General features: G+C 51.1%; 47 protein-coding genes and 2 tRNA genes (2 of these 49 only partly in view). 26 read left to right on the forward strand and 23 right to left on the reverse strand.

Annotated elements, in window-relative coordinates:
- The 3 genes in view from IT893_RS15050 to IT893_RS15060 are tightly spaced (each overlapping or abutting the next) and all read left to right on the forward strand, a layout consistent with a single transcriptional unit that may run on beyond the window.
- Positions 1-340, forward strand: the end of a protein-coding gene (locus IT893_RS15050) for a GNAT family N-acetyltransferase (protein WP_197145713.1). Its footprint begins 743 nt before the window's first position; 340 of the gene's 1,083 nt are visible here — the last part of the coding sequence; its start codon lies off the left edge, out of view; it ends in the stop codon at positions 338-340.
- Positions 340-1,698 (forward strand): MATE family efflux transporter, encoded by a 1,359-nt coding sequence (locus IT893_RS15055; protein WP_064779653.1) that lies wholly within the window; start codon positions 340-342, stop codon positions 1,696-1,698. The genes IT893_RS15050 and IT893_RS15055 overlap by 1 nt, the downstream gene beginning before the upstream one ends.
- The gene (locus IT893_RS15060; protein WP_197145715.1) at positions 1,695-2,891 is read left to right on the forward strand and encodes an aminotransferase class I/II-fold pyridoxal phosphate-dependent enzyme; all 1,197 of its coding nucleotides are present in this window, start codon (positions 1,695-1,697) and stop codon (positions 2,889-2,891) included. Before IT893_RS15055 ends, IT893_RS15060 begins: the two co-directional genes overlap by 4 nt.
- Before the next feature lie 82 nt (positions 2,892-2,973).
- Here IT893_RS15060 and IT893_RS15065 read toward each other — a convergent pair whose 3' ends face one another.
- On the reverse strand, positions 2,974-3,861 hold the full coding sequence (locus tag IT893_RS15065; RefSeq protein ID WP_197145717.1) for a DUF418 domain-containing protein: 888 nt from the start codon (positions 3,859-3,861) through the stop codon (positions 2,974-2,976).
- A gap of 853 nt (positions 3,862-4,714) precedes the next feature.
- On the opposite strand from IT893_RS15065, the gene IT893_RS15070 reads away from it, so the two are divergent.
- From IT893_RS15070 to IT893_RS15105, 8 genes are all read left to right on the forward strand, one after another.
- Positions 4,715-5,095: a hypothetical protein gene (locus tag IT893_RS15070; protein ID WP_064779662.1), complete on the forward strand. Its 381-nt coding sequence runs from the start codon at positions 4,715-4,717 to the stop codon at positions 5,093-5,095.
- A 4-nt stretch (positions 5,096-5,099) separates the two neighbouring features.
- Positions 5,100-7,367 (forward strand): NosR/NirI family protein, encoded by a 2,268-nt coding sequence (locus IT893_RS15075; RefSeq protein ID WP_197145719.1) that lies wholly within the window; start codon positions 5,100-5,102, stop codon positions 7,365-7,367.
- Positions 7,364-9,313, forward strand: coding sequence for a TAT-dependent nitrous-oxide reductase (gene nosZ / locus IT893_RS15080; protein ID WP_232310659.1), 1,950 nt, complete (start codon positions 7,364-7,366; stop codon positions 9,311-9,313). Before IT893_RS15075 ends, nosZ begins: the two co-directional genes overlap by 4 nt.
- Positions 9,314-9,319: 6 nt before the next feature.
- Positions 9,320-10,657: a nitrous oxide reductase family maturation protein NosD gene (locus IT893_RS15085; RefSeq protein WP_064787261.1), complete on the forward strand. Its 1,338-nt coding sequence runs from the start codon at positions 9,320-9,322 to the stop codon at positions 10,655-10,657.
- Complete coding sequence (locus IT893_RS15090; protein WP_197145721.1) at positions 10,629-11,519, forward strand: ABC transporter ATP-binding protein; 891 nt, start codon at positions 10,629-10,631, stop codon at positions 11,517-11,519. Before IT893_RS15085 ends, IT893_RS15090 begins: the two co-directional genes overlap by 29 nt.
- On the forward strand, positions 11,516-12,337 hold the full coding sequence (locus tag IT893_RS15095) for an ABC transporter permease (protein ID WP_064779665.1): 822 nt from the start codon (positions 11,516-11,518) through the stop codon (positions 12,335-12,337). Before IT893_RS15090 ends, IT893_RS15095 begins: the two co-directional genes overlap by 4 nt.
- Entirely contained in the window at positions 12,334-12,927 is a 594-nt protein-coding gene (locus IT893_RS15100) for a nitrous oxide reductase accessory protein NosL (RefSeq protein ID WP_064779666.1), read from the forward strand. The genes IT893_RS15095 and IT893_RS15100 overlap by 4 nt, the downstream gene beginning before the upstream one ends.
- 125 nt (positions 12,928-13,052) lie before the next feature.
- Complete coding sequence (locus IT893_RS15105) at positions 13,053-13,862, forward strand: FAD:protein FMN transferase (RefSeq protein WP_256430909.1); 810 nt, start codon at positions 13,053-13,055, stop codon at positions 13,860-13,862.
- Between the two features lie 54 nt (positions 13,863-13,916).
- On the opposite strand, the gene IT893_RS15110 is transcribed toward IT893_RS15105, so the two are convergent.
- The 3 genes from IT893_RS15110 to IT893_RS15120 all read right to left on the reverse strand — a co-directional run bounded on the left by IT893_RS15110 (position 13,917) and on the right by IT893_RS15120 (position 16,273).
- Positions 13,917-14,612 carry a Crp/Fnr family transcriptional regulator gene (locus tag IT893_RS15110; RefSeq protein WP_064779667.1) on the reverse strand — a complete coding sequence of 232 codons (696 nt, stop codon included), beginning with the start codon at positions 14,610-14,612 and terminating at the stop codon, positions 13,917-13,919.
- Positions 14,590-15,327, reverse strand: coding sequence for a Crp/Fnr family transcriptional regulator (locus IT893_RS15115; RefSeq protein WP_167351180.1), 738 nt, complete (start codon positions 15,325-15,327; stop codon positions 14,590-14,592). Before IT893_RS15115 ends, IT893_RS15110 begins: the two co-directional genes overlap by 23 nt.
- Before the next feature lie 205 nt (positions 15,328-15,532).
- The gene (locus tag IT893_RS15120; RefSeq protein ID WP_197145723.1) at positions 15,533-16,273 is read right to left on the reverse strand and encodes a DUF542 domain-containing protein; all 741 of its coding nucleotides are present in this window, start codon (positions 16,271-16,273) and stop codon (positions 15,533-15,535) included.
- Positions 16,274-16,512: 239 nt separating this feature from the next.
- Between IT893_RS15120 and IT893_RS15125 the strand changes: the two genes are divergently transcribed.
- Genes IT893_RS15125 through IT893_RS15135 form a run of 3 tightly spaced genes read left to right on the forward strand, consistent with a single transcriptional unit; the run spans position 16,513 to position 19,139 of the window.
- Positions 16,513-17,223: an SCP2 domain-containing protein gene (locus tag IT893_RS15125; protein WP_245227676.1), complete on the forward strand. Its 711-nt coding sequence runs from the start codon at positions 16,513-16,515 to the stop codon at positions 17,221-17,223.
- 24 nt (positions 17,224-17,247) lie between these two features.
- Complete coding sequence (locus tag IT893_RS15130; protein WP_197145725.1) at positions 17,248-18,225, forward strand: peptidase U32 family protein; 978 nt, start codon at positions 17,248-17,250, stop codon at positions 18,223-18,225.
- Entirely contained in the window at positions 18,222-19,139 is a 918-nt protein-coding gene (locus tag IT893_RS15135; RefSeq protein ID WP_197145727.1) for a U32 family peptidase, read from the forward strand. The genes IT893_RS15130 and IT893_RS15135 overlap by 4 nt, the downstream gene beginning before the upstream one ends.
- 191 nt (positions 19,140-19,330) lie before the next feature.
- Here the strand turns inward: IT893_RS15135 and IT893_RS15140 are convergent, their stop codons facing one another.
- Together IT893_RS15140 and IT893_RS15145 are read right to left on the reverse strand one after the other, a co-directional pair.
- Entirely contained in the window at positions 19,331-19,636 is a 306-nt protein-coding gene (locus tag IT893_RS15140) for a carboxymuconolactone decarboxylase family protein (RefSeq protein ID WP_064779672.1), read from the reverse strand.
- Positions 19,637-19,647: 11 nt separating this feature from the next.
- Positions 19,648-20,406 (reverse strand): helix-turn-helix domain-containing protein, encoded by a 759-nt coding sequence (locus IT893_RS15145; protein WP_231959604.1) that lies wholly within the window; start codon positions 20,404-20,406, stop codon positions 19,648-19,650.
- Between the two features lie 196 nt (positions 20,407-20,602).
- Between IT893_RS15145 and IT893_RS20275 the strand changes: the two genes are divergently transcribed.
- The 8 genes from IT893_RS20275 (at position 20,603) to IT893_RS15185 (ending at position 32,123) form a co-directional block, all read left to right on the forward strand.
- Positions 20,603-23,272 carry an MFS transporter gene (locus IT893_RS20275; RefSeq protein ID WP_120224406.1) on the forward strand — a complete coding sequence of 890 codons (2,670 nt, stop codon included), beginning with the start codon at positions 20,603-20,605 and terminating at the stop codon, positions 23,270-23,272.
- 69 nt (positions 23,273-23,341) lie between these two features.
- Positions 23,342-27,082 carry a nitrate reductase subunit alpha gene (locus IT893_RS15155; protein ID WP_197145729.1) on the forward strand — a complete coding sequence of 1,247 codons (3,741 nt, stop codon included), beginning with the start codon at positions 23,342-23,344 and terminating at the stop codon, positions 27,080-27,082.
- Entirely contained in the window at positions 27,079-28,602 is a 1,524-nt protein-coding gene (gene narH / locus IT893_RS15160) for a nitrate reductase subunit beta (protein ID WP_064779674.1), read from the forward strand. The genes IT893_RS15155 and narH overlap by 4 nt, the downstream gene beginning before the upstream one ends.
- Entirely contained in the window at positions 28,602-29,306 is a 705-nt protein-coding gene (narJ, locus tag IT893_RS15165; protein WP_197145731.1) for a nitrate reductase molybdenum cofactor assembly chaperone, read from the forward strand. The genes narH and narJ overlap by 1 nt, the downstream gene beginning before the upstream one ends.
- Positions 29,307-29,317: 11 nt before the next feature.
- Positions 29,318-30,013 (forward strand): respiratory nitrate reductase subunit gamma, encoded by a 696-nt coding sequence (gene narI, locus IT893_RS15170; protein WP_064779676.1) that lies wholly within the window; start codon positions 29,318-29,320, stop codon positions 30,011-30,013.
- Positions 30,014-30,070: 57 nt separating this feature from the next.
- A complete protein-coding gene (locus tag IT893_RS15175) occupies positions 30,071-30,889 on the forward strand; it encodes a peptidylprolyl isomerase (protein ID WP_197145733.1) in 819 nt (272 codons plus the stop codon).
- Positions 30,890-30,935: 46 nt separating this feature from the next.
- Positions 30,936-31,559 carry a carbonic anhydrase gene (locus IT893_RS15180; RefSeq protein ID WP_197145735.1) on the forward strand — a complete coding sequence of 208 codons (624 nt, stop codon included), beginning with the start codon at positions 30,936-30,938 and terminating at the stop codon, positions 31,557-31,559.
- Between the two features lie 45 nt (positions 31,560-31,604).
- A complete protein-coding gene (locus IT893_RS15185) occupies positions 31,605-32,123 on the forward strand; it encodes a DUF2478 domain-containing protein (protein ID WP_197145737.1) in 519 nt (172 codons plus the stop codon).
- 313 nt (positions 32,124-32,436) lie between these two features.
- Here the strand turns inward: IT893_RS15185 and IT893_RS15190 are convergent, their stop codons facing one another.
- The 8 genes from IT893_RS15190 to IT893_RS15225 all read right to left on the reverse strand — a co-directional run bounded on the left by IT893_RS15190 (position 32,437) and on the right by IT893_RS15225 (position 41,956).
- Positions 32,437-34,803: a heavy metal translocating P-type ATPase gene (locus IT893_RS15190; protein WP_197145739.1), complete on the reverse strand. Its 2,367-nt coding sequence runs from the start codon at positions 34,801-34,803 to the stop codon at positions 32,437-32,439.
- Positions 34,804-34,845: 42 nt separating this feature from the next.
- The gene (locus tag IT893_RS15195; protein WP_068518364.1) at positions 34,846-36,183 is read right to left on the reverse strand and encodes an APC family permease; all 1,338 of its coding nucleotides are present in this window, start codon (positions 36,181-36,183) and stop codon (positions 34,846-34,848) included.
- A gap of 7 nt (positions 36,184-36,190) precedes the next feature.
- Positions 36,191-36,640 carry a cytochrome c gene (locus IT893_RS15200; RefSeq protein WP_068518363.1) on the reverse strand — a complete coding sequence of 150 codons (450 nt, stop codon included), beginning with the start codon at positions 36,638-36,640 and terminating at the stop codon, positions 36,191-36,193.
- A gap of 110 nt (positions 36,641-36,750) precedes the next feature.
- The gene (locus IT893_RS15205) at positions 36,751-37,086 is read right to left on the reverse strand and encodes a YHS domain-containing protein (RefSeq protein ID WP_197145741.1); all 336 of its coding nucleotides are present in this window, start codon (positions 37,084-37,086) and stop codon (positions 36,751-36,753) included.
- Positions 37,087-37,637: 551 nt separating this feature from the next.
- A complete protein-coding gene (locus IT893_RS15210) occupies positions 37,638-38,837 on the reverse strand; it encodes an ABC transporter ATP-binding protein (protein WP_064781636.1) in 1,200 nt (399 codons plus the stop codon).
- A gap of 69 nt (positions 38,838-38,906) precedes the next feature.
- Positions 38,907-39,614 (reverse strand): copper resistance protein B, encoded by a 708-nt coding sequence (locus IT893_RS15215; RefSeq protein ID WP_252723974.1) that lies wholly within the window; start codon positions 39,612-39,614, stop codon positions 38,907-38,909.
- Positions 39,615-39,631: 17 nt separating this feature from the next.
- Positions 39,632-41,314, reverse strand: a complete 1,683-nt coding sequence (locus tag IT893_RS15220; protein ID WP_064781635.1) for a copper resistance system multicopper oxidase — start codon at positions 41,312-41,314, stop codon at positions 39,632-39,634.
- Positions 41,315-41,392: 78 nt separating this feature from the next.
- Positions 41,393-41,956: a plastocyanin/azurin family copper-binding protein gene (locus tag IT893_RS15225; protein WP_120226108.1), complete on the reverse strand. Its 564-nt coding sequence runs from the start codon at positions 41,954-41,956 to the stop codon at positions 41,393-41,395.
- Between the two features lie 805 nt (positions 41,957-42,761).
- On the opposite strand from IT893_RS15225, the gene IT893_RS15230 reads away from it, so the two are divergent.
- Genes IT893_RS15230 through IT893_RS15245 form a run of 4 tightly spaced genes read left to right on the forward strand, consistent with a single transcriptional unit; the run spans position 42,762 to position 47,587 of the window.
- Positions 42,762-43,673, forward strand: a complete 912-nt coding sequence (locus IT893_RS15230; protein WP_197145745.1) for a hypothetical protein — start codon at positions 42,762-42,764, stop codon at positions 43,671-43,673.
- A complete protein-coding gene (locus tag IT893_RS15235; protein WP_197145747.1) occupies positions 43,670-45,538 on the forward strand; it encodes a hypothetical protein in 1,869 nt (622 codons plus the stop codon). Before IT893_RS15230 ends, IT893_RS15235 begins: the two co-directional genes overlap by 4 nt.
- Complete coding sequence (locus IT893_RS15240; RefSeq protein WP_197145749.1) at positions 45,528-46,457, forward strand: hypothetical protein; 930 nt, start codon at positions 45,528-45,530, stop codon at positions 46,455-46,457. Before IT893_RS15235 ends, IT893_RS15240 begins: the two co-directional genes overlap by 11 nt.
- Entirely contained in the window at positions 46,457-47,587 is a 1,131-nt protein-coding gene (locus IT893_RS15245; protein WP_197145751.1) for an N-6 DNA methylase, read from the forward strand. The genes IT893_RS15240 and IT893_RS15245 overlap by 1 nt, the downstream gene beginning before the upstream one ends.
- Positions 47,588-47,654: 67 nt before the next feature.
- On the opposite strand, the gene IT893_RS15250 is transcribed toward IT893_RS15245, so the two are convergent.
- From IT893_RS15250 to rpoD, 9 genes are all read right to left on the reverse strand, one after another.
- A tRNA-Ile gene (locus IT893_RS15250) sits at positions 47,655-47,732 on the reverse strand.
- A 156-nt stretch (positions 47,733-47,888) separates the two neighbouring features.
- The gene (locus tag IT893_RS15255; RefSeq protein WP_197145753.1) at positions 47,889-48,359 is read right to left on the reverse strand and encodes a hypothetical protein; all 471 of its coding nucleotides are present in this window, start codon (positions 48,357-48,359) and stop codon (positions 47,889-47,891) included.
- A gap of 595 nt (positions 48,360-48,954) precedes the next feature.
- Positions 48,955-50,478, reverse strand: a complete 1,524-nt coding sequence (locus IT893_RS15260) for a Fic family protein (RefSeq protein ID WP_197145755.1) — start codon at positions 50,476-50,478, stop codon at positions 48,955-48,957.
- Between the two features lie 226 nt (positions 50,479-50,704).
- Complete coding sequence (locus IT893_RS15265) at positions 50,705-52,267, reverse strand: TniQ family protein (RefSeq protein ID WP_197145757.1); 1,563 nt, start codon at positions 52,265-52,267, stop codon at positions 50,705-50,707.
- Complete coding sequence (locus IT893_RS15270; RefSeq protein WP_197145759.1) at positions 52,254-53,234, reverse strand: TniB family NTP-binding protein; 981 nt, start codon at positions 53,232-53,234, stop codon at positions 52,254-52,256. The genes IT893_RS15265 and IT893_RS15270 overlap by 14 nt, the downstream gene beginning before the upstream one ends.
- Positions 53,221-55,314: a Mu transposase C-terminal domain-containing protein gene (locus IT893_RS15275; protein ID WP_197145761.1), complete on the reverse strand. Its 2,094-nt coding sequence runs from the start codon at positions 55,312-55,314 to the stop codon at positions 53,221-53,223. Before IT893_RS15275 ends, IT893_RS15270 begins: the two co-directional genes overlap by 14 nt.
- Complete coding sequence (locus tag IT893_RS15280) at positions 55,311-55,949, reverse strand: TnsA endonuclease N-terminal domain-containing protein (RefSeq protein ID WP_197145763.1); 639 nt, start codon at positions 55,947-55,949, stop codon at positions 55,311-55,313. Before IT893_RS15280 ends, IT893_RS15275 begins: the two co-directional genes overlap by 4 nt.
- A gap of 871 nt (positions 55,950-56,820) precedes the next feature.
- Positions 56,821-56,897 (reverse strand) — tRNA-Ile (locus tag IT893_RS15285).
- A gap of 106 nt (positions 56,898-57,003) precedes the next feature.
- Positions 57,004-57,671, reverse strand: the 3' end of a protein-coding gene (gene rpoD, locus IT893_RS15290) for an RNA polymerase sigma factor RpoD (RefSeq protein ID WP_197145765.1). Its footprint extends 1,414 nt past the window's final position; the window shows 668 of its 2,082 coding nt (coding positions 1,415-2,082); its start codon lies beyond the right edge, outside the window; it ends in the stop codon at positions 57,004-57,006.

Raw genomic sequence — 57,671 nt, forward strand, 5'->3', positions numbered from 1 at the left:
AGATCGTCTTGGCGAGCATTATGATGCAGGTGACTTTGACCGCGGCTGGCACGTTGCCATTGGCGAAGATGCATTTCGCGGAAAGGAATATTTGACCGCATGGCTTCCGTCTCTGATGCATTACATGTTCCTTGATGACCCAAGAACGCAACGCATTGTCGGTGAACCTGATGCAGGCCACAATCAGCAAATCCGCAATCTTCTGCGTTCAGGCTTTGCCGGCATTAAACAGGTTCGTTTCCCCCACAAGACGTCACTTCTTGTTATGTTGCTGCGCGAACGCTTTTTTGATGATCGACTGTTTGTTCCGGACTTTGTCCACGATGAGGATGCTTCCTGATGCGAAAGCGTGCTCTTCCGGACCTGAATGATCCGGCGATCATGCGATTGATCCTGCGACTGGCCCTGCCATCTGTGGCAGGGCTTTCGATCAATGCCATCAATCAGGTCGTCGATGCCTTTTTTGTTTCCCAATATGCGCTTAGTGCCATGGCGGGGGTAACTTTATCCATTCCCTGCTTCATGCTGGTCGGTGCAATCGGGCACGGATTGGGCCTAACAGCCTCAACCGAAATCGGTCGTGCACTTGGCAGGGACAATGTCCAAGATGCCGCAAGAAGCGCATCCCTTGCCTTGGCTTTGGCCATTGGCTTTGGCGTTAGCGTTGCCATCCTGATCACATTATTCCACGGACCAATTCTGCATCTGCTCGGTGCGCGCAACGAGGTTTTCACCGAAGCTTCCATATACATGCGAATTCTTGGGGCCTGCTCTGTGCTGGTACTGTTGCAGATCGTTTGCGATTTCATTGCAATCGGTGAAGGTAACAGCCGATTTTCGATGTACACCTTGCTCGGGTCGTTTGGTCTGAACATGGTACTTGACCCGATACTTATCTTTGGATTCGAATTGGGGGTTGCAGGGGCGGCGTGGGCAACGATCATCTCACAGATCGCGGCCCTTTGTGCGTATGTCTATTACTTCAAAAAGCGCCTTGGACGAATACATCCCGATGTCGGGGCTCTTCACGCACTTTCTTGGCGCAAAGCTCTAGTACCGTTTGGCAAGCTCGGCATTCCAGCCAGTACAACCACTATTCTGGCATCAATATGCTTTGCCGCTCTGATGCAGGCAGCCACCAGACATGGCAACGAAGAAGAACTGGCTGGATTGGCCATCTCGTTGCGTATCGTGCTTCTTGCCATTCTTCCGATCATCGGCTTTTGTCTGGGTGCACAACCCATCCTGAGCTACGCAGCAGGTGCAGGTAATCAGGCACGGTTTGAGGCCGTGTTTACGGGCATCCTTCTCTATTGCGCGGCCTTCTCGATTACCTGCGCAGTTATTGCCTTCCTGTTCGGGGATTGGTTGATTGCCGCCTTTGTGAGCAAAGCGGAATTGATCACCTTTGGGGCGCATTTGCTCGATATCCTTGCCATACAAGTCGCGTTCGTTGGCATCTATCAACCGATGGTATCGCGCTTTCAGGCTGCTCATAATGCGCGGCGCGCTGCCATCGTCAGCATGGCGCCACAGGGCTACATTCAATTACCACTGGCGCTATTTTTACCCATGGCATTTGGCTTGGACGGAATTGTCATAGCACCTGCGCTTGCGGCAGGACTGACTGCACTCATTGCCGTTGCTTTGACGTTTTCTGATCGCAAAACACTCTTGATCAAGGAGCTTTCATCATGAACGAGCTACCTTCAAAGCCACTCTCGCTGCAGGACCACGGATCCCGGCATCACGGTGCATTTGATCCCAACTACGAGCGCCACTTCCGGGCGGTTTCCCAACCAATTTATCAAACGTCGCTATTTGCATTCCGTGACTTTGACGACATGGCAAATGCCTATGCCGGAAATCCTGGCGGTCCCATCTATGCTCGTGGTGACAATCCCACCGTAATGGCATTCGAACGGGAAATTGCAAGATTGGAGAACACCGAAGCATCCCGTGCCTTTGCAAGCGGGATGGGGGCAATCAGTGCAACCGTCATGGCACTTGTCGAACCGGGCGACCGGATCGTTACCGTTCACAATGTTTATTCCGATGCATATCGGCTTTTTGAAACCATGCTCAGACCAATGGGCGTGGCCATCGACTATGTCGATGGCACCAAGACAGATGCTGTAATTGACGCCATTTCAGGTGCAAAACTTTTGTTCCTTGAGAGTCCGACATCTCTGACATTTGAACTCCAGGACCTGGAAAAACTGGGCCAAACAGCGAAAGAGCAAAATGTTATCACCGTTATCGACAACTCTTGGGCAACACCGGTTTTTCAGCGCCCGGCCGATCACGGTATCGATCTTGTCATCCATGCAGCGTCGAAATTCCTGTCTGGTCACAGCGACACTGTTGCCGGCGTCGTCACCGGGCGAAAGGACCTGATCAACAAAATCAATGGTTCAACCTTCCCTTATCTCGGTGGGAAACTTGGTCCGTTTGAAGCATGGCTTTTGCTACGCGGCCTCGACACACTTGAGCTGCGCATGCAACGACACGCCCAAACCGGTGAGTATTTGGCCACAAGCCTGTTCAAGCACCCAAAAGTCTCCCAGGTGCTCTATACCGGGTTCAGCAACCATGCTGGGAAACGCACATTACATGGCCATTCGAGCCTGTTTTCCATCATTCTCGATGAGACGGTCGACATTCGAAATTTCAGCAACGCCCTTCGAACATTCAGGTTAGGCGTAAGTTGGGGTGGTCCCGAAAGCCTGATCGTTCCCGCTGCTGCGGTACTCCACCAGAAATATGAAATCAGTGCGTTTCGTCATTTCCAGTTGGACCGGCAACTTGTGCGCATCTACTGCGGGCTGGAAAACCCGTCTGACCTTCTGGCAGATTTGGAACAGGCAATCGATGCTGGGACAACCAGTTAAGCCACGGCTTAGGCCAATCCTCTGAACAGAAAAGGTAAAGGGCGCCAAAATGGCGCCCTTTTGCATTTCCGACTTTTGTAGCTTAACTGCTAACCGACACAACTCCTTGCCGGGAGTTCGGCCTTGTGAGAACCGCCAAAATCAATTCAAGCGGTCCGCGTGATGCGAAGCGGAACCAAAGCTTGGCAAAAACGATCCACCCCAGATACATCACAACTGAAATCCACAAACAATCAGCCAAACGAACCTGATTGTGCATACCGGCACCGTAACCAAAGAACACCAATCCCATAGCCAATGACATTCCCAAATAGATCGTCAACGACATGCGGCCAGCAGGCGCAATGAATGCAACCAAATTGCTACAAACCGTTGCGCGAAAGGCGACAAGACCATATGCGACAAGAACAATGGACAATGGTACCGCAAACAGCGGGCGCAAAACCAATGTCATCATAAAGAAGCGCTCTGGCTCAAATGCTGCGGGCAACGATGCAAGCGCCCCGTAAAGAAGGCTTCCTGCAATTCCCGGAAATGCGGCAAACGCCGCAATGGTGCGTAATTTGGCAACAAGAGCATCAAAGCCATATTCCTCACAAAACCGCGCGGCGGCAAGCCCCGAAACCATGGCAGCAGCAACAAGCAGATAGTTACTCCAAAGACAATAAAGCTGGAAACCGGCCCAACTCTCAAGACGCACCGCCATTACATCTGCAAAACTGCCGGTCGCCAGAACCACCGAAACCGGTATCTCTGGCACGACATAAGGCGATGGGTTCACTGTCAGGCTCACCCCAAAAAGCGCATTCCCAACTACAGCCATCGCCCAAAGAGCAACACCACAAACCATAAGTCCGCGAACAGAAATTTTCCGACCGATCAACAAAAGCAGCCCGATCACGGCATAGGGCAACAAAATGTCTGCTTCGAAAAGGAATACCAGATTCACAACGCCGAACAGTGCCAGCACACAAAGCCGCCGAACATAAAAACCGGCCCCATATCGTTTGAATTGCTGTAACGCGGCAAACCCGAACAGGGCCGAGAAAATCAGAATGAATTTGCTTTCAAACAATCCCTGGATCACGCTCGCGGCAAGCACATTCAGCCAAAGCGGCTCCCCGTCCTGCCATGCCCCGCCAGCAAAACCAAAAGTAATCGCAAAGAAGGGCAAATTGACCACAAGTATCCCGAACAAGGCGAACGCGCGAAGGGCGTCAATTGATGACTCACGTTGCAGAAACATCTTACGTCTTTCCTCTTGATTGGAACTCTTAGTAGAAAGACGTTTGGCAACTGATTTAATTCAGGGGACAAGTGCGACTTCTGCGCTGCTTATGCATGCTCGACCGCAAGTCCGATAACCCCGAATTATGACAATTCAGGCAACTGCTAGATCAGACTGCTTTTTGCGGGACGATTGAGAGCGATGGAGCAGTGAGTACGTTCTGTAATTGTCAGGTGCCACAAAAGCTGACATTCGACTTCCCGCGAAATCAAAGTCTTAGCATTTTCGTTTGCCAAATAAGTTGTCATCGATTGTCACAAAAGCTGACAAAAAGCTGCTAAATTGACAGAAAAGCTGACATTTTTCTCAAAGTACTTTTGCCAACGGAAAACTGACGCGCTTCGTTTACCGGACACGTTTACAGTTTGAGGGTTGAACATGATTTCTTCCTTGCACAGTTCTTCGGATATCGTCCCCCAATAAACTTAGTCAACGTCAACGTTAACTGTCTCAGTGCAATCAATTGAAGCTCAAGCTCCTAGTCACTTGACCACTGTCAATAATCAGGAATCTGCGATGGAATATGAGAAGCATTATGGAAAAAATGCTTCGCACATTTCTGTTGTTTCTGATCGCACTTTCCCTGACCGGAACCGGTGTTGCTCAGGCTATTGCTCAGGTGACGAAGCAAACTGCAGCTGCTGACCTTGTTCAAATCACGATCTGCAGCACAGACCAGACTCCCGTGACAATATTGATCGACCGGAACGGCAACAAAGCACCCGCACCTGTCGAATGCGATTACCCAAATTGCATGAACTGCCTGAGCGGATCTGCATTCCAGCTTTCAGACCCAATTGGCGTGCCCGAACATGACCGCAAAGTCGTTCTGACGATCTTCCCCATGTCATTTGACCACGCCGGCGCGACACCCACTGCACCGGCAACCGCACGCGCGCCTCCGTACAAGGTTTGAATTCATGAACATCCCATTTGCCCCACGTCATCTTCAGACCAAATACCAGGCACCCGGCGCATTGATGCTCCTGCAATGTCTTCTGGTCATTGCTGTTGTTTGTCTTCTTTCTTCAGTGCTGTGGGTTTCCCAGGCAAACGCGCAAAACAAACCTGTTCTGGCGCAGTTCATTGAAAAAGTTCCCGCAGCATCCCTGGTCGAGGGTGCTGATGATTATGGTCCGGTTCAAAAAGACGTGCCGGTCGCACCGGTTCTCAAGAACGGTGAGCAGATCGGCTGGGCTTTTATTACCTCTGATTTTGTTGGCACCACCGGCTATTCCGGCAAACCGATCCATGTGATGGTCGCTGTTGACTCACAGGCCCGGATCATCGGTGTCAAACTGGTCAAGCATTCCGAACCGATTGTCCTGATTGGCATTCCAGAAGAGCGGATCACGTCACTCACCGAGGGATATGTCGGCTTTGACCTGGTTGCCGCAACAAAAGATGCAGACCACGAGCTGAATATTATTTCCGGTGCAACGGTGACCATTATGGTCATCGATGACTCGATCCTGCGCTCGGGCATCAAGGTTGCGCGCATGCTCGAATTGGGTGGATTGAGTGCCCCGGAGCAATCCAATGCAGCACAATTCAAAATCAGATCGGATGCGACCGCCCCGGAAGACTGGTTCACACTGGTTGGTGACGGGACTATTCGTCGCATGTCACTTGATGTCGGTCAGGTAAACGATGCATTTGCCACGATGGATGATCCAAGGGCGCTTGAGCGGCCAATCGAAGCCCCGGCCGAAGAAACCTTCATCGACATGTATGTCTCGCTTGTCAGCATCCCGGCCATTGGCAAGGCCACACTTGGCGAGCGCGGCTACAACAATCTGAAAACCTGGCTCAAGGATGGCGAAGAAGCCATTCTTGTTACCGCCCGGGGACAATACTCCTTCAAGGGTTCGGGATATGTCCGCGGCGGCTTGTTTGACCGTATCCAGCTTATTCAGGGCGATATGTCGGTACGTTTCCGCGACCGCAACCATCGCCGTGTTGGTGACATCATGGCCGATGGCGCACCGCAATTCAAAGAGATGGATCTGTTCAAGATCCCGGCAAGCAGCAACTTTGACCCGACACAACCCTGGCGTCTGGAACTTCTTGTCCATCGTGATGTCGGCGCAATTGAACGTCTCTACACCACCTTTGACATCGGCTGGCAGCCGCCAGTCAACTACCTCACCAAGATAGTTTCGCCGACGCCAGAGGCTGACAACTCAACCGGGGCCAGTTTCGCAACGGACGAACAGACTGCCAAAACCGCCCTTTGGCAGCGGATCTGGCGTGACAAGACGGTCGAAATCGTCGTGCTCAGCATCATGCTGATTGTTCTGACCGCCGCATTCTTCTTCCAGGGCTTCCTGACACGTTCTGCAAAATTTACCTTCTGGTTCCGCATCTGCTTCCTGACTGTCACGCTGGTGTTCCTTGGCTGGTATGCCAACGCACAGCTTTCCGTCGTCAATCTTATGGCGCTGACCAACTCGCTTGTGACGGGATTTACCTGGGAAGCGTTCCTGCTTGATCCACTGACCTTTATTCTGTGGTTCTCGGTTGCTGCGGCGCTGATCTTCTGGGGGCGCGGTGCCTATTGCGGCTGGTTGTGCCCGTTTGGCGCGCTTCAGGAACTGACCAACCGGATTGCCAAATTCTTCCATGTCCCGCAATGGACGCTTCCGTGGGGGCTGCATGAACGGCTCTGGGCGGTGAAATACATCATCTTCCTTGGCCTGTTTGGCACCATGCTGGCCTCCATTGATCAGGCGGAGAAGCTGGCCGAGGTCGAACCTTTCAAGACCGCCATCATCCTCAAATTTGATCGGGCATGGCCGTTTGTTCTTTACGCGCTTGTCCTTCTTGGCGCCGGGCTTTTCGTCGAACGGTTCTATTGCCGGTATCTGTGCCCATTGGGCGCAGCCCTCGCGATCCCGGCGCGTATGCGCATGTTTGACTGGCTCAAACGCTACAAGGAATGCGGCAGCCCCTGCCAGAGCTGCGCGCATGAATGCATGGTTCAAGCCATCCACCCCACTGGAGAAATCAACCCCAACGAGTGTCACAACTGCCTTCACTGTCAGGTGCTGTATCAAAGCGAAAAAATCTGTCCGGTCGTGATCAAGAAACTCAAGCGGCAGGAAAGCCTCTTGGCAAGCACGGAAGGCGCACAAAAAGCGCTGAACCGGACCCGGACGACCAAGCAAAATCTCAAGGAGAAGTCATGATGTCTGACAAAACATCCAAACCCGGAATCAGCCGACGTGATCTATTTGGCGTAGCCGCTGGCGGTGCTGCCTTTGCCGGTGCGGCAGGTGCTGCACGCTTGGCAGCAGTCGGTGGCGCAACCGGTGCTGCAACAGCCCTTTCGATTGGCAGCGCCCAGGCTTCAACCGGCGCTGAAGCAAGCCTCGCCCCCGGTCAGCTTGATGAGTATTACGGTTTCTGGTCGTCGGGCCAGACGGGCGAAATGCGCATTCTGGGTATCCCGTCCATGCGTGAACTTATGCGCGTTCCTGTTTTCAACCGTTGCTCGGCAACGGGTTGGGGGCAGACCAATGAAAGCCTGAATGTTCTTACCGAGAACATGTTGCCCAAAACCAAGGAATTTCTCGCTGCCAACGGCAAGAAGATCCATGATAACGGCGACTTGCACCACGTCCATATGTCCTTCACCGAAGGCAAGTATGACGGCCGTTTCCTGTTCATGAATGACAAGGCGAATACGCGCGTGGCGCGTGTGCGTTGCGATGTCATGAAGGCTGACAAGGTCCTGGAAATCCCGAACGCAAAGGCCATTCACGGCCTGCGTCCGCAAAAATGGCCGCGTACCAACTATGTCTTTGCCAATGGCGAGGACGAGACGCCGATGGTCAATGACGGCAAGGTGCTTGATGATCCGTCGCAATACGTAAACTTCTACACTGCAATCGACGCAGACGAGATGCAGGTCGCATGGCAGGTCATGGTATCGGGCAACCTTGATAACACCGACGCCGACTATGACGGCAAATATGCCTTTTCAACCAGCTACAACTCGGAAATGGGGATGAACCTTGCGGAGATGACCGCGTCCGAGCTTGATCACGTTGTTGTCTTTAACATCAAGGAAATCGAAAAAGGCATCGCAGCAGGCGATTACATCGAACTCAATGGTGTAAAAGTTATCGATGGCCGCAAAGGCAAGAACAAGAACTACACCCGATACATCCCGATCCCCAACAGTCCGCATGGCTGTAACATGGCACCGGACAAGAAGCACCTTTGCATCGCCGGCAAGCTTTCCCCGACTGTATCGGTGATTGATGTCACCAAGCTGGATGCCGTGTTCTATAACGGCGCAGAACCGCGTTCCGCCGTTGTTGCCGAACCGGAACTGGGTCTTGGTCCGCTACATACCGCATTTGACGGCAAGGGTAACGCACTGACCACCCTGTTCCTCGACAGTCAGGTGGTCAAATGGAACATTGAAAAAGCCGTGCGTGCCTATGCTGGTGAAAATGTCGATCCGATCATCAAAAAGGTCGATGTCCATTACCAGCCGGGCCACAACTCCACCTCGATGGGGGAAACTCTGGAAGCTGACGGGAAATGGTTCATTTCAATGAACAAGTTCTCCAAGGACCGCTTCCTGAATGTCGGCCCGCTTAAGCCAGAAAACGAACAGCTGTTCTCGATGCAGGGCGATGATCTGGTTCTTATGCATGATGGTCCGACATTCGCCGAACCCCATGATTCGATCATTGTTCACCGTTCGGTGGTCACCCCGGCCAGTGTCTGGAATCGTCAGGATCCGATGTGGGCCAAAACCCGCGAACAAGCCGAGGCAGATGGCGTCGACATTGACGACTGGACCGAAACCGTTGTCCGCGATGGCAACAAGGTCCGTGTCTATATGAGTTCTTCAGCGCCAACCTTCAGCCTTGAGTCCTTCAAGGTCAAGGAAGGCGATGAAGTAACCGTCATCATCACCAACATGGACGACATCGATGACCTGACACACGGTTTCACCATGGGGGACCATGGCGTTGCATTCGAGGTCGGCCCACAAGCAACTGCATCGGCAACCTTTGTCGCCTCCAAACCGGGTGTCTACTGGTACTATTGCCAGTGGTTCTGTCATGCCCTGCACATGGAAATGCGTGGCCGTATGTTCGTTGAACCGCGGAGTTAACCTGTGATGTTGCGCCCCGTCATGATGATCTTGGCCATGGCTGTCTTGCCGCTGCAGGTTCTTGCGGCAACGCAATCTGTGCCGTCAACTGACGGGGCGCTGATCTCTGCCATCGCCGGGGCTGCCCCCGGCGATGTGCTGCTGCTTGATCCGGGGCTCCATCAGGGTCCCATAGAACTCGATAGGCCCGTCACCATTGATGGTCAGGGCAAAGCAAAAATTTATGGAAACAAGACCGGAAGCGTCATTTCTGTAACCGGAACGGATATCACCATCCGTGGGCTTGAGATCGTGGGTTCGGGTTCAGCACATGAAACAATTGATTCCGGCATCCAGCTCCATCGGACAGCCGCACGTATTCTGGTCGAGGATAACCGCATCCTCGGAAACCTCTATGGGGTTGATATTCACGGCGCCAAACAAGCCACGGTGCGCGAAAATGTCATTATCGGACGCCGCGATCACAGACTGAATTCGCGTGGCAACGGCATATATGTCTGGAACGCGCCGGGAACACTGGTCGAAAACAACGAGATCCAATTCGGACGCGACGGCATTTTCGTGAACACCTCCAATCGCGGCGTCTTCCGTGGCAATCTGATGCGCGATCTGCGATTTGCGGTGCATTACATGTATGCCCATGATTCAGAAATCTCGGGCAATGTGTCGATTGGCAATCACCTTGGTTTTGCCCTGATGTATTCGAACCGCATCACGGTGCGCGATAATCTGTCTCTTGCTGATCGTGACCAGGGCTTGATGCTGAACTATACCAACAAGTCTGATCTGGTCGGAAATCTGGTACGCGGCGCAGGAGGGAAATGCCTGTTTATCTATAACGCGCATCACAATCTGATCGGGGACAACCGGTTCGAGGGCTGCCAGACCGGCATACATTTCACCGCTGGTTCCGAAAGCAATGCCCTGACAGGCAATGCCTTCATCGCCAACAAAACCCAGGTCAAGTATGTCGGGACCCGTGACGTCGAATGGAGTTTCGATGGCCGGGGAAATTTCTGGTCCGATCATCCGGTATTCGATCTTGATGGCAACGGCATTGCTGACAGCCGGTTCCGGCCAAACGATCTTGTCGATCATATTTTATGGTCCCAACCCGCAGCCGGTATGCTTTTGGGATCACCCGCCGTTCAATTGATCCGCTGGAGCCAGGCACACTTCCCCGCAACGTTGCCGGGCGGGGTCGTCGACAGCTTCCCGCTCATGAAACCGATCGAAATTCCGGTTCCCGAAGAAATCGTCTCTCTTGAAATGGCTGCTCGCGCCAATCCTGTCTGGCTGCGTGAAAGGACTGAAAATGTGTCTGACCCTCTCGCAAGTCACTAAACGCTATGATGATCATACCGTTCTTGATGCGGTTGGCTTTTATGTTGCCGCAGGTGAACGCGTTGCCTTGCTCGGCCATAATGGTGCCGGAAAATCGACACTGATGAAGATCATTCTCGGCCTTGTCACTGCGGAAGGGGGAACGGTTTCTGTCCATGGTCTTGCACCCGGAAGTTACCGGGCCCGCATGCAAACAGCCTATCTCGCGGAAAACGCGTCCTTTCATCCGTCGCTGACCGGACAAGAACAGCTTCGATATTATCTTCGACTTAGCGGCGAAGATCCCCGAAAGGCCGCATCGCTTCTTGAACGCGTCGGATTGGGGGCAGCAGCAAACCGCCGCATTGGCACCTATTCCAAGGGAATGCGCCAACGTGTCGGCATGGCTCAGGCGCTTATTGGTGAACCGAAACTCCTGATCCTTGATGAACCGACAAGCGGTCTCGACCCGGTATCACGACGCGAGTTCTATGTCATTCTTGATGAACTGGCAGCACAAGGCACCGCAATTCTTTTGTCTTCTCATGCCCTTACCGAGGTTGAGGCCAGAACTGACCGGATTGTCATTCTGTCGTCAGGCGTAATGGTCGCAAACGATACCCTGGCAAACCTGCGTCAACAGGCATCGCTACCCATCCGCCTTCAGGTATCTGCCCAACGCGGCAAGGCAGACGAGGTCGCCCAAAAGCTTTCCGGGGAACGCAGCAACGGCGTGATTGTCGATCTGGTGTGCAATTCCGAGCAAAAGCTCGCACGTCTTGGCGATATCTCGGCACTGGGGCCATTGGTCGATGATGTCGATGTCATTCCGCCAAGCCTGGAAGATATCTATAGCCATTTCAGCAAACGGGGGAACGCATGAACAAGGTTCTGGCAACAGCCCATAGCGAATTCATCATTGCGCTTCGTAACCGCTGGGTGGCGATTTCTGTCGCGATGATGGTGTTGTTTTCACTTGTATTATCTGCTGCGGGCAGTGCCCCGACCGGCGCAGTTGGTGTGGATAAACTGTCCGTCACCGTCGCAAGCCTGACATCCCTTGCGGTGTATCTTGTGCCGTTGGTTGCACTGTTGATGTCCTTTGACGCAATCGCAGGCGAAATCGAACGCGGCACCTTGTCCCTTGTTCTGACCTATCCCGTCGCCCGCGGGGAACTGGTCCTTGGGAAATTCATCGCCCATCTGGCGATCCTGAGTATCGCCGTCTTGGCCGGCTACGGAATTGCCGCCGTTGCTGCGATTGCAACAGACCCCAATGCGCTTGTTGGCATCCCTGCACTGTTTCGCCTATTCTGGTCGTCGCTTCTTCTTGGCGCGACGTTCCTTGGGATCGGTTATGGCATATCGGCATTCGCACGCAGACCCGGCGCAGCAGCAGGATTGGTGATCGGGCTCTGGCTGGTTCTGATCGTTTTATATGATCTTGGCCTCTTGGCGGCCATTGTCGCCGATGATGGCGGAACCTTCACAACGCATTATTTTCCGTGGTTGCTAATCGGCAATCCGGCAGATGCCTTTCGGATATATAACCTTGCCGTTTCGGATGCGACCGCTGCTGCAGCCGGCCTGACGGGGGCTGCCAATAGCATCCCCGCTGTTCATGCCCTGATATCCATTCTGATCTGGCCGGTGATTGCCACGATCCTCGCCTGGCAGATTTTCAGGAGGGTGACGCCATGATTTCCCGACTTGCGCTATCTTCAGTCACAATCGGCCTGCTTATTCTTGCCGGATGTCAGCAGCAGACGAAAGATACCATGCCGCCACCGGTCGCCATGACTGAAGAAGCTGTCGGACATTTCTGCCAGATGAACATTCTTGAGCATGCAGGCCCGAAGGCACAAATTCATCTTGAAGGTTTGCCCTACCCCCTGTTTTTCAGTCAGGTTCGCGATGGCATTGCCTATGAACGCATGCCCGAACAAAACTATAAAATCCGTGCGATTTACGTCACCGACATGTCCAGGGCCCATGACTGGGAAAATGTCGGACGAGAAAACTGGATACCGGCAACCAGTGCGCATTATGTCGTCGCTTCTGCCAAGACCGGGGGTATGGGGGCACCGGAACTTGTTCCCTTCTCTGATCAGGACGATGCCAAGAATTTCGTCAGTCGCCATGGCGGCCAGATAATGCGCCTTGAAGACATTGATGACGTGCTGGTTCTAAACAGTGTGCCCGTAACACCATCCGCCGAGACACACGAAACGGCGATCATGCCAGATGACGACGATTATCGCGCGCGTCTTGAAAAACTTCGCAAAGAATGAGGTCCGCCATGTCCGACTTTTCACGACGCCGGTTTCTGACCATATTTGCCGCCGCTGGCGCACTCTCGGCTGCACCGTTTGCATTAAAGGCACAGCATCCGGTCCGCACTTGGAAGGGCGTTGCAATGGGGTCTGCTGCATCGATCAGCCTGTCGCACCCCAACGCTGACGACATCCTTTTGCGTGCAACCCGCGAACTTGAACGACTGGAAAATATCTTCAGTCTCTATCGGGAAAATTCCACGCTCGCACAATTGAACCGCGATGGTGTGGTTAACACTCCGCCTTTCGAACTTTTGGAATGCCTGGGACTGTGCGGGACCATAAACCAGGCAAGTGGTGGCCTTTTTGATCCAACGGTTCAGCCGCTTTGGCAACTCTATGCGCAAAGCTATTCAGAAGGCCGGGCGCCCGAGAATGTTTTTATTCGTAAAACACTTTCAAGAACAGGCTGGGACAAGGTTGTTATCAATCAGAGCCAGGTCAGCTTCAGAAGACCGAACATGGCAATGACCCTGAATGGAATTGCCCAGGGCTACGTCGCAGACCGTATCGCCAAGTTGCTTCGCGATGACGGATTGAACAACGTCCTGATCAATACCGGCGAGTTCGCGGCTCTGGGCGGCCACCCTGAAGGTGAAGACTGGCCTGTTTCAATCAATACCGGATCAGAAATTCGAAAAGAAAGGGTAATGTTGCGCGACAACGCCTTGGCAACATCACTGCCGAACGGCACCTTCTTTGATCAGGCGGGCCTTGTTGGTCACATTCTTGATCCGCGCACCGGCCGTCCCGCACAAGCACGCCCAACAGCGGTTAGTGTAACTGCAACAAAGGCAGCTGTGGCCGATGGGCTCAGCACGGCAATTTGCCTTATGAATAAAGGCGAGGCAGACAAATTGCTCGCACAGTTCCCGAGCGCAAAACTGGTCTAGCTTTGCCTCCCATACTGGATGACATTTCTGGCAAACGTTTGGAACGCCGCTGAGCTAGTGGGCCAGTTCCAGAAGTGCCTCACGATCAAGTATCTGCAGTTTCGGCCCCGCCGATATGGCGCCAGATGCTTCAAGTTTGCGCAAGGACCGGGAAAACGTTTCTGGTGTAATACCGATCCGGCTGGCAATCTGGCGCTTATCGGGAAAGTTTTTGCCACTTGTGCCGTCGATGGCCGCGCCATTTCGGTCTTCAAAATCGATCAGAAACGCAGCAATCCGTTGGATCGGACGCGTATGGCGCAGTTTATAGATTTCCTCAAGGAAGAACCGTTCCCACCGCAACAGGCTTGCCAGCACATCTCCGACAACGTCAGGCGCGCTTTTGAGGATGCCAAGATAGGCAGTGCGCGGAATGGCCACGATTTCACAATTCTCGACGACCTGACATTCAACCGGATAGGACCGGCCCGCAAAGGAAACTGCCTCCGCAAAGGAACCGGCCTCGGTCAGGAAATGCATCACTGTTTCATCCCCCTGCGAGGAGGTTTTCACAAGCCGCAAATGACCGGACAAAAGAATGTAGAAATATTCGGCCACATCACCGGCCCGAAAAAGATGTTCCCCCCGCGCATGGCTTTCGACCTTGCATGTTCCCAGCAGTGTCTTTAGCCGTTCTTCCCCAAGTGCTGCCAACAGCGGCACCTGAAAGATTACATCATGATCTGCGCTAGACAGCGACCTTGAAACCATCAGACTGTTCCTCCCTGGCTTCACTGCTTGATAAACCACACCACTCGGCCAGCATCTCGGTATCTGCAATACGGATGATGTACCCGTTGGAGTGTTGGGAAACGCCATGTTCCGACAACTTTTTAAGCGCCCGGGAAAATGTCTCGCTTGTCATGCCAATCTTGCGTGCCAACGCAGACTTTTCCACGGTAAGCGGCGTTTCATGCGCATCCCCGACAGGAACGGCATCTGCAAGCAAATATATCCCCAAACGTTGGGCCGCTGACCGGCATTTCAGTTCCTCGGTCTGGCGTAACATTTGACATAGTCTTTCTGTTACAACCGACATCATGGTTAATGCCCGATCAAAGTGCGCCGAGAGAAAATCGGCAAAGGCGGCGCCGTCAATCCGGATGGCGGTCGTCGCGTCCAGCGTTTTGATTGAAACGGCGTAACAGGCTTCCGGTGCCAGCGCACACTCACCTACAAGCTGTCCGTCACCCAGCAAATCAATAACACCGTCCTTGCCCTCCCCGTCCGTGTAGGACAACTCAACATGCCCATTCACAATCAGAAAAAGGGCCGATGCTGAGTCTCCGGCATGGATGATTACCGTATCTGGATCATACCGAACCCACGTACACAATGACGCCAGTTCCAGAATGTCGTCTTTCGGCCAGTTTTTGAAATAGCGCCCAGACTGGAGAACACCCGAGATTCGATCAATATCTCTCATTGTGAAGTTTCCATGGAAAAACGCGGTTGTAGTTAAGCATTGGAACAAATCTAACATTCAACCGGCCGGGGTGGATTGTTCCATGTCAAACAAGTCCGTCAGGCCCATAAAACAAAGTGCACCGTCCAGCAAAAAAGCCCTGCCAGTCAGCAGGGCTTTGTCACAGAAAACACGCGACGACATCGCTGTCACATTTTGCAGCAGACTATTCGAAACGCGGGAACAGGATCGAATTTTCCAGATACATATGTGCAACAAGATCTTCGATCAGCTTACCGATCGCGCTGTACAACCTGCGCCACGAACCGCATACCCCGTCAGGCAAGGTGCAATTGTTTGTCAATTTCTGCAGTTTGTGGATGGCTTGGCCGTGATCGTCATGCTCTTCGCGCATACAATGGATAGGCATGGCAAGTGCCGACGTAATCGAGTTATTCCTGCTCATTTCACGCATCGCCGGGAAAAGAATATTTTCCTCTTTGGTCATGTGCATATCAAGTTGCTCTGCCATTTCCATCAATGCATCTGCCAGCCCTACCGGCGCGTCCGGATGGTCACCATGCACAATTTCAATTTCGCGAGACAGCGCAATCAGCTCGATCAACTCTTCGCGGTGAACATCGTGATAGCGCGTAAGGATGAAATCGATAAACCCATCAACATCGCCCACATCGGGCATGGTCAAAGGTCCCTTGGGAAGCTTGCAGAGTTCCCCGGCAATCGCGTGGGGATCAAGTTCCTTGCGCTTTGCAGCTTCTTGAAGTGTCTGGTCAGGATGACAACAAAACCCGATGCGATGACGGCGAAAAACCAGCGTTGCGCCGGGGAAACATGAAATCAAGCCCCCCAGACTCTGATCAAGCAGTTCGGCGGGCTTAACGTCCTGTGTTGCCGTGTTCAACGCATCTTGCATAAAGGTGTCCTCCCTAAGATCGGCATCCAGCAAACGAAAGGGAGTTTAAACCAGCGACAATTTGGCAGATTGACGATGGTCAAATGGATTTATGCCAAAAAATGTTGCGGTCGTTTCTGTTCGATTATCACGTCAAAGTAACATCCTGTCGGCTTGTTCCAACTAAGCGTAATTCCAATCTCACGGTGATTTGACAAACATCAAACGCCAACCCGCCCGGGCCAGTGATACTTCGCCATGCAAAACGCCGGAGTATGCCGTGGGAGTATGCCGTGACAGAAAGCTATCCATCCTTTACGCCATTTTTGCTGGCAAACCCGTTCATACGCAATGCGCCAGCCCTTTTGGTAGAGCGTATATGCCGTCACGCGATGGCGACGATGCATCATCGCTACAGACCGGTATTTGAACGGGTGGCAGAGCAAGAAGCATTCGCGTTGCTGATTTCTCCGACTGATCTGGATTTGCAATTCTATTTAAAAATAGATGCCGATCATCCTGAACTCCGCCCCGCAAGACATATAGAAGAAGAAACTGTCGCAGCACAGATATCAGGACCGTTACCCGCGCTGCTGGAGCTTCTTCAGGGGACATCGGATGGTGACGCACTGTTCTTTTCGCGCACATTGCGGATCGAGGGACGCACTGAACTTGTTGTCGCACTTCGCAATGCCCTGGATGGAGAGTCCATTGATCTGCGATCCGCCGTGGCGGAAAGCTTTGGCATGATGGGCCCAGCAGCCAGGGCAGCACTTGGCCTTGCCGAAAAAATTTATCGACAACTTCAGCACGACATGAACCGGACGGCAAATGCATTGACGTCCCCCACCGCCAAACGTTTGCTCGGCGTGGAAAAACGCGCATCCGCGCAAGCGGTCACACTGGCTGAGATCGAGAAAACAATACAAAGGCGGAACCGCCATACGCGCCCCAAACCATCCGGTGCGGCCAAGGATGATTTCGCGCTGCCCGCCAATCCCTGATCCACAACTATTCACAGGTTCAATATGGAACTCGTTTGTCCTGCAGGAACACCTGCCAGCCTGCATGCCGCCGTTGCGGCGGGTGCTGATGTTGTATATTGCGGTTTTCGGGACGCAACGAATGCCCGAAACTTTCCGGGATTGAACTTTTCACGTGCCGAGTTGCGCGATGCCGTCAAACATGCGCACAAGCACGGAGTTCATGTCTATCTTGCCTGCAATACCTATCCGCAAGCCGGGGCTGAAGAAATCTGGCATAAGGCAGTTGATGATGCCGTGGCAATTGGTGTCGATGCCATCATCCTTGCTGATATCGGTTTGCTGCGATATGCGCGCGATCATCATCCTGACGCACGTTTGCATTTATCCGTACAGGCGTCGGCCTCGAACGAAGAAGCCATTCGATTTTATCATCAGGAATTCGGTGTGCGCCGTGTTGTACTGCCCCGTGTTCTGTCGCTTGATGAGATCCGCACGCTTAATCAACGCATACAGGTCGAAACAGAAGTATTCGCATTTGGCGGGATGTGCGTGATGGCCGAAGGCCGTTGTTCACTGTCTTCATACGCGACGGGCGAAAGTCCGAATATGAACGGCGTCTGTTCGCCGGCAGCACATGTTCACTATGAAGAACGCGGCGACACGACAGTTTCCCGACTGGGGAATTTCACCATCAACATCTATGACAGCGATGAAAAGGTCGGCTATCCGACGCTGTGCAAGGGCCGGTTTCGTGCCATGGACAAATCCGGCTATCTGTTTGAAGAACCCACCAGCCTTGATGTCACCGCCATGCTGCCGGAACTGGCAGATGCAGGCGTTTCCGCGCTCAAGATCGAAGGGCGGCAACGCGGGAAGGCCTATATATCGCAGGTGGTTGGCGCATTTCGAACATCACTGGACAAGATCGCCGAGGGACAACGCGACGCGCGATCAAAACTCAGCACGCTGAGTGAAGGTCAAAGCGATACCACAGGTGCATACCGGAGAAGCTGGCAATGAAAAGATCGCGACTTGTTATGGGCCCGGTTCTTTTTCACTGGGACGAGGACCGCAAAAAGGATTTCTACAGCCGCATTGCAGATGAAACCGACGTCGATACCGTCCATGTCGGCGAAGTTGTCTGCGCGAAACGGATGCCCTTCTTTGACAAGCACCTCCCAAGCGTTATCGAACGACTTCAGCGCAGCGGCAAGGAAGTTGTTCTCTCTACACTCGCACTGGTGATGAATGAGCGCGAAGTTAATCAAATACGCGACATCGCGCAGATGCCCGACATTATGATTGAGGCCAACGATATTTCCGTTGTGCGTTTGCTCGCAGGTCAGCCGCACATGATTGGTCCCTACATCAACACCTATAATGAAGGGACGCTGTCCTACTTTGCCGAAAAAGGCGCTAAACGGATCGCCCTGCCATGGGAATTACCGATGTCCTCGATCGCAGCATTATGTGGCGCGCAGACCGCGGCCGAGATTGAGGTACAGGTATTTGGTCGTATGCCTTTGGCCATTTCGGCCCGCTGCTATTCAGCACGGGCGCAAGGCCTGCACAAGGATGGCTGCCGGTACGTTTGCGGGGACCACCTTGATGGCATGGATGTCGAAACACTCGACGATACGCCGTTTCTGGCGGTCAACGGGTTGCAAACCCTGTCCAGCCACTATGTTGAAATGGCGGACAATATCGCACAGATGCAAACCGCCGGTGTGACAGCGTTCCGCCTGTCGCCACATAGTCTGGACATGACAAGGGTTTCGGATCTCTATCGTCAAGTTCTCGCGCGTAAAACCGATCCGGAAGAACTCAGGCACCGCCTGAAGGAAATGCGTTTCCCGATGAACTTTGCCAACGGCTTCTTGCACGAAGCCCCTGGGGCCGAGTTTCGTCAGACGCGTGCGCGGCAGGCAGAATAAGAACCACGCCAGAACCCACCATGAAAGAAAGGGCTGCAATCTGACCGATCGCAGCCCTTCAATACATTCACAATTCGGGGAGTTAGCATGACATTACATTGTGAACACCAAGCAGCTTAACACTGCGATGTTAGGCACCCTTGACAATGATCAACTGGAAGTGCCCGAATGGAACCATGTCGGGAAGGGCACTAGATGTCCTCAATCCAGGTTTTCGCGGCAACCGCACGCGGCAAACCAAGAGGGCCGATAGACAACATCGCAATATGTAACAGATCTTCCTGTGCGATACCTTCGGCCTTGGCACGCCGGGTGTGTGAATGTACCGCTCCTTCAGAACCAATACCGATTGCAAGCGCAAGCTTTACAAGGCGGCGTTCCCGATCCGTCAAAGGTCCTGCCTCTGCAGCTGCCTTACCAAGTTCTGCATAAGCCTTCCAGATATCGGGATACTGGTCCGCCAGTGTTCCGGCAGCACCGGGCATAGATTTAACCATAGGCTCTCTCCTTACGTTTGATCATCGTCAATCAGAGATGTCGGCTTGGCAAATTTCTGAAGAAGGGCGGGGTTAGTTATCTCTATTTTTTCTCCGTTAACCGCGACCCCATATGCCTGAAGTGCCTTGAACGCGCGGCTGAGATTTTCGGGTGTCATCCCTAAAACCGACGCAAGTTGCCGTTTTTCCAGATCAAGATCGAAACTCGCCGGGGCACCATAGGCCCGATGTCGGGACAGCAAATAGTTCGCCAGACGTTCGAGGGCTGTGCGCAACTTCAGGTTCTTGGTGGTCTTGACCACTGAACGATAACAGGCGGCCAATTCGACGACAACCGCACGTGCAAAGCCTGCATCAAGGTCAAAGATCGCCCGAACATCCTGACTGGGGATCATGACAATCCGGCTTTTCTCCATTGTTCTGGCCGACATCAAATAGCGAGCATCGCGAATGGTAGCGGCAAGAATGAAAGTTGAAACCGGCTTGACGATCATGACACTCGTTTCCCGGTTATTCCAACTCGAAAACAGATCCACCGCGCCTGAGACCAAAACATGAAGGAAATCAGCACCTTCACCTTCACCTATCAGGTCAACATGCGGTGGAAATGTTTGCAAATAAGCGCCGCGCATGAGCTTGGCATAGTTCTCGTCGCTCATATCAGCGAAGAGATCCAGACTGCGTACCTCCGGGAAGGTCGAATCGGACATTTGTTCCTCTCTTGTCACCTTGCACAGAGACACGTCTGTCGCTTGATTGATATTTATCAAGCTTTCATTTGCTCTTGTTCTTGATATTCTTGATGTTCGGCAATTCGCCAGAACACATACTTGGCGTGCCTGTTTATTTCACCAAAGGGTTCCACGTTTTCTGATTTAGATCAACCCTGAGCGGCCCCTTCCCAACAGATGATCGGTATCGCAGCAAACACTGCAATATGATGACAGATGTTTGAGGGGATCGAACATGCATACCTTAGAAGGGGTATCCCGAACCGATCAATACCGCGCGTTGGGGCTTAGTACTTTTGCCTTTACGATATGTTTCGCGGTCTGGACAATCTTTTCGATTATCGGGGTTAAAATCAAACAGGACCTCGGGCTGAGTGATACTCAGTTTGGCCTGCTGGTTGCGACACCGGTTTTGACCGGTTCCGTTAGCCGCATTTTCCTTGGTGTCTGGACAGAACAGTTCGGCGGGCGGGTTATCTTTCCACTACAGATGCTGATTACGGCAATTTGTGTGTGGCTTCTGACCTCGGTTCAAAGCTATGAAGTTTTTCTGATCGCCGCACTTGGCCTTGGCCTTGCCGGTGGTTCCTTCATCGTAGGTGTCGCCTATACGTCGCGCTGGTTTAAGAAGGAACATCAGGGCACCGCGTTGGGCATCTTTGGTTCCGGCAATGTCGGCGCGGCGGTTACAAACTTTGCCGCCCCGTTTCTGGTTGTTGCTTTGGGATGGGAAGAAACGGCGCGTATCTATGCCATTGTGCTGGCCATTACGGCTGTAGTGTTCTTCCTCCTGGCGAAAACCGATCCGCTACAAAAAGCACGTCTGGAATCTGGCGAAAAGCCGGTATCGACACGTTCGCAGCTTGAACCCCTGAAAGACATTCGGGTCTGGCGTTTTGCCACCTATTACTTCTTTGTCTTTGGTGGCTTTGTTGCACTCGCAAGCTTTCTGCCGCGCTACTATGTCGGGGCCTATGGTTTGGAACTGACGACTGCAGGTGTATTTGCAGGGCTTTATTCATTGCCCGGTTCCGTTTTTCGCGCGCTTGGCGGCTGGATGTCCGACAAATGGGGGGCACGTGCTGTCATGTACATGACATTCATCGTGTCCCTGATTGTTTTGTTCATCATGAGCTATCCCGAAACGACATACCTTGTTTCGGGCATCAACGGACCTATCCAGTTCAACTTCGGTGTTTCTGCGGGTCTGTTTGTCGCGATGACCGTGGTACTTGGGTTCGTCATGAGCCTTGGCAAGGCTGCGGTCTACAAACATATCCCGGTCTATTATCCATACCATGTCGGATCAGTGGGTGGTCTGGTTGGTATGATCGGCGGTCTGGGCGGCTTTTTCCTGCCAATCTCCTTTGGCGTTTTGCTTGATCTGACCGGTGTCTGGACAGCACCCTTTATGCTTTTGTTTGCGCTGGTGGCTGTATCAACAGTCTGGATGCATGTTGCGATCCGCCGGATGGAACGTGCCCGTCACCCGGGACTTGCAGACGAAAAATCTCTTTCCGATTTGCCCGACAAGCCACTGGGAAAACAGGTCGTAACGGATTGGAGACCCGAAGACAGCGGCTTCTGGTCAAACACAGGCAGTGCCATTGCACGCCGTAACCTCTGGATTTCCATTCCGTGCCTGTTGCTTGCCTTTGCGGTTTGGATGGTCTGGTCGGTCGTGGTTTCCAAGCTGCCGGTTATCGGCTTCACCTACACGACCGGCGAGTTGTTCTGGCTGGCGGCGCTTCCGGGGCTGTCGGGGGCAACCTTGCGGATTTTCTATAGCTTCATGGTGCCTATTTTTGGGGGCCGTGTCTGGACAACCGTAAGTACGGCATCTTTGCTGTTGCCAGCACTTGGTATCGGCTTTGCCGTTCAGGATCCCAACACATCCTATAGCTGGTTTCTTGTTCTGGCCCTGCTGTGCGGGTTCGGAGGCGGCAACTTTGCATCATCCATGGCAAACATTGCCTATTTTTACCCGAAAAGCTCCAAAGGTAATGCGCTTGCACTGAATGCCGGGCTCGGAAATCTCGGGGTTTCGGTCATGCAATTCGTCGTGCCATTGGTCATTACTGCCGGTGTATTCGGTGCGCTTGGGGGGGAAGGCCAGAATATCGCTGATGGCAGCACGATCTTTTTGCAGAATGCCGGGTTCATCTGGGTACCCTTCATCGTGGTTTCGACGATTGCTGCCTGGTTTGGCATGAACAGTATTGCCGATGCCAAAGCCAGTTTCAAAAAGCAGTCGATCATCTTCACCCGCAAACACAACTGGATCATGTGCATTCTTTATACGGGCACATTTGGCAGTTTTATCGGTTACTCCGCCGGGTTCCCGTTGTTGATGAACATTCAATTCCCGGAAGTTAATGCCCTTCAATATGCCTTTCTTGGCCCACTGGTGGGTGCATTGAGCCGTGCCGGAACCGGTTGGATATCCGACCGGCTCGGTGGTGGCCGCGTCACCTTCTGGACGTTCATCGGCATGATTGTCGCTGTTGCTGGTGTCCTTCAATTCCTGCCGCTTGGGGACAATACCGGCCATTTCTGGGGTTTCTTTGCCTGCTTCATGGCTTTGTTCTTCCTGACCGGTGTTGGAAATGCGTCAACTTTCCAAATGATCCCGTCGATCATGCGTCAGGAAATTCCACGCCTGATGCCCGATGCCGACCAGGCCACCCTGCTGAAACAGTCAGAACTCGAAAGTTCAGCCATCATCGCCTTTACCAGTGCGATTGCCGCCTACGGCGCATTCTTCATTCCAAAAGCCTATGGCACATCCATTGCGCTGACCGGTGGCCCGGCAGGTGCACTTTGGGGCTTTGCAGTCTTCTACGCAGTTTGTGTCGCAATCACCTGGTTCTACTACAGCCGCAAGAACGCACCGGTTCCTTGCTGATCACTTGAAATTCTCCCTGCCCGAACCTGCCGGTTCGGGCAGGGCCCCGCAGCCTTGAGGAGAAACGCCATGAGTCACCTCTTAGACAGACTGAACTTTTTTCAGAACAAAGAACTGGAAAAGTTTTCAAACAATCACGGTCACGTCACCCGCGAAAACCGCGACTGGGAAGACACCTATCGCAACCGCTGGCGCCATGACAAAATTGTTCGTTCGACACATGGTGTGAACTGCACCGGGTCGTGCAGTTGGAAAATCTATGTCAAATCCGGGATTGTCACCTGGGAAACCCAGCAGACCGATTACCCGCGCACCCGTGCCGGATTGCCAAACCATGAACCACGTGGTTGCGCCCGTGGGGCAAGCTATAGCTGGTATCTGTATTCTGCCAACCGCGTTAAAAACCCGCTGATCCGTGGCAAGCTGCTTAAGCTGTGGCGTCGGATGCGTTCGACAATGAACCCGATTGAAGCCTGGACAGCCATTCAAAATGACCCCGTCTTGCGCGCAAGCTATGTGGCAAGCCGTGGCAAGGGCGGGTTTGTCCGTGCAACCTGGGATGAGGCAACAGAACTGGTTGCCGCCGCAAACGCCTTTACGGCAAAAACTTATGGTCCTGACCGGGTGTTTGGTTTCTCGCCCATTCCGGCAATGTCGATGATCAGTTATGCGGCGGGCTCACGCTATCTCAGCCTTCTGGGCGGCGTGTGCATGTCATTCTATGACTGGTATTGCGATTTGCCGCCGGCGTCTCCGATGACCTGGGGGGAACAGACCGACGTTCCGGAATCCGCAGACTGGTACAATGCCGGATATCTGATCCTGTGGGGATCGAATGTGCCGCAAACCAGAACACCGGATGCGCATTTCTATACCGAGGCCCGGTATCGCGGAACCAAGTCAGCCGTCATTTGCCCGGATTATTCCGAAGCCGCAAAATTCGGTGACGTATGGCTGAATGCCAAGCAGGGTACGGATGCCGCACTGGCATTGGCGTTTGGCCATGTGATCCTGCGAGAATTCCATCTTGATCGTCAAACCGAATATTTCGAAGAATATTGCCGCAAATATTCGGACTTCCCGATGCTGGTGAAACTCGACGAAAAGAACGGTTCGCTTATTCCGGGGCGGTTCCTGCGCGCTTCTGATCTCAACGGCAAACTTGGCGAGGACAACAACCCCGACTGGAAAACCGTCGCGATTGACGAAAAGACCGGCAACCTGGTTGCGCCGAACGGGTCGATTGGCTACCGCTGGGGCGAAGCTGGTGAATGGAACCTGGAAGAACGTGCTGCGGGGGCTGACACCAACCTCAAGACGTCGCTGATCCTTGAAGAGGATCATGATGACATTGTCGGGGTTGATTTCCCCTATTTCGGTGGTGATGCCTCGGAGCATTTCGCAACTGATGCTCAGCATCCAAACATTCTGACCCGGAATATTCCGGTCAAACGCGTTCAGACTGCAGATGGGGAAATTATGGTTACGACCGTATTTGACCTGTTCTGTGCCAACTATGGCCTTGATCGCGGGCTGGGTGGCGACTGGGTCACCAGTGACTATGCCGACGGCATGCCCGGCACCCCGGCATGGGCCGAAAAGATTACCGGCGTTTCCGCCGACAAGATCATTCATGTTGCCCGTGAATTCGCCCAGAATGCCGAAAAGACCAAAGGCAAATCGATGGTCATCATCGGGGCTGCGATGAACCACTGGTACCACATGGATATGAACTATCGTGGTGTCATCAACATGCTGGTGATGTGCGGCTGTGTCGGCCAATCGGGTGGCGGTTGGGCCCACTATGTCGGACAGGAAAAACTCCGCCCGCAAACCGGCTGGCAACCACTGGCCTTTGCCCTTGATTGGGGACGCCCGCCCCGGCACATGAATTCGACCAGTGCCTGGTATGCCCATACCGATCAGTGGCGCTACGAGACGCTGACGGCCAAAGAAATCCTGTCTCCGACGGCGCCGGATGGGGACTGGGACGTTTCAATGATCGACTACAACATCCGTGCTGAGCGGATGGGGTGGCTGCCATCGGCACCGCAGCTGAAGACCAACCCGCTCGACGTTGCAAAGGCGGCGAAAGCCGCTGGCAAGGAAATTCCGGTCTATGTTGCCGAACAATTGAAGTCCGGAGATCTGGAAATGTCGTGCGAAGACCCGGATGATCCCAAAAACTGGCCGCGCAATCTGTTTGTGTGGCGGTCCAACCTGCTGGGGTCTTCGGGCAAGGGCCACGAATATTTCCTCAAACATCTGCTTGGCACTGACCACGGTGTCATGGGCAAGGATCTTGGCGAAGAAGGCCGTCAACTGCCCAAGGAAGCCAAATGGCATGATGAAGGCCCGCGCGGAAAGCTTGATCTTCTGGTCTGCATTGATTTCCGGATGAGCACGACCGCGGTCTATTCCGATGTCGTTCTGCCAACCGCAAGCTGGTATGAAAAGAACGATCTGAATACGTCAGACATGCACCCGTTCATCCACCCGCTTCAGGCGGCCGTCAACCCGGCCTATGAAAGCAAGTCTGATTGGGAAATCTTCAAGGCGATTGCCAAGAAATTCCAGGAAATCGTTCCCGGATATCTTGGCAAGGAAACCGACATTGTCGCCCTGCCGATCCTTCATGACACCCCGGGTGAACTCGCCCAGGATCAGGTCAGAGACTGGAAGAAGGGTGAATGCGAACTTATTCCCGGCAAGACTGCACCGAACTATATCGCCGTCGAGCGCGATTACACCGCAATCCATGATCGCTTTACCGCACTTGGCCCGTTGCTAGACAAACTGGGCAATGGCGGCAAGGGGATCAACTGGAAGACCGAGGTCGAGGTTCAGCATCTTCGTGATTTGAACGGTGTGTGGCAGGAAGGATCTGCCAAGGGCTGTGCGAAGATCGATACCGATATCGATGCCACCGAAGTGGTTCTGATGTTGGCACCGGAAACCAATGGTGAGGTTGCGGTCAAGGCCTGGGATGCACTTGGCAAGATCACAGGACGGGAACACACCCATCTCGCCCTTCCCAAGGAAGATGAAAAAATCCGCTTCCGCGACATTGCCGCCCAACCGCGCAAGATCATTTCTTCGCCGACCTGGTCGGGCCTTGAGTCCGAGCATGTCTGTTACAACGCGGGCTATACCAACGTTCACGAGCTGATCCCGTGGCGGACCCTTACCGGACGTCAGCAACTTTATCAGGATCACCTGTGGATGCGGGCCTTTGGCGAAGGCTTTGTCTCCTATCGTCCACCGGTTGACCTCAAAACCATTACCACGGAAATCAACGACGAAGCCCGCGACGGTATGCCCCATGTGGTGCTGAACTTCATCACACCGCACCAGAAATGGGGCATCCATTCGACCTATAGCGACAACCTGTTGATGCTGACGCTTAACCGTGGTGGTCCGGTGATCTGGATCAGCGAAAACGACGCAAAACGCGCCGGAATCGTCGATAATGACTGGGTGGAACTGTACAACACCAACGGTGCCCTGACCGCCCGCGCAGTCGTTTCCCAGCGCATCAAGGATGGTACGACCTTCATGTACCATGCGCAGGAAAAAATCGTGAATACGCCCGGCTCCGAAAAGACCGGCAAACGCGGCGGCATTCATAACTCTGTCACCCGCACGACACTTAAACCCACACACATGATTGGGGGCTATGCCCAGCAATCATACGGTTTCAACTACTACGGAACCGTGGGCGCCAACCGTGATGAGTTCGTCATTGTCCGCAAAATGCAGAAGGTCGACTGGCTCGACGAAGAAGCAAACGACAAGGAGGTCGGGAAATGAGAGTCCGCGCACAAATCGGCATGGTGCTGAACCTCGACAAATGCATTGGGTGCCATACCTGTTCGGTAACTTGCAAAAACGTCTGGACCAGCCGTGATGGTGTTGAATACGCTTGGTTCAACAACGTCGAAACCAAACCTGGCACCGGCTATCCGACCGACTGGGAAAACCAGAACCGCTGGAATGGAGGTTGGGAACGCACCAAGTCGGGCAAGCTGCAGCCCAAACAGGGATCGAAATGGCGGATCCTGGCAAACATCTTTGCCAACCCGGATCTGCCGGAAATCGACGACTATTACGAACCGTTCGATTTCGATTACGATCACCTGAAATCTGCCCCGGAAGTGAAAGCCTTTCCAACGGCCCGTCCGCGTTCGCGCATTTCTGGCGAACGGATGGAAAAAATCGAAAAAGGCCCGAACTGGGAAGAAATCCTGGGTGGGGAGTTTTCGAAACGCTCGGAAGACTACAACTTCGAAGGCATCCAGAAAGATATTTACGGCGAATACGAAAATACATTCATGATGTATTTGCCACGTCTGTGCGAACACTGCCTGAACCCGGCATGTGCCGCAAGTTGCCCGTCTGGGGCGATTTATAAGCGTGAAGAAGACGGCATTGTCCTGATCGATCAGGAAAAATGCCGGGGATGGCGCATGTGCGTATCGGGCTGCCCGTACAAGAAGGTTTATTACAACTGGTCAACGGGCAAATCGGAAAAATGTACGCTGTGCTATCCGCGCATTGAATCAGGGAATCCGACGGTCTGTTCGGAAACCTGTGTCGGGCGTATCCGCTATATCGGTGTCATGCTTTATGATGCCGACAAGATCGAAGCCGCGGCCAATGCCGAAGAAACCACCGATCTTTATGATGCCCAGCTTGGTGTGTTCCTTGATCCGAAAGATCCGGAAGTTATCGCGGCGGCCCGTGCCGACGGTATCCCTGAAGACTGGATCAAGGCAGCCCAGGACAGCCCGATCTGGAAAATGGCGATGGAGTGGAAAGTTGCCTTCCCGCTGCATCCGGAATACCGCACCCTTCCGATGGTCTGGTATATCCCGCCGCTTTCCCCGATCCAGAATGCTGCCGAAGCCGGTGCAATCGGCATGGATGGGGCAATGCCCGATGTCCGCAACCTTCGCATTCCTTTGAAATACCTTGCCAATATGCTGACAGCTGGCGACGAGGAGCCAGTGGCACATGCTCTCGAACGGATGTTGGCCATGCGGGCCTATATGCGGTCGAAAACCGTCGATGGTGTCATTGATGAGTCGGTCGCCAAACGCGTCGGTCTTGATGGTGCAACCATCGAGGACATGTACAAAATCATGGCGCTTGCCGATTACGAAGACCGGTTCGTCATCCCGACCACCCATCGCGAACAGGTCGAGGAAGCCTATGACCTGCGTGGCGGCGAAGGGTTCACCAACTGCAACGGTTGTTCTTCGGGCATCAGTCAGGGGTCCCTGTTTGGTGGCAGCAAGAAGCCTCTGAAAATGCCAGAGGAGGTACGCTGATGGACCGCACACTCAAATCGTTCTCGGTTCTGCTGAGCTATCCGACAACAGAACTGCAAGAAGCCATGCCTGAAATCGGTGGTGTCCTGGCATCGGACACCCGCCTGACAGCGGCGGCGCGTCGCGATCTGCGACCGTTGGTCGAGGCCATGTCAAACGATGACATCTACGATCTTCAGGAACGTTTCGTCATGCTGTTTGATCGTTCGCGCAGCCTGTCACTTAACCTGTTCGAGCATGTTCACGGCGAAAGCCGCGACCGTGGTGGTGCCATGGTCAGCCTGCTTGAAACATATCGGGCTGGCGGCTTTGAACCGGCAACAACGGAGCTTCCAGACCATCTTCCTGTGCTGCTGGAATTCCTGTCAACCCGGCCGCGTGCAGAGGTGCAGGACACATTGGCTGACGCAGCCCATATCTTCGAGGCCATTCGCGCCCGTCTGAAAAATCGCGAAAGCCCCTATCAGGCGGTCTTCGAAGCCTTGCAGCAACTGGCAAATGTCACGGCAGATGCCAATGCGGTTGCCGAACTCCTCGAACAGCCCGAAGACGACCCCGATGACCTTGAGGCACTCGACGAGGTCTGGGAAGAAAGCGAAGTCACGTTTGGCCCGGACCCGGATGCCGGCTGCCCGCAGGTGCGTGACATTCTGTCGCGTATTGATCAACCCGCTGGACCGGTACCGCCGGAAGCAGCAGAGTAAAGGAGGCTCACATGCATAACTTCCTTTTCGGGATCTATCCCTATATCGCGCTATCGGTCCTGATCATCGGCTCTATCGCCCGATATGAACGTGATCCCTTCACCTGGAAAACATCATCAAGTCAGCTTCTGCGTCGCAGGCAATTGATGCTGGGCTCCGTTCTGTTCCATGTCGGTGTTCTGGTCATTTTCTTTGGCCATCTGGTCGGACTTTTGACGCCAATCTGGATTTTTGATGCCCTTGGGATCACTCATGGTGCCAAACAGACCCTGGCCGTTGTTGCGGGTGGTATCGCCGGTGTCATGGCCCTGATTGGCGGCCTGATGCTGTTTCATCGCCGGATCACCGATCCGCGTATCCGCAAAACGTCGAGCTTTGCCGATATAGGCATTCTGGCCCTGTTGCTGGCACAGCTTGTGCTTGGGATCGGCACCATCTTTGTGTCGCTTGAACATCTCGACGGGTATGAAATGACCAAGTTCATGGCTTGGGCACAAGGAATTTTCACCTTCCAGTCTGATGCGGCCAGCCACATTACCAATGTGGCCTGGATCTTCAAACTGCATCTGGTTCTGGGCCTGACGATTTTCCTGGTGTTCCCGTTCACGCGCCTTGTGCACATGCTGTCAGTTCCAGTGCGGTATTTCTTGCGTCCGGGGTATCAGATTGTCCGGTCACGCCGCACCAGACCTTTGTCACACCGATAATGGACAGTCGGCGCATTCGTGCGCCGACGACCTCCTGCAAACAAAGGACAAAGCGCTATGAATACGCAAATGTTTCCCGATCTCGTCATCAATGGCGAAACCATTCCGCAAACAGCGGTTGCTGCGGAATTGCAAAACCACACGGCGTCAAAGGACAATTTTGCCGACGCTTTGCGTAACGCGGCAAATGCACTGGTCATCCGTACCCTGTTGCTTCAGGAAGCGCGCAAAAACGGCATTGAAGCTGTCCCGCTGGAAGTCTCTCCAAACCGGTTTGAAACCGGGGAAGAGGCCATGATCCGCGCATTGCTTGAAGCAGAGATCGATATCATTCCCCCAAGCGAAGAAGCCATTCGTGCCGAATGGCAAAAGGATCCTGAACGGTTTCGCTCGATGCCGTTGTGGGAAGTGTCCCACATTCTGTGCAAATGCGATCCGAATGATGCCGTGGAGAGAGAACTGGCCCTCAGACGGGCAAACGATATCCTCAGCGACCTTCGCAAAGACGGCAAGACGTTCGAAAAGATTGCACGCACGCAAAGCGACTGTGGATCGCGTTCAGCAGGCGGATCACTTGGTCAGTTGCGCCCCGGCGACACGGTTCCGGAATTTGAAGCCGCTCTTCGCCAGCTTTCTGAGGGCGAAATTGCGCCCGAGCCTGTACTGAGCAGATATGGCTATCACGTCCTCCGGCTAGATGCACTGGCAGAGGGGCATCCACTGCCGTTCGAGACCGTGAAACCAAAAATCTCAGAAGCGATGGAAAAAGCCCAGTGGGCCCGCAAGGCAAAGGCGTTTGTCGACGGCCTTATCGCGTCCTCCTCCATCACCGGAGCCGACCTTGGACGCGGGACCAACAATACGAAACCCAATTAAGCGCGCGGTTTTAGCGCATATAACCCACAAAAGGTGTGAGGTTTCCATGCTTGAAAACCTTTTGGAACGAAACAGGCTCTGGTCGCGATCGAGGCAAGACGAAGAACCTGGATATTTTTCCAGACTGGCAAGCCACCAAGCGCCAGAGTTTTTCTGGATCGGATGTTCGGACAGCCGGGTACCGGCCAACGTTGTTGCCGGGCTTGACCCCGGTGAAGTTTTTGTCCACCGCAACGTTGCAAACGTGGTGCATTCATCAGACCTGAACCTTCTGTCTGCGCTGGAGTTTGCCGTCGAAACCCTGAAAATCCGCGAGATTATTGTTTGCGGTCACTACGGTTGTGGCGGTGTGAGAGCAGCGACGGAGGACCTTCCCCATGGCTTGGCCGATCACTGGCTTGAACCGATCCGTCGTCAGGCCCGCTATCATGCCCGTGCACTTGACCAGCACAGTGACATCGAGGTTCGGCGTGACAGGCTCGCGGAGCTCAATGTGATCGAGGGTGTCAGCCGGGTGGCCGAAACCCCGATCATGCGGCGTGCCTGGCGCGCTGGCGCAGAAATCAAAATTCATGGCCTGATTTATAGCCTGAAAGACGGCCTTCTGCGTGACCTTGAATGCACGATCCGCCGCTCGGATTTTCCCAATTCCGAGGAACGGGCTTCCTGACTCAGGTGAGCTATTCCCCGACGAAACGAAACAAGGAATACCAAGATGAAAATCGCATACACGATGGCAGCGGGTAGAGGTGACACAGACCTGCTTTTGTCGCGCGTTGCCCGGCGCCTCTCGGACACGGGCTTGCGCGTTTGCGGAACAGTCCAGATCAATTCGGAACGGGAAATGGACGATCCGTGCGATATGGATGTCAAGGTACTGCCGGATGGTCCGGTTATTCGCATTTCTCAGGCACTGGGCAAACATTCTCGCGGCTGCCGCCTTGATACAAGTGCTCTGGAAGATGCCGTTGGCTTCGTCACCCAGGAGCTTCAAAAAGGTGCCGATGTTCTCGTTATCAACAAATTCGGCAAGCACGAGGCCGAAGGGCGCGGTTTTCGGGATGTCATTGCCAATGCTTTGGTAAAAGACATCACGGTATTGGTCGGCCTGAACCAACTAAACCTCGAAGCATTCAAGGAATTTGCCGGAGGCATGGAAATCGCCTTGCCTCCAAAAGAAAACGATCTTTTTGATTGGCTTGAGGAGAATTGTGCGTTGGTCCAGCCTGTCTAGCACGGGCATTAACCCGAACTATGACAATCAAATAGCTGCACCGACGCATATATGCGTCGGGCTCAGGCCGCATAAATTTTTCGGGAAAAGCTGTCAGGTGCCACAAAAGTTGACATTTGGCTTCTAGGGAAATCAATGACTTAGTATTTTCGATTGCCAGATAAGTTGTCATCGATTGTCACATAAGATGACAAAAACCGGCAGAATTGACAGAAAAGCTGACAATTCTCTTAAATGCTGTAGTCAGTGCTGTTTCATAGCCAAACATCACAGGAATCAGCGGACAGTCGTGTAAACCTGCGACAGCTTCTCCCTATATGCCAGCGCGCCGAAGTCGTAATGCATTGGCAATAACAGATACCGAAGACAAGCTCATGGCTGCAGCGGCAAACATGGGCGAGATAAGAATGCCAAAGAACGGATAAAGTAGCCCTGCGGCAACCGGCACACCTGCTGCATTGTAAATCATCGCAAAGAAGAGGTTTTGTCGGATATTGCGCATGGTTGTTTCCGAGAGCTCGCGGGCGCGAACAATCCCGCTCAGGTCACCTTTGACAAGAGTGAAGCCTGCACTCTCGATTGCAACATCCGCCCCCGTACCCATCGCAATTCCGACGTCGGCCTGCGCAAGTGCGGGGGCATCGTTAACACCGTCACCCGCCATCGCGACTTGATGACCTTTATCTTTTAGCTCTTTGATCAAATTGGCCTTATCTTCCGGTGAGACATCGGCCCGGATATCGGTAATCGAGAGTTTACTGCCAACAGCTTTTGCTGTTCGTTGGTTGTCGCCCGTCGCCATGACAATTTTGAAGCCCTGTTTTTTCAATGCAGCCAGGGCATCCGATGTTGTTTGCTTTATCGGATCGGCAACGGAAATGAGCCCAGCAATCTTTCCATCAATAACGACATGCATTACCGTTTCCCCCATATCTCGCCGATCATTTGCTATTTTATCAACAGCAGAATGATCGATATTGAGAGTCTGAAGGAGTTTGCTATTACCTAGGGCAACCGACTTGCCACCCACCTTTCCGGTGACGCCCTGACCGGTTACAGCTTCAAATTCCTGTGCCTTATCAAGGGACAAACCGCGCTCCTGAGCGGCACTAACAATGGCGTCAGCCAATGGATGTTCGGATCCCTTTTCCAGCGCCGCAGCGACAGAAAGAACTTCCTCCTCCTGAAAATCCGGTTGGGCGATTACACCTGCAAGTTTTGGTTTACCCTCTGTCAAAGTCCCGGTTTTATCGACAATGAGCACATCGATCTTCGCAAATCGCTCCAAGGCCTCTGCATTTTTAATGAGCACACCAATTTGTGCACCACGGCCGGTCGCTGTCATGATTGACATCGGCGTTGCCAAACCAAGGGCGCAGGGACACGCAATGATCAGAACAGCAACCGCTGCGACAAGCCCGTATGACAATGACGGATCGGGCCCCCAGATGGCCCAAGCGACGAAGGCGATCAAAGCAACCAGGATAACAGCAGGCACAAACTTGCCTGCAACCGTGTCTGCAACCTTTTGGATTGGCGCTTTGCTTCGCTGAGCATGGGAGACCATATCAACGATTTGGCTCAAGACAGTATCTTTGCCAACCCGTTTGGCCTGGATGATCAGGCTGCCATTTCCGTTGATTGTTGCTCCGGTGACATCATCATCTGGATTTTTTTCAATTGGAACGGGTTCACCCGAAATCATGGATTCATCAACTGACGACCGTCCTTCAACGACAACGCCATCGACAGGTATCTTGTCACCTGGGCGAACCCTCAAACGCATTCCGACGGTTACATCCTCAAGAGGAACTTCTCGTTCAGAACCATCATCTTCAATAATGCGGGCTGTTTTCGCAGCAAGACCCAATAACGCTTTGATTGCCGAGCCGGTTCGTTCCCGAGCCCCCAATTCCATTAGTTGGCCAAGAAGCACAAGGACAACGATGACAGCTGCAGCTTCGAAATACACACCGACATGTCCCTGTGCGTCTCTGAATCCATCAGGAAAAATGCCCGGAGAAATCACTGCGACGACGCTAAATATATAAGCTGCGCTAACGCCCATCCCGATCAAGGTGAACATGTTGAGAGAACGGTTCACCACAGAATGCCATCCACGAACCATGAATGGGAAGCCGGACCACAGGACAACAGGCGTTCCGAGAACCAACTCCACCCAAAGAGTAACGCGTTCTCCAATCATTTCCCGGATGAAGCCCAAACCAACAAACGGCCCCATCGTTAGGACAATCAGCGGCACCGTAAGAGCTGCGCCTAACCAGAATCTCTTTTTGAAATCCTGAATCTCGGGGTTTGGTGCGTCATTTTCTGTTGGCATATCCATCGGTTCCAGTGCCATTCCGCAGATCGGACAGGAACCAGGTTCGGATCGTATGATCTCTGGATGCATCGGGCAGGTGTAGCGACCCGAAGTCGATGACGAAGCGCTGTTTGCAGCAGATGTCTCTTCCTCTGAGGACAATACGCTCTCAGGAGAGCTATCGAACTTGCCCTTACATTTCTGCGAACAGAAATAATATGTCTCACTGCCGTACCGAGAGCGTGGTGTATCGGCATCCACCGTGACCGACATACCGCAAACAGGATCCGTCGACTGTCCTGATTGATCAGACATTTTGTGATTATCCTGGTGCTTCTTATGATGATGATCAGACATGGTCTGCTTCCTGCTGTTATGCTGCAATGTCACTGCGGATAATCAATGTTCTGAGTGATCGTGACTGTGCGCCTTGGCCGATTGGTTTATCCAGTTTGACAGGAACCAACGTTCAAAAATGAACACAGCAACGATCATCAAAGTTGCAATGAGAACAATGGATGGGTCGCTTTGCAATTTCATGCCGGCGAAAACGAGCAGCACGATGATGTCAAAGACAATTGCTGTAATCATTACAAAGCCGCGTGCTCCTATTTCTTGTCGTAGGTACTTAAAGCATCCCCAGTGGATGAGCACATCCATGACCAGATAGAAAAACACGCCAAGTGAAGCGATCCGGCTTAAATCAAAAAAGATTGTCAACAGCGCTGCCACGACAACCGTGTAAACAAGTGTGTGGTCTTTGATTGAACCCGACATTCCAAAATGACTATGCGGGATCATCTCCATATCGGTCAGCATCGCGAGCATTCTTGACACCGCAAACACGCTTGCTAGCAAACCGGACGCCGTCGCAACGACTGCGAGCAGCACAGTCAGATAAAATCCGATGGGCCCCAATGCTGGCTGTGCAGCTTGGGCGAGGGCATAGTCTTTGGCTTTTATCAGTTCGTCCAAGTCAAGGCTTGAACCAACAGCAAGCGCCACGAGAATATATACGACAACGCAAATCAGGATTGAGAACGTAATCGCACGACCCACATTCTTATGAGGGCTCACGATTTCAGCACCACTGTTTGTGATCGTTGTGAACCCTTTGAAGGCCAGAATTGAAAGAGCAATTGATGCGACAAAACCGGCCAATGGAAAGCTCGCGCCGTCGGGTGATGACGGCTCGAACGAGTATCCACCAGCCCACAGCGCTGCAATTGCAAACAATGCAATGCCGCCGATCTTCAACGCGGCCATGACCATTGAAAACAGGCCAACCGATTTGTTGCCAGCTCTGTTAACAGCATATGCAAAAATTATCAGGCAAACACCCAATACCGGTATAAGAACTTCAAGCTCTGTCAGGTCAAACGCGCGCAAAACATAGGTTCCAAATGTTCTTGCGACCAAACTCTCGTTGATGACCATCGAAAAGGCCATCAGCAATGCTGCGCCGCCTGCTATGGCTCCCGGCCCGTATGCTTTTTGGAGGATCATTCCGATCCCGCCTGCAGACGGGAAAGCATTGGACATCTTGATGTAGGTATAAGCACTAAAAGCAGTGACAAGTGCGCCAAACAGGAACGACAACGGGAACCACTTTCCTGCAAGTTCGGCAATTTGTCCGGTCAAAGCAAAAATTCCTGCTCCGATCATAACACCGGTGCCCATGGATATGGCGCCAAGGAGCGAGATACTGTTTTTCTTGTATTCTGCCTGATGATCCATTCCTGCCTCACATTTGGTGTTTTTGGTACGCGATGCCGTTTGCTTCTTGCAGCTCGCGTATATAACGAATGATCCGTGCTACCTGTTCCGAACTGACCTGAGGCTGGGCTGGCATATCGCCAAAGGGCCAGTGATGTTGTTTTGCCCCGTTTTGAACAGCTAGATAGAATGCGCGATCTGAATGATGTCCCGGATTGTAGATTCTGTGCATCAGCGGCGGGCCTTGCTCTGTGCCTGTTGCATTGCCTCCGTGACAAGCAACACAGTTCATATCGAAAAGCTGGTTTCCTACCATGGCTTCCTTGCTGAAACTGGGGAGCGCAATTCCGCTATCGGTCAGTTCAAGATCTTTGATGTCATCTTTCCCGGGCAGAAACGAATTCAGGGTCATGGCGATGATCCCTACTGCGAAAAAACCGATAACCAAATACTTTGGCCAATTGATTTGTTTTTTCATTTTCTTCGGGCCTTTGTTTTATGCGTATGTATCAAATATTCGAAGACACGTGAGACCAAGGGAACTAGTCAACCCTGGTCCTGTTGCTGCCGCCTATTGATTTCGCTGAACTAGCTTGGCGATACGTGAGTTTGTCGGCTAATTGCGCTGCCATCGACATAGGTATCTGGCGACACTTCAAATTTCGAACGACAGGTGTCTGAACAGAAGTAGAATACTTCACCGCCATAAATGGCTGTTTTGGCGATGCGCGGATCGACAGTTTTATGACAAACCGGGTCAACGGCGGACTGAGGGTGCTCCCATCGGATTGCCTCAGCCTGACCGTCCGCTTGTTTCTTATTGTGGCTGTGCTTTTTGTGCCCAAACATGTGAGCACCGCAACCAAAGCGCATCATCAATATGATGAAGGCTCCCCAAAGCAACCAACTGAGAATATTTTCCATTTCTCTTCGCCATCCCATAAATACCTTTAGGTATGACTGTTCCGTCTGAAAGCAGCATGGTGCAGAACACCAAGGCTCGATCTGTACGCATGCCATCGGCAGGTGCAGAACCCAGAACAGTTATTCGCTATTTGTTCGGGAGGATCAGGATATGGGAGGCTGGAAAATCCATGACCGAGATACCGGCTGAAGGGACACTTCTTCTATCCCGTTCTGTACATGGGAAAACTCGGAAACCGGTAGGATAATCTCGGTAAGGACCGCTGATGTGGAGTGACAAGAAACCTGAGGGCAGCACGAAGCCAGGTCATGCTGGTGTTCAACGTCAAAACCATTGAGTTCTGCAGAATGCGCAGGAAAAGATCCAGTCGACGCGACTGCAATATGGGGAGCAAGCATTATAGCGCTAATCCCGACGAGCAGGATCAGTACGGCGCGTATTAGTGCTTGCTGTGCATTCATTGATCAAACTTCCTTTGGGCAGTAACGTAACACTTATGCCCTTAAATATCGAGTTACGTTGACCTACCTCAATTAAGGGGACGTTTTTTTTAACCGACTTCAGACAGAACCGTTACATCTGCAAGCCGGTTGTCCGTACTGTTGATTTCCTTTGAGATGTAAGGTTTGATTTCGGAGTATCTGACGTGAGCATCGGCTTGCGCCTGATAGTAGCGAAAGAGCTCTTTTAGCGGAGCGCCCATGTCTTTGTATGCAGTTAATACTGCGATTAGAGCCCCGAGCGTGAGATCGCCTTTTATCACCAGATACCCTCCAATTGTGTAAAAGAAGAAGGGCGTCATCTGTGATATGAAATTGTTTAAAGACTTCATGGCGAACTTGTTCTTGTGGATAGAGAGACGAAGGTCGTGAAGTCGCTTGTATGACCCGTAAATATCCCGGGCACCTGGCTGGTTATCGTTTGAGATGTTCCCTATCTTCTCGCCGAGAACTCTGACTTCCTTCAGCCGCGTTCGAGACAAAGCATTAATTTTCTTCTGGAATCTGGGGATGACAAAAATCTGAAGCGGCAACAGTGCGGTTGCGGCGATGCCCAAAACCAAATCTTGCACGAGCATGAAAGTCAGAATCGTCAGGAATGTACCGCCTTGTAACAAAGGCAGCACAATCGACTCTGCAGCATATCCAGCTACGGGCTCTACCTCCTGCACAATAACCGGAATCAATTCCCCTCCTTTGGGGGATGGCTTTCGAAAGCTGAATTTTGAAATATCAAGCCGTAGGCGGCGTGACATGTGTTCTGCCAGCGCACCGGATTGCAAATTAACCTGATATTTCAGCCAGCCATGCACGCCAATCGCCAATAAAAAAAGCAGACAGAGAGTAAGTAAAGCCATCGTTTGAGAGAACTCCATTCCTAAATAGGTAACTGGAAAATGTCCTGACTCAATGGCGTTGTTGATGATCAACTTCGGAAGCTCGAGGCTCATGTAAAGAGCCGGCAAAGAGGCCGTCGCCAGTAGCCCCAGTTTTATCTGCCGCTTCCATGAAGCTCTGAATATGTACTGCAGGAGCGCTGTTCCGCTCTTTGCCGAGGGCTTTTGAGCCTGTTGCGCAAGAACAGATCTGCGGCGTCTTAAAGCCCTGTATCCCGTCGCGCTGAGAATAATAATTAGCGCAACCGGCACCCCAAACACCACCAAATGGAATACAAGATGAACCCACCAGTGTGCATCGCTTGATATGTAGTGCGTCAAGCGATGCCCCATATCGTGGACGATTTCCATCATTGTAGTTAGGTTCCTTGAGAAGGTTCGGCAAAACAGACAGGGAGGAAAGTCCTCCCTGTCGTGTGATGCTTAGAAAAGAAGGCGGAGACCGGTTACGAGGTAAGTTGCCTCGTAATCTTCGCCCTCGTCTTTTGCAAAGTCTGCGGTTTTGCCGAGTTTCCGCTCATAGGCAACCCCGATATACGGTGCAACGGCACGGTCGATGAGGTCATAGCTAAGCCGCAGTCCGATCTCTGCGCTTGAAAACCCGCGTCCGACCTCAATCTCGCGATCGTCAGAGAACGCAGCATTCAGCTCAAGCGAAGGTGTGAGGATTAAACGATTGGTCAGCAAGCCTTCATACTCAACATCAAGCCGCGCACTGCCGTCTCCGGTCTCGCTGACAAACAGATCAGCGTCGACTTCAAACCATTGAGGAGCAAGCCCCATGATTCCAACGGTTCCATACCAACGATCTGTTGTGCTTGGCGTATCCAGACGAATACCGGCTTTGGCATCGAAAAAGTCGCTGATTGGTGTTTGCAGGACCAGTCTGTTCTCGAAGTTTTCGTAAAGGTCGTTTTTGAGATCACGCTCGCCTTCGCCTTGCCAACGTAACTTCAGTTCATCGGTGCCAACAAATGCATCACCATCCCAAACGAAAAGATTTTCCCCTTCGTCACCAGAGCGGTATTCAAACTGCTCCATTTGAATGCCATAAAAGATGTGATTGTCTGCTTTGGCAGTGAACGAGAAGGACAGGATCGTGGAAAGAACACCACCACCAATCGCGGCCAAAGTTAGTGTTTTCATTGTTATTGAACTCCATTCTCAAGTGCCGCGACGGCTGGACCGCCCTCTACAACCACTTTTCGGAACATGCCAGAAGCCATGTGATAGCTAAGGTGACAGTGGAAAGCCCATTGCCCAGGTTCATCAACTTCGGTTTCCGAATAAACGGTCATGCCAGGGTTGATATTGATGGTGTGTTTAACCGGATCCCATTTACCGTTGCCAGTATCGAGGATTGACCACATCCCGTGCAAATGCATCGGGTGTGACATCATGGTCTCATTGACGAACTTGAAGCGCACCCGTTCGCCATATTTCAAGCGGATAGGTTCTGCATCTTCATATTTGACGCCATTGATTGACCACGTATAGCGTTCCATGTTTCCGGTAAGGCGCAGTTCAATTTCACGCGTTGCAGGCCGTTCAGGGTACAAAGGCTTCTGTGCCTTCAGGTCGGCATAAGAGAGGAACTTTCCGCCATTGGCTGCTTTTGGTGTCAAACCACTTCCAGCGGCATAGAAGGGATCATCTTTGGACATTCCCATCTGAGAATGATCCATTCCGGCCATATTCGAATGGTCCATTCCAGCCATACCGTTCTCGTTACCACTGCCCATCGAAGAATGATCCATTCCGGCCATGCTACCGTGATCCATTCCCATGTCCGCCATTGTCAGCAACGGAGCGTCCATGCGTCTGGCTGGCATTTCAGCTTTCAACCCTTCTTGCGGCGACAACGATCCGAATGCATAACCCGAGCGTCCCATTGATTCGGCCATGATTGCATACGGCTTTTCAGCTGTCGGCTGAACAATCACGTCGTATGTTTCTGCAACCGAAATGCGGAATTCATCAACCTTGACCGGTTGAACATTGTTGCCGTCGGCCTGGACAACAGTCATTTCAAGTCCCGGAATGCGGACGTCGAAGTAAGTCATCGCCGATGCATTGATGAAGCGCAGGCGCACACGTTCGTTTGGCTCAAATAGTCCGGTCCAGTTTTGTTCCGGTGATTTACCATTGATGAGGCCGACGAAGCCCTGAACGTCTTCAATATCTGTTGGCATCATGCGCATGCTGCCCCAGTCTCCACGTTCAGAGAGAGTTTCTCCCAAACCGTTTTCCGAAACGTCGGAGATGAAGTCTCCGAGCGTGCGTTGGTTACGGTTGTAGTAGTCCGGCATCATCTTTAGGTTGCGCAGAATACGCGCCCCGGAATGAGGGTGCTTGTCTTTCAGAACAACGACATATTCACGGTCGAACTTGAATGGCTCGCGTTTTTCGGGTTCGATAACAATTGAGCCGTAAGCGCCATCTGGTTCCTGGAAGCCAGAGTGGCTGTGAAACCAATAGGTCCCGCTCTGTTTGACAGGAAAGCGATAGGTAAAAGTCTCGCCCGGTTCGATCCCGGTGAAGCTGATGCCCGGCACACCGTCCATCTGGTAGGGAAGGATCAACCCATGCCAATGGATAGATGTAGTCTCGTCCAGGTTGTTCGTCACGTTGATGACGGCATCTTCGCCTTCTTTGAGGCGCAAGGTCGGACCGGGCGAGGACCCGTTATAGCCAATTGCTTTGGTTTTCATATCACCTGTGTCGATGGTAACGTAATCGACAGACAGATTATAGGTTGCCGCATACCCTGCTGTTGACACAGCAATAGTGCTTAGCGCCCCCAAAAGGGCACGCCCAAGAAGTTTTCTCATTCTCATGATCTCCGATGGTTGAGGTGCGCCAGAGGCAACAGGGAGGGATTCCCTCTGGCGCGAGACCCTGCGCAGTGGTTACTGCAGGCGAACTTTACCGACCATGCCGCTCTCGTAGTGGCCTGGTACATTGCACGCAAATTCAAGTTCTGCGTCTTTCGGGAAGGTCCAGATCACCTCGGCAGAATCACCCGGCTCCAGAAGCACGCTGTTCGGATCGTTGTGCTTCATGGTTTCGCCGTTCCCCATGTCCATTTCCATCATGTCCATGTTGATTTTGTCTGCTTCAAGGGCCCCATGTTCCATCATCATCATCATTTCTTTTTGATGGTCCGCGTGCATGGCTGCGGTGCCAATGTTGAACTCGTGAACGAATTCACCCTTGTTTTCGACTAGAAAACGAACGGTTTCGCCGCCGCGAACAACAATCTTTTCCTTGTCATAGAAATTGTCTTCCATCGTGATCCGAATTGTCCGGCGAACATCAGAGATATCGCCAGGCGCTCCGATTTCGACGCCATCATTATGACCGCCACTATGACCTGCACCAGCAAATGCAGAAGTCTGGATACCGGCAAGGCTACCCATAGCAAGGGCGGAAGCAACAGCAAGGCGAAGGACAGAAGTAGTGTATTTGGGCATGAAAATGCTCCCGAGATAATTCAGTATAAAGGATCTCGTTACGCAAACCTTACACAGAGTCAGTGATCGGACTCATAGCGACAGATTACGTCACGAATGCAGTTTAGATAAGGAACTGAATATCTTAGGTGCGGGGAGGTTTGACGCTAACATCAAGCTCTGCAGGCGAGAGCGTTCTGTCTTTTGCCCAGTACTTTACAGACAACAAAACAGGTGCAGCGTTCCAGTTGCCAGACATTTGCTGCACATAGGGACCACAAACAGCCATGCCACAAACATCGTTGTGCGATGGATCCTGTGTGTGAGAACTACTGTCAGCCATGACGGAGACAACACTGTGATGGCCACTGTTAATATCAGCGGCTTTGGCATGCACGGCCTCAGCGCCAGACAGCATTACTGTCAACGCGATGATAACCGAAAGTATGCACGAGATGATCCGCAAAAGGAGAATCCTATCACAATGTTGCAGCGCAATGGTTATCTTGAAGGATCACTGCGGTCAAGCGGCAATATTGTGGCAAATTTGTCGAGGTTATGACCAAAACACTTTTCTTCCGCCAATGCTGACGTCGCTGACTAGCCTCTATATGCCTCCCCCAAAGAGCAAAGAGCGCCATTGCCCCGAATTATGACAAAATAGAGCCATTGGGTACGCCTTGAGTATCAGTACTGTCGAAAGCTTTGGCTAGTTGCAACATAACTACTACATTGAATTTGCGCAGCATAACAAATACCTTAATAAGGGATAATGGCAATCAACCGATCAATGGAAAGTTGCATCTAGCTTTCTAAAGGAGCTATCTTGTTTGACTTTGGTAACGAGAACTTTGCTATGGAGTGCTGCGAGAAATTAACAGCATTACAGGCTTGGCCGTTCAGCAAAATCAGTGTTGAGCCATGGCTGTCAAATTTTGAACGTGATGACCGTCCATTTGCAGCTCATATGGTTAGCCAGTTTCTCTACTTAAATGATCAAATCGTAGACGCTCAGTTTTTAGCTGCATTTCAGAACATTTCGAATTTAATGCGAACAGATTGGATAGGATTTACCCAAGCCCACCAATCATGGCACCGCTTCATGGACAATTGTCTAATTGTACCAGTTCAGGGTGAACAACCCAATCCTTCAGACAGCGGCTATATATTCGCCCGAAAAGCTCGTCAAATACTAGGGATAGATCCATGCCAACTTATTGAACTTGAAGACGCTATCCATTTATTGAGCCACGGAAGCGCGCGCCCAATAGTATTCGTCGACGATTTTGTTGGATCAGGTGAGCAATTCACCAAAACGCTAACAAGAACTTCGAAAAAGCCACACACATTCGGCAAAAGCATCTACAAGCTTTGCGCAGCCAATAACACTAATATCTATTACTGCAATGTTGCGGTGACAAAACTTGGTCATGACAGGATTTTGCGGGATTTCCCAAACGTGATTCTGTCCACAGGAAACCTCATCGGCAACGAATACAATTGGATATCAAGTGATAGCGGGATGTGGCCGAATGATAAGAGAAATCAAGGGATTGCAATTATAGAAAAGTACTCGAAGAAACTAGGCTATACGGACTCCAATGGTGACGAGAATGATTGGAAAGGCTTCCACGAACTTGGACTCGGCCTAGCATTTGAACACTCCACCCCTGACGCAAGCCTCCCGATTTTCTTCACAGAGAACGACAACTGGAAACCTTTGGTGACACGCAGATGACAAGCGAGCAACAAAGCCGACCAATACTTAATGAACCGTTTGGCATGTTTCGGGCGGAGTATCTTAATGCCGCTGTATATGATCTTTTTGCCATGCCGTCTTACTTCCCCGAACTCGAAACTCATCGTCCATGCATTCTACTGGGAGGACGCGGAACTGGAAAGACGACGGTATTGAAATGCCTTTCTTACGACGGGAAGGACCGTCTTGAGCAGAGACAACCCACCCCAAAACCTCCTTCTGAGTGGCCGTATTTCGGCTTCTACTACAAAGTCAACACCAACCGTGTGACCGCTTTTCGGGGACCAGAACTTACCGAGCGAAAATGGGCTCAGATATTCGCTCACTACGTAAATATGATGCTTTGTAACGAACTCTTGAAGTTCGCAAATTGGTACTTAGATCGTGACGAGAAAGCAACAACATTACCAAGTGAAATATGCCTCGACATTTCTTCGTCACTTTTCGTTGAACCGTCGAATACACAGCTAGAGCTTGCCACGAATACCCGAAACGGACTACGTCGCTTCGAAAACTTACTAAACAACCTTTCTTCAACCAAACTACCGGAACTATCCATACAAGGAAAACCTGTAGATGAGCTTAGTGAAGCATTATTAAATCTACCTCAGTTTCGCGGTAAATCCTTTTTCTTCGTAATTGATGAATACGAAAATCTTCTCGACTATCAACAAGAAATATTCAACACCCTCATAAAACATTGCGGTGATTTTTACACCTTCAAGGTTGGCGTAAAAGAACTCGGCTGGAGACGTCGAACAACACACAACTCGAGCGAGCAACTAATTAGCCCAGCAGACTATGAACGCATCGACATTTCCCAACGACTTGACACAGATACGTTCAAGGACTTTGCGGAGAGCGTCTGCTTGCTTAGAGCAAAAGAGGCTCCAGAACTGTCTAATATCACGAGCTTAGATCAACTTCTACCGGCCCTTTCTTCACAAGAGGAAGCAGAGCGGCTAGGGGTTTCAGTTATAGCGGAGAAAATTAGGGAAAAATACATTGCGGACTATGGGCTCGACGAAAACCTCACTCAGATTTCAGACCTTGAGCTGTATTTTGCTGAATTCTGGGCTGACAACAAACAAGAAACACTGAAATCAGTATTAAATTACAGAAAGTCCCACAAAAGGAAGTGGAAAGAAAGATACGAAAATTACAGATTCTCAATGCTATTCACTATTAAATCAAAGAAATCCGAAATAAGCAAGTACTACTGCGGATGGAACACATATGTATTACTATCCAATGGAAACATTAGGTATTTACTGGAACTAATAAATAGAGCAATATATTTTAATTTAAAGCACAGCACCAATACACTACCCATTAGCCATGAAATACAAACAACCGCCGCAATTAGCGTAGCGAAGAAAAACCTATCAGAACTTGAAGGTCTTTCTGTAAATGGCGCTCAACTTACGAAACTTCTCCTTGGACTTGGCAGGGTATTTGAAACATTTGCCTCAAACCCCAAGCATCACGCACCGGAGTATACGCAATTTCACTTTGCGGACAACGAAACAATTCCAGATGAAGTACTGAACCTACTGGATTCCGCAGTAATGCATCTAGCGCTAGTCCGAACAGCAAGCAACAAACGAATGGAGCTAGAAACAAAATCCTGGGACTATGCAATTCATCCTATATTTGCGCCGTTCTTCGAGTACAGCCACAGAAGGAAAAGAAAATTTCAAATAAACTCGACACAGTTTCTCGGATTAATTTCGGAGCCGAAAAAGTGGATTAAAGAAATAGTCTCCAAACACGGCGTGGAAGAAGCAGAGGACTACCCACAACAGATGCAACTTTTCGAAGCATTCTATAGCCATGACAGTTAATCGCCCTCTTTTCACTAAAGAATACGATGATGTGAATAGCTTCACTCCACCAAGAGAAAGCGCATACATCTATGGAGCGACAGACGAACCCCGCAGTGAATTCGCTACACTGCTACAGAGCCGTTCCGATGGCGTAAATTTTTACAAGATTGAAAACGAAAGCCAATATAGCTTTTCATGCAGGCAGACATCTGAAGAAGACTATTCTCTTAGATCTTATGATTCAATTCAGGATCTATTCCAAAAAATACATCATAAAACTGTGTTTATAGACATAACTGGCTTACTTCATTCAACGTGGGCAGCACTAATTAAATGTGCACTTGAATTACAAAAAAGCACGAGAGTAGTCTATCTTGAGCCAACCAGCTATCTGAGAACGCTAGAGCCTAAAATTGGGAACATATATGACTTAAGTGAGAAGATAGAGGGAATTTCGCCACTTCCGATGTTCTCTTCATTCCATGACTTTCCCGATGAAAACGCATGCTTCATTCCTCTGCTAGGATTTGAAGGAACTAGATTTTCTTATATGTTTGAAACAGTGCAACCGGAAGACAGAAAAATTTTCCCAGTTATTGGTGTTCCGGGCTTCAGACAAGAGTATCCCTTCAGTGCCTATCTCGGGAATGCAGCTCCCTTGCAGAGATCCGAGGCCTATACACGTGTAAAATTTGCCAAGTCCAACTGCCCTTTCAGCGCATATTACCGAATTGAAGAGTTATCCCGAAATTATCCTGATCACGTTATAAAACTTGGATTGATAGGCACAAAACCACATGCATTGGGGGCAATTCTGTTCGCGATCAAAAATCAAGATCGCTCGGAAATTATTTATGATCACGTAAAGAGAAAACTAGGCAGAACAGAAGGCTTAGATAAATGCCTTGTTTACGGTGTAAGTGAGTTCATGAACTGATGAGAGATGATTATTACACCCCACGCTTATTGGCTAACGACCTTGTCAAACTCTGCCAATTAGAACGTCCGCGCACTATCGCGGACTTTTCCGTAGGAGGTGGATCATTGATATCCGCAGCATATTTGGAATGGCCAGAAACCGAAATCTTTGGTGTAGACATTGATCCACATGCACTTAAGGAGACAAAAGAACTTGCTCCGAACCTCAAGGCTTACATGTGCGACTTCTTATCCGAGGAATGTCTACTCAAGACAAAAAACATACTTGGAAGAATTGATCTAGTATTACTCAACCCCCCATTCTCTTGCAAAAGTTCAGAGTTTGTAACAACAGTCTTTGAAGATGAGAAACTGAGATGTAGCAAAGCTATGGCATTCCTTCTAGGAAGCTGCAAATACCTTAGTGATTTAGGGGAAGTTTTAGCGATTGTACCACGCTCCTGCCTACTCAGTTCTAAAGACAGTAAAGCTCGCGAGGCGCTCACGCGACACCATATATTGGAGGACTTTGGTCCCTATGCACGGCCCCGCTTTAGAGAAGCATCGGTCACAATCCATTTGGTGAGAATCTCAAAACGGCAACATAGCTGCACAACGACTGAACCCCACCCAATTGGAAGACTAGTAGCCGCAACCAGAGACTATAATGTGATCATAATGAGAGGCACGCACCCTGTTTCTGCGTCCTCAGAATGCACTGAACGTCCAAGTCTGATACATACAACTAATCTTTGTGACGGAAAGATAACAAAGGGTAAACTTAATGCATCAAAGCAGAGTAGGCTAGTCTCAGGCCCAGTAGTTATGCTTCCAAGGGTAGCACGACCAACCAAAGACAAGGTGTGCTTCGGTTACTTTGATCAGCCTATCGTGCCATCGGATTGCGTAATCTGCGTGAAGACCCTGCCATCAGGATATGAGCAACATCTCCAAGATCAGCTCCTTCTGTATTGGGACGGCCTGAAGAATACGTACTCAGGCACCTGCGCCGCTTACCTGACTCTTGAAATGTTTAAGGAGTTTTTGCTCTCCATTGGGTTCAAAGCAGAAGTAGGGAGCGACTTAACGACATGGATGGCTTCAACCGAATCCAAGACTGATTGGGGCACTGAAGCGATCACAGGCTAACAGTAGAAACTTACTCAGCAATCAGCAACATTGGACCGTGGAGACACGCCCTCGTCTAGAAGAGGGTTGGTGGGCCCGGCGAGACTTGAACTCGCAACCAGACCGTTATGAGCGGTCGGCTCTAACCAAATTGAGCTACAGGCCCTGATTGAGCGAAGAAGCATGCCTCTATAGCTCAATGCGGTTGGTAAACTAGCGATGTTCCGGCCCGCGTCAAGTGCTATTGCGAATATGCGAAATCCTGCTTTCCAGAAGGCACAAACCCTGTCTTACTTTGCTGCAAAGACTGGCAGATGTAATGTCAACTAAAGTCCCGCCCAACCGTCTCAGCCAGATCAACAACCCGGGCATCCTGACCTTTTTGCAATGCCTCTAGCCCCGTCAACCCATCAAGTTCGCCATGATGTTGTGTCAACAACCGATAGACCGACCAAGAACCGCCCAAACGATCATGCAGCTTGTCAAGAATGACGTATGGTTTCCCGTCTTTGTTGAGTTGCCAGGTCGGAAAGCGATATCCTTTCACCGCACCATTGAGGCCTAACAGCTTCCCGCGACGCCGCCTACTGTTCATAGTTGCGACTGAAACTCCAAGTATTGCAGCAAATTCCTCAGAGGTTTTCATTTCCTCACCAGCAAGTATCTCGGCGGACAGTTTTCGTCCCCGTTTTTTCGCTGCATCAATAGCATCACGCAGCTTTGTCTGATCTGAAGAAGTTGACATCACCCTCACATCCTCGATCGTTGACCATGCATCAATACGGAACAGCATGCTCTCCTGATAGAACCCACTTTACCACAAAACCCTGCTTGCGTGCCGCACGAAGCTCCTATCTCTCTTCGCATGAAGAATGGCCTTCAAATGCTGGAAATGCTAATATCTCTTCACAGGGTTGAACTTCAACCATTCATACCTGGCTTGAGTTTCGTGCAAACCAATGAAGCCTGCGGCCAACGAAGCTCTATTGACCGAACGCTTAAAACCCAAAAGCATCTCTAACTATCAGATCCGATCCGGCTTGAACGTTTGAGCAGTGAGAACCCCAAAATGTATTCCTGTGAAATTTCAAAGCGAGATGGTGAATTCGCTCTCACATTACCAGATGATCTGGTTTCCAGGCTGAACCTTAAAGAGGGGCAAACCTTTTTTGCCTCAGTTCAGGATGCCGCACTCTTACTTCGTCGGGGTGACTCGCCTTGTTACTCGCTGGACGACCTTCTGGCCGCTACAAACCCTGAAGCACTTGCGCAAGCAAACGCACACAGTGAATGGCTAGAGGCGTCTCCCAGGGCCGGACGAGAAATCATCTAGTCAACCGAACCTGACTTTACTGCACTCGCTAGTTTGAATTGAGTCCGCGTCCGGCCTACGGCACGCGACGAACCTGTCGCGGACGCATCAGACGCAGATCATGTTCATTCGCCTTGTCCGGCTCCAGAAACGCATTACACACCTCAAGAATGCTGCGCGTTTCATCCCAATCCCGCCAAGACATTTCAGATGTCCAAACATGTGCAAAATCAAGCATACGGATCAGGGCCGTCGTATTTCCCATTTGAGACATGCTTCGCAGAGCAGCAAGATAGCGATCCCGGAACACTGCGGGGATAATGATCCTGGATTGATTGTCTGCCGATAACGCTCTGTTCATGGCAATACGCGCTACCCGCCCATTGCCATCATCAAAGGGATGCACCTCGCTGATCAGGAACATCGTAAAAACACCACTCCTGAATCCACCCTCAAGCTGATCAAGCATGGCAAATCCCTCTTTCAGGGTGCCAACCACCTTTTCGGGAGACACAAACACATAGCCCCCAGCCATATTGGCTCTGGCCTTAAATACACCAGGGTTCTTACCTGAGCGCCCCTGCATGACTCTGGTATGATCTGACCGCAACTGTCGAAGAAAGGTGTCAAAGTTCGCTGGTTGTGTTGAATTGCATGCCGTATCGGAAACCACTTGCCATGTCCCTATAAGGTCCTGAGCATCCTCTATGCGGCCCTCAGGAACCTTGCTTGCAAAGATGATGCCCCGCGCTTCCTCTACGTCGAACTTGATCCCCTCAATGAAATTGGAAAAGTAAGCCTCATAGAAAGCACTCAACTCATTGCTGGCTTGGTCGATGGGAGAGACTGAGCGATCTGCAGGGTTGAACTCGTGCAGAGCCGTGAACAGCTTTTCAAACAGGACTACGCGATCAGCATCAATCCGGGATTTGCCATTGTTTGTTCGCCCGGCAGCTTTCGGGACGGCATTGCTTCCAACGGTTAGGCTACATATAATCTGATCAAGCTTTTCAGCTTCCTTTATCATTCCCAACTGCTTACCAACCGCGCGCACCTGATCGCGCAGTCGGTTTAGTGCATCTTCTCCACGACGCTCCAGATAGCTCTCAAGATATGCTTCGATTTCGGCCGGGCTGTATGTTCGCGCTATACGACGTGAAGAAGCTCGGGAAGTCACCATGTTTTCGATCAGGGCACGTGCCGAGCTAGGGATATATATGCCGTTGCTGGCTCTGGTGTCGTCTGAGAGCGGTGCATGCCCCCGACGGGTATAAATTGTAAAACCAGGCAGAAAAGTATCGTAGCCGGCGGAGACCACGAGAAAGATGCTGCCATCATTGTCTGGCCCATTCTGAAGCGCTGTACGACCGTCAAGAATAGGTTCTGAATATAGCTTTGTGACAATTTCCCAAAGATGACAACGCACATAGTCTTCGAGTGGAGTATCTAGATCCTTGGTATATAGCCCGCGCGCCAGCCTTCTTACCCTGTTCGCTTTGGTGGCATTGGATATCATTTTCCGCGACGATGGGGACGTCGTGAAAATTTCAGTTAGCGTTTGCAAAGACTGCATTTCCAACAAACCCGCCAATAAGCTCAATCGAACTCAGCATCTTGTGGACAAACTCGCATATAAGACAGTATTCAATGGCCAAAACGACAAGATAGAGGCCATCACTATCGGTAGCGCTCTCCAGCTTATCGTTTTCTTACCAACTGCCTAATGATCGCCCAAAGCTAGACAAATCAAAATTTAACTCGTCTGATTTGGGCTGCTGTGGTGAATACTCAACAACAAACACAGCACCCCAGCTTCCATCACCGTTCTACATTTCCGACTCGGGAGGACCATACCACTTAACAAGTTGGGTCTCTCTGACTCTAAATACCGACAACCCGAAGTCGCCACGCGTTTCGCGCAGATATATTGTCAAAACACCTTCATCGATCGCCGTCAGCAATTTTCCATAACTTAACCCCTGCTTGTTAAATTTGAAAACTGCTTCCTTTAAACTGAGAAGTCCACGTTCCGTGTTAGTTTTAACGCACTTTTTCTTAAGCGCTTCCAACCATTCACTAACAATCCGTTTGTCGTAACAACAAACGTGCCAACCATCCTTTTCCGAACCATGGACACACGGTAAGACGTTGGCTTTTCGTAGAGACCTGACCGTCTGACGAGAAACGTTCAAACTTAAGGCCAGCTCTCTCGGCCTTACTAAGTGACGCTGTAACTCTGCATACTGCTCCAAGCTCTCACGGTTGACCCAAAGGGTCTTACCGTAGCCCGTTTGAACATATTTCCCTTGAATATGCCCCCAATTGTACAGGTGCTTAAGTTTGGCGCGCCCCATCCCGAGGAAAGCGCCAGCGCTTCTAGCCGGCACATATAACCTTCGCTCATCTCCTTCGAGCATTGAAGGAGACCCGCGCTTTGTTATCACCTTGTTACTGTCGGGCCCATTCACGTGCTGGACAAGAGCATCGAAGAAAAATTGCAAACTTTGTTGATTTTCCCTCACCCTTCGATAAAGGAAGCCAAATTCCTGTCTTGGACTAATTGCACTACTCTGATTTTCGTTCTCGCTTGGCAAGAACTTTAGAATATGTGGCATTCTTTTCGGCCATTTCGATAGCAAGACAGACACTTCATCTATGGCCTGAGCAAAGTCATCCCGTCGCAGTTCCTTTATCCCTTTTCCTTCGTCAATAGAAGTGCAGGTCACAACCTCGAGGAGCAAAGATAACGACTGCAATACAATAGAAATATCTCCATTCACCAACTCTTTTGGAAAGCCGTATCGCAAGAGGGAGTAGTTTGTGCCCATGAATTTGTTGGAAAGCAGCCTCATGAGACCAAACGTCTCTACTCCGCATTTTTGCTCCTCCAACTTCAACGGACATCCGGGAATACATGGCAACAAAGATCCACGATCTAATGTGGCCCTCTCACCACAAGACGGGCAGACCTCGGTTATGCAAGTTCCGTGAATTGGACAATGCGTGACACACTTCAAATCCCACAAGCGGGAGATATATCCGCTCTCTGCAGCACAATAGAAACACATGCGGCTCGCAGGCCAAGACAGATGATCACGCGAAATTATTTCCCCTGTTGGCAAAGAAACGTGGGAGTGATTGCCATAACGACTGGAATAGTGGAACAGGGGCGTCAGTTGCTCTTCCTGAACGTCGACCACTTCAGTTAACTTGCCTAGATTTGTCCGGACCTTGTTAACAGACCCATCTGCAAGCCCGAGCCCGACCAAGCTGCCAATCCATGACATTCGAGTATATAAATTCAATTCTGCAAGCCTGATCAGGTAACTGACAAGGCTTTCGTTTGCCACCGGACCGGTACCAAACAGCAACTTTTTAGAGACTGCCATTGTACCTCCCGCTGTCGTTGCCATCTCCTTTCACCTTTGTTGCACGACGATAAGAAGCTGCTGACAGAACCGCCACGGGTCGCATCATCCCCTTTTTTATAGAGACTTGGGATTCTGGTAATTCTTCAAGGGCTTGGGTGAGATGCTCATAAAGCAGGGTTTGCCTTCTCTCTAATATCGCGAGCTCAGCAGCAAGATGAACTACACGCATCATGTAACCCAAGACTCCGTTCGAAGAACTCACGAGCAACCTAATGGACTTGGCTTCCAGCAAAGCGGACCGGTCTGGCTTAGGCAAAGGTAGGCGCTGATTAATCGAATGGAAAAATAGATGAATCGCTTCACGCCCTTCTTCTGACTTCAGACTAAAGGGAGAAAGCTGGATTTTTCCTTTTCTTCTGGTTTCAAGCTGGGGGTTAACCACAAAAATGTTCTCCACCTCAGGCAGACCAGAAAACAGGATAGGTTTCTTTAGCACCTCAACCTGAGTCTTGATCCAATCTGCCGCGTCATATTGGCGCGAAGAACTGCCACGAACGGAGATATGCTGAAACTCATCAAACACAATCAGTTCGACCTGGGTTCGATCTGAATAATACTTGATCCTGTTCTCCATATCTTCACGCGTACCATGCGTAGGTCTAGGGTCGCCAATAGCACTAAGTATCCGCGATGCGAGATTTTTTACCGTGCAGTTCTCGGGGACCACGATAGAGAGGACCTTTTTGAATTCTCCCTTCTTATTATGGGTACGACAGTATTCCTTGATTATAGAGGTCTTTCCTGCACCAGTGTATCCAATCAAACTCATCACACCAGGTGAGTCGGAATAACGTCCGGCGAGATGAAAATTCGAAATGCGGGCCAAGGCATCTTGGAACCCATCATGAACAATCCTGACATCTCTGAACGCCGCAAGACTTCTGGCTTGTTCATCGTTGAGTACACCTCTCTTACGCATCACCATAGCCATCCCCCTTGTCGTGAGGTTTCGAGACATCACTTGCACTAGATGCACGCCAACCACGCAGGCTTAACTGCTCATCCATTTCCTCTGGCGAGTTGAATGGAATTAGGTAATCGTCTTCTTCTTGGGAGGATGACGTCTCATCTATTCCTATCGGATTAGATGATTGATGTGCCTCAAGGGCCCGCTGTTCTTCATTTTTGTATCGATAGGCGCGTTTTCTTTTGGATTTCCGGGCATCCGACACCAATTTCTGCGCTGCCTCAAACACAGAGAGTCTTCTGTCAAGAAGCTCCTCCTCCGACACCTTATCAGGGTTGACACCTTCTCCGGATATCGAATCACGAATGACCTTGTGTCGCCACATAGACAACTGCAAAGAGTACGTTTCATAGATACAGCTTGCCGGAATAAAGACCCTATTCTCCCTGTCTTCAACGTAAACTGTCGAAAGATCCTCGGGATCCACTTTCACTCGTACCTTCGGGTTTTTCAGCCCTAGAGAGCTGTTTCCGATTAAGTGACGTCGGAGTAGTTGAATAGCGTCAGATTGGTAAGGTAGCCCAGCAATCGTCACCCCGTGACGACCTAGTGTCCTAGTCTCTACCTTGAACAACAAGACATTGAGATCTTGTTGGTTTGAGATGAAATGAACAGGGTTTTTACGTGTACCCTCACTCCATTTCTCTGCAGGCGTACAATTCAATCGCTTATGAGGGCTATTCGAGTAGTCATCGACGATGAACTTTGTGAGAAGAAATTCAAACTCTTCAATTGTTAAGCATGCTTCTTGCTCTGACGGGTATATTCCTCGCTTGGCTGGATTTGAAAATGTTGTCCCCGGCAAGGTATGAATCAGTTTTGTATTCAGCGTCCCGAACCATCGCTCCACAGATCCCTTGTAATGAGGTTGATAAGCAGGATTGTACTCAACAGAAGTACCCACCTGCGCTGTGCTATCCAGCAAGTGCTGGGAGTGAAACTCCAAAGCATTGTCCAGCACCAGAGTGTCGATAAGCCCAAAACAAGACCAATCAGACAAAAAGTTTGCTTGTAGAGAAGTTCCTGAATGCAGCTTTAGCTGCTGAATGATCTGGTCTAGAAAGGCCTCTTTGGGAAGAATGGCATGCCTAAGACAGCGCATCACAGAGATGTAGCTTGGAGCATCAAAGCTCAAATAGAAGCCCACGACCATTCTTGAGTAAAGATCAAGCGCAACCGTCAGCCAAGGCCGCCCCAATATAGCTCCACTATTCACAACCAGTTGCAGGTCAACCAAGTGATGGTCAACTTGAACAATCTGTAGTGGGTATGCCGCTGTAACTCCAGCCCCTGTAGCATCAAATATCGCATTTGCCGCTCGCTTTCCATGCTGGGCCACTTTTACTTCGTAGGGGTCAAGTGCCCGAACGTATCTATAGATTTTACGAATATGCGGCACCGACAGCTTCGAAGCTGGTGATTTTTCCTTATTCTCCTTGAGAATTCGGTCACGAACAATTTGGTAAAGACGGTTAACTCGATGAGGAGTTGGAATGAGATAAAAATCTTCAATCACCTCATCGAGAATTTCCACAACCCTGTCATCAAGGGTTTTGATCCGACGTCCCTTTAGATAATCGGCAGGCAGCAAAGATCGAATATCTCGATCTCCATCACTCCATGCCCGGTACCATCTCTCAACGGTTCTCACACTCGGCTGTCGCGGGCCATTTTCATGGCTGAATAATCGCAAAACATCTTTCACTGTTGAACTTAGTGCATGACCAGCAATACCTTCATCGACTGCCTTTACATATTTGAGTCGCCGCCGAGCTTCTGCTTGGTGTTCAGCGCTAAAACTTTCGAAACTGCGTTTAATTGAGCTTTGACTGTGCCCGCCCTTTGAGCGCCCCATGCGTTCTATCTCGGCGTCACCGTTCACAATCATCGACGTAAACTCTGACACGCTGATCAAAAGGGGTTTGCCGGTCTCAATGTTCGCCAGGTTCAACTCGTTTGCAGCTGTATGACAGACAACCTTGAACTCAGAACCCTTCACCAGAACCTTGGTATTTATGGGGAGATAAATGTTTGTCATAGCCCAGCCCCCTGATCGAGAAGCCAAACCTGACTATCTTGCTTAATCGGCATTTCCAGATCGACACCCAGAAATCCCGCTGAAACGAGAGAGAGCGCTTGTCCTCTTGCTTCTCTGGACCTTAGCCTTAATGACAATTCACCTACTGTTAGAGAGGTTTCGCCGGAAAACATTGCTTTAAGGTCGTCATACGACAGCATGTCCCTCGGTCGTCGGCACGTAGCCATGAGTAGGATTACATTCGACCAACGAGGTTCGCGTCGAATTTCTTTTTCAGTCCACACTTCGAAGGAAAACCCAAGCTCATGCAGCGCACATTCAATATGCCCGAACCTCTCAACAGCTTCCGGGATTATCGCTTTTGCGTAAGGTTTGACCTCTATGACAGTCTCTGCAGCAGCCTTTGTCACTAAAAGGTCAGGATAGTAAGTCTTCTCAACACCGTTGAAGTCATAAGGCAATGCGAAGGGTTGCTCCGAGAACCCCACAACATCAGGAAGAACGTCAAGAACGCGCATGCAGTCGCGTTCGAGTTGAGATTCCCACTGAAGGTGTTTTGCATTCTTGTGACTATAGAAATGACCAACAACACGGCCTTTGCTGCGGGTTACAACACGCCTTGCAAGATCGTTCATCGTACTCTCCTAAAGCTAAATTTAGGCAAAGCGCGCCTGTGGCGTGCTTTCCACGCAATGCTTGCCTGTCCTGGGGAAACGTGCTAAAGGAGGAATCACCACAATTCTTCTCGCTTCAGCGACGTATCCAACCGCTTCAGACATTCTGGGGCGGTTTTTACGTTTTAGACCTCATGAGTTGTTTTCGTTGGACAGAATGTTTCCGACTGATCACTCAAAGGTCAAGGCCCGCCCTTATTGCCAAACACCTGAAATCTGCCCAACCGAAAATTTCAGATCCGGTTCAATGAGCATTCTTATGCGCGAATGGACATTTTCTTGGGGAGGCGCTGATACAATGCCTTTTGGCGTTTTGAAAAAGAACGCAATGAAAATCTGGGGTCTTTATTGTCGTTTTTAGGAGGCCGATACATTGCAGTCGATGTATCAACCTCCCATTCAAAATCCAGCATGTAACGCGACAAAAAACGAAAGTGTTCTCTCTGATACTTCAATCTTGAGGACAAAAAAATTTTGCATTTACCAATTAATTCGGCATCAAATTTTTCAAAAGTTAGGGAATAGGTAGGGACTCGATGGAGACACTTCACTTAAAATGCAGAACATTTTCCGTGAATGAACATTAGATCGGAGCAGAATATTCACTCACACGAAGGCAATGGAAGAGATCATTAATGATCGAAAATGCAAATAGGTCAGCGAAGAAACGCCGATATTTTGATTTTTGCAAAACTTACTTTTGAAGGAAGAGGTCTGACTGCGACCTAAGACAAACTGTTAATTGGCTGCAAATCTTCTTTGCGACAATTACTTTGTCAATTTCGACATCTTTTTTGTCAAAAACGACAACTTCTTTGTCACCCGACAAAAGTGGTAGGCCCGGAGGGACTTGAACCCCCAACCAGACCGTTATGAGCGGTCGGCTCTAACCAATTGAGCTACGGGCCCCCAAGACAAAAGTCCGGGTAAAGAAAAGACCGCACCGGTGGTCCGGTGCGGTCCCGAAAACTAGCGATTTTCCGGCCAAGGTCAAGCCCGAACGTCGCGTAATTTCTTAATAATCGAGGAACGAACGCAGTTTGCGCGAGCGCGACGGATGCTTGAGCTTGCGCAGCGCTTTTGCTTCGATCTGACGGATACGTTCGCGGGTCACGGAGAACTGCTGACCAACCTCTTCGAGGGTGTGGTCGGTGTTCATGCCAATCCCGAAACGCATACGCAAAACACGTTCTTCACGCGGGGTGAGCGATGCCAGAACGCGCGTGGTAGTTTCACGCAGGTTGGCCTGGATCGCAGCATCAAGCGGCTGAACGGCGTTCTTGTCTTCGATGAAATCGCCGAGATGGCTGTCTTCCTCGTCCCCGATCGGGGTTTCGAGAGAAATCGGCTCCTTGGCGATTTTCAAAACCTTGCGGACCTTCTCAAGCGGCATCTGCAGTTTTTCTGCCAGCTCTTCCGGGGTTGGTTCACGGCCGATTTCATGCAACATCTGGCGCGAGGTACGGACCAGCTTGTTGATGGTCTCTATCATGTGAACCGGAATACGGATGGTGCGCGCCTGATCAGCGATCGAACGTGTGATCGCCTGGCGGATCCACCAGGTCGCATAGGTCGAGAACTTGTACCCACGGCGGTATTCGAATTTATCCACCGCCTTCATCAGGCCAATATTGCCTTCCTGAATCAGGTCAAGGAACTGAAGACCACGGTTGGTGTATTTCT

Source organism: Thalassospira sp. A40-3 (assembly GCF_015871485.1).
Taxonomy (GTDB): Bacteria; Pseudomonadota; Alphaproteobacteria; order Rhodospirillales; family Thalassospiraceae; genus Thalassospira; species Thalassospira tepidiphila.

Excerpts from the sequence above, each read along its gene's own strand:
- IT893_RS15055 (WP_064779653.1), top strand. The coding sequence starts at position 340 with ATGCGAAAGCGTGCTCTTCCGGACCTGAATGATCCGGCGATCATGCGA.
- IT893_RS15060 (WP_197145715.1), top strand. The coding sequence starts at position 1,695 with ATGAACGAGCTACCTTCAAAGCCACTCTCGCTGCAGGACCACGGATCC.
- IT893_RS15070 (WP_064779662.1), top strand. The coding sequence starts at position 4,715 with ATGGAAAAAATGCTTCGCACATTTCTGTTGTTTCTGATCGCACTTTCC.
- IT893_RS15075 (WP_197145719.1), top strand. The coding sequence starts at position 5,100 with ATGAACATCCCATTTGCCCCACGTCATCTTCAGACCAAATACCAGGCA.
- nosZ (WP_232310659.1), top strand. The coding sequence starts at position 7,364 with ATGATGTCTGACAAAACATCCAAACCCGGAATCAGCCGACGTGATCTA.
- IT893_RS15085 (WP_064787261.1), top strand. The coding sequence starts at position 9,320 with ATGTTGCGCCCCGTCATGATGATCTTGGCCATGGCTGTCTTGCCGCTG.
- IT893_RS15090 (WP_197145721.1), top strand. The coding sequence starts at position 10,629 with ATGTGTCTGACCCTCTCGCAAGTCACTAAACGCTATGATGATCATACC.
- IT893_RS15095 (WP_064779665.1), top strand. The coding sequence starts at position 11,516 with ATGAACAAGGTTCTGGCAACAGCCCATAGCGAATTCATCATTGCGCTT.
- IT893_RS15100 (WP_064779666.1), top strand. The coding sequence starts at position 12,334 with ATGATTTCCCGACTTGCGCTATCTTCAGTCACAATCGGCCTGCTTATT.
- IT893_RS15105 (WP_256430909.1), top strand. The coding sequence starts at position 13,053 with ATGGGGTCTGCTGCATCGATCAGCCTGTCGCACCCCAACGCTGACGAC.
- IT893_RS15110 (WP_064779667.1), bottom strand. The coding sequence starts at position 14,612 with ATGGTTTCAAGGTCGCTGTCTAGCGCAGATCATGATGTAATCTTTCAG.
- IT893_RS15115 (WP_167351180.1), bottom strand. The coding sequence starts at position 15,327 with ATGAGAGATATTGATCGAATCTCGGGTGTTCTCCAGTCTGGGCGCTAT.
- IT893_RS15130 (WP_197145725.1), top strand. The coding sequence starts at position 17,248 with ATGGAACTCGTTTGTCCTGCAGGAACACCTGCCAGCCTGCATGCCGCC.
- IT893_RS15135 (WP_197145727.1), top strand. The coding sequence starts at position 18,222 with ATGAAAAGATCGCGACTTGTTATGGGCCCGGTTCTTTTTCACTGGGAC.
- IT893_RS15140 (WP_064779672.1), bottom strand. The coding sequence starts at position 19,636 with ATGGTTAAATCTATGCCCGGTGCTGCCGGAACACTGGCGGACCAGTAT.
- IT893_RS20275 (WP_120224406.1), top strand. The coding sequence starts at position 20,603 with ATGCATACCTTAGAAGGGGTATCCCGAACCGATCAATACCGCGCGTTG.
- IT893_RS15155 (WP_197145729.1), top strand. The coding sequence starts at position 23,342 with ATGAGTCACCTCTTAGACAGACTGAACTTTTTTCAGAACAAAGAACTG.
- narH (WP_064779674.1), top strand. The coding sequence starts at position 27,079 with ATGAGAGTCCGCGCACAAATCGGCATGGTGCTGAACCTCGACAAATGC.
- narJ (WP_197145731.1), top strand. The coding sequence starts at position 28,602 with ATGGACCGCACACTCAAATCGTTCTCGGTTCTGCTGAGCTATCCGACA.
- narI (WP_064779676.1), top strand. The coding sequence starts at position 29,318 with ATGCATAACTTCCTTTTCGGGATCTATCCCTATATCGCGCTATCGGTC.
- IT893_RS15175 (WP_197145733.1), top strand. The coding sequence starts at position 30,071 with ATGAATACGCAAATGTTTCCCGATCTCGTCATCAATGGCGAAACCATT.
- IT893_RS15180 (WP_197145735.1), top strand. The coding sequence starts at position 30,936 with ATGCTTGAAAACCTTTTGGAACGAAACAGGCTCTGGTCGCGATCGAGG.
- IT893_RS15185 (WP_197145737.1), top strand. The coding sequence starts at position 31,605 with ATGAAAATCGCATACACGATGGCAGCGGGTAGAGGTGACACAGACCTG.
- IT893_RS15190 (WP_197145739.1), bottom strand. The coding sequence starts at position 34,803 with ATGTCTGATCATCATCATAAGAAGCACCAGGATAATCACAAAATGTCT.
- IT893_RS15195 (WP_068518364.1), bottom strand. The coding sequence starts at position 36,183 with ATGGATCATCAGGCAGAATACAAGAAAAACAGTATCTCGCTCCTTGGC.
- IT893_RS15200 (WP_068518363.1), bottom strand. The coding sequence starts at position 36,640 with ATGAAAAAACAAATCAATTGGCCAAAGTATTTGGTTATCGGTTTTTTC.
- IT893_RS15205 (WP_197145741.1), bottom strand. The coding sequence starts at position 37,086 with ATGGAAAATATTCTCAGTTGGTTGCTTTGGGGAGCCTTCATCATATTG.
- IT893_RS15210 (WP_064781636.1), bottom strand. The coding sequence starts at position 38,837 with ATGATGGAAATCGTCCACGATATGGGGCATCGCTTGACGCACTACATA.
- IT893_RS15220 (WP_064781635.1), bottom strand. The coding sequence starts at position 41,314 with ATGAGAAAACTTCTTGGGCGTGCCCTTTTGGGGGCGCTAAGCACTATT.
- IT893_RS15225 (WP_120226108.1), bottom strand. The coding sequence starts at position 41,956 with ATGCCCAAATACACTACTTCTGTCCTTCGCCTTGCTGTTGCTTCCGCC.
- IT893_RS15235 (WP_197145747.1), top strand. The coding sequence starts at position 43,670 with ATGACAAGCGAGCAACAAAGCCGACCAATACTTAATGAACCGTTTGGC.
- IT893_RS15240 (WP_197145749.1), top strand. The coding sequence starts at position 45,528 with ATGACAGTTAATCGCCCTCTTTTCACTAAAGAATACGATGATGTGAAT.
- IT893_RS15245 (WP_197145751.1), top strand. The coding sequence starts at position 46,457 with ATGAGAGATGATTATTACACCCCACGCTTATTGGCTAACGACCTTGTC.
- IT893_RS15255 (WP_197145753.1), bottom strand. The coding sequence starts at position 48,359 with ATGCTGTTCCGTATTGATGCATGGTCAACGATCGAGGATGTGAGGGTG.
- IT893_RS15265 (WP_197145757.1), bottom strand. The coding sequence starts at position 52,267 with ATGGCAGTCTCTAAAAAGTTGCTGTTTGGTACCGGTCCGGTGGCAAAC.
- IT893_RS15270 (WP_197145759.1), bottom strand. The coding sequence starts at position 53,234 with ATGGTGATGCGTAAGAGAGGTGTACTCAACGATGAACAAGCCAGAAGT.
- IT893_RS15275 (WP_197145761.1), bottom strand. The coding sequence starts at position 55,314 with ATGACAAACATTTATCTCCCCATAAATACCAAGGTTCTGGTGAAGGGT.
- IT893_RS15280 (WP_197145763.1), bottom strand. The coding sequence starts at position 55,949 with ATGAACGATCTTGCAAGGCGTGTTGTAACCCGCAGCAAAGGCCGTGTT.